Below are 55,489 nucleotides of genomic sequence, written 5' to 3'. Positions count from 1 at the left end.
GGCATCGTCCTAGGATGGCTGCCATGCCCGACGATCCGACCGTGGTCAAGCGGATCCTCCGCGCCGAGCTCAAGGAGCGCCGACGGAACATGCCGTCGCACGAGCGCGAGCAGGCGACGGAGGGCTTCACCGCGCGCCTGCGCGAGCTGGTCGACTCGACCGGAGCCCGGTCGCTGTCGTGCTACCTCTCGATGCCGACCGAGCCCGACACGCGGCCGTTCGTCGACTGGGCGGAGTCCAGCGGAGTCCGCGTGCTCTTCCCGATCACGCGCGAGGACGGGCTGCTGGACTGGACCGTTGGCGAGGGCGACGTCGAGGTCACCGGCCTGCACGGCATGCCGGAGGCGGTCGGCGAACTGCTCGGTCCGATGGCCATCAACGACGTCGACCTGATCCTCGTCCCGGCCGCGGCGGTGGATGCCACGGGCATGCGCCTGGGCTGGGGACGCGGCTACTTCGACAAGACGCTGGGTTCGATGGGAAAATGTCCTCCGGTGTACGCCATCGTCTTCGACGGCGAGTTCGTCGAGGAGGTGCCGCGGGAGGTGCACGACCAGCCGGTGGACGGCGTCGTGACGCCGACGCGGATCCTCTCGTTCTGAGCCGCGGCGTACGCACGGAATCCCCTCGACCATCTCCGGAGCCCCCATGCCCACCTACTCCTACCGCTGCACCGAGTGCGGCGAGGCCTTCGACATCCAGCAGGCCTTCACCGACGACTCCCTCACCGAGTGCCCCGCCTGCTCGGGCCGGCTCCGGAAGCTGTACGGCACGGTCGGCGTGACCTTCAACGGCTCCGGCTTCTACCGGACCGATTCGCGCGCGGCCGCCCACGGATCGGGCTCGTCGACGTCCGGCGCGTCCGAGTCGTCCGGCTCCGGCGGATCGGGGTCCTCGTCGAGCTCGTCGTCGTCGTCCTCGTCCTCGTCCTCGTCCTCGGGAACGTCGTCCTCCGGCGCGTCGTCCTCGGGAACGTCGTCCTCCGCCTCCACCGCCGCCTAGCATCCGCCCGCTCGCGCCCGCGCGACGTCGAACGAAGGGAGCCGCCACGTGCTCAAGGGATTCAGGGAGTTCGTCCTCCGGGGCAACGTCATCGACCTCGCCGTCGCGGTCGTGGTCGGCGCCGCATTCACCGCGGTCGTCAACTCGATCGTCGAGAACATCTTCGACCCGCTCATCGGAGCCGCGTTCGACGCCGAGAGCCTGAACACCGCCTGGACCCTGGCCATCCCCCTGCCCGCGGGTGAGGCGGTCCTGAACTTCGGCGCGGTCACCAGCGCCCTGATCACCTTCCTCGTCGTCGCCGCCGTGGTCTACTTCGTGTTCGTCATGCCGATGAACGTGCTGAAGAAGCACGCCGACGAGCGCCGGGCGGCCGGCGCGCCCAAGCCGGAGGACCCGGAGACCGAGCTCACCGTGCTCACCGAGATCCGCGACCTGCTCGCCTCGGAGCGCACGACCGAGGGCGCCGGCCGGCGCACCGACTAGCCCGGACCGCCCCCGCACCCCGCGCCGGCCGAACCCGTCGCCGGGCAGTTCGCACGTCTCACCAGTGCGGCGGCCGCTCGCGCGTGATCCGCTCGTCGTCGGGGCGCGCCGGGCGCGCCCTCTCGCGTTCGTCGTGCGAGCCGGGTACCGCGGACTCCGGCGCCGGGTCCGTTCCGGGTGCCGGCGTCAGTCGAGCCCGGCGCCCGCCGCGGGAGCGCTCGATGCGCTGGCGCGGGGCGCGGCCTGAACCGGGCACCCCGTCCTGCTCGGCCGAGTCGTTCACGCGCTCCGCGGCTCCTCCTCGTCGGCGGGCGCGGGCGTCCGCCCGAGCACCGACGCCACTCGCTCGGCCACCGACTCCGGGTCGCTGAACAGCTCGAAGCTGTGCACGCGCAGGTAGTGCCATCCCAGTCGCCGCAGCACGTCGGGCCGCAGGCGGAGCGATTCGCGCAGGCTCTGGCCGGTGAGCGCGAGGTCGGTCTCGACGACCGCCGCCCGACCGGCGTGCGCCGCCGCGAGGGACAGCGTGCCGTGGTGCCCTACGCTCACCCGGACGCCGCGGCGCTCGAGCCTCGTGGCGAGGTCGACGAGCATCGGGTCGCCCGGTCGCGACGCCTCGGCGCCGTCGCGCCGCTGCTCGGTCTGCTCGAGGAGGCTCGCGAGCGCGACCACGCCGTGGCGCTGCCGGTCCGCGTCGATGTCGTCGGGCCGGAAGGCCGAGACGATGTCCATCGAGCGGCGTGCGCGGGTCATGGCGACCGCGAGGAGCCGCTCACCGCCCGGCTCGCCGAGTGCGCCGAAGTTCGACAGCAGCCGACCGTGCGGCGTGCGTCCGTACCCGATCGAGAACACCACACGGTCGCGGCTCTGCGCGACGGCCTGCTCGAGCGTGAGCACCGTGAACGGCTCGGCGCGATCGCGCAGGATGAAGTCGGACAGGTCGCTGCGCTTGGCGAACGCCGCGAGGACCGCCTGGTGCACCCGCGCGGCGTGCCGTGCGCTCGCGGTGATCACCATGAGCGATTCGCGCGGCCGCTTCACGGCGTGCTCCATGACCAGCTCGACGACCTTGGCCACCTCGCCGTCGAGGCTCTCGACGGTGCCGGTCTCGGGGTCCGGCAGCCCGTTGCCGCGCACGTAGTGCAGGCCGAGGCTGCCGTGACCGAGGAAGCTGCCCGCCCATGGCATCGACACGATGCGGCCGCCGTAGAAGCGGCGGTTCACGAGTTCGGCGAGGTCCTCTCCGCCCGCTCGGTAGCTGCGCGTGAGCGTCGTGGTCGGCAGCAGCTCGGTGAGCCGCGCGAGCGCCGAATCGGCGTGCAGCGCGTCGACGCCGTGCTCGGGCTCGGACCGCTCGTCGCCGTCGCCGGCGCGGATCGCGGTCTCGAAGCGCGTCGGCGTCTGCGTGACGGGGTCGCCGAACACCACCACCTGGTTCGCGCGCCGGATGGCGCCGAGGTTCTCCGCGATGGTGGTCGCACCGGCGTCCACCAGCACGACCGTGTCGAACCGGATGGCGTCGTCGATCGCCGGCACCTCGTAGGGCGACGCGAGCCAGACCGGCGCGAGCAGGCGGAACAGGTGCGGCGCCTCCCGATGCAGCCGGTCGGGGCGGACCCTCTCGGCCCGCAGCATCCGACGCAGTCGCTCGGCCTCCTCCGGGTGGTCGACGAGTCCCACGCGCCACGCCTCGGCGAGACGCCAGGCGAGCAGCGGTCCCGCCGCGGACGCGTGCGCGTCGTCGACGAGCCGGAAGTCGGACTCGAGGCGGTCGAGGACGCTCGTGTTCGCGCCGAGCAGCGCCGGGTCGCCGGCGAGCATGGCCTCGATCACCGACTGCCACCACGCGAGCTCGAGCTCGGCGGCCACCTGCTGCTCGGGCACGTGCCGACGGGCGAGGTCCACCAGCAGCGGGTCGAGCCCCAGCTCGCGCAGCTGCTGGAGGAGGGCGGTGCGCTCCTGGAGGTTGTGCAGCACCTCCGACTCGGCCGCGAGGCCCATGAGCGTGGCCTCCAGGTCGCGCAGCGGCCGGGCGCCCAGGCGCTTGGCCGTGCCCTCGAGTCCGAGCGGTCCATCCAGTTCCTGCAGGTCGGCGGCGACCGTGTGGTAGGCGACGTGGACGTCGTCCAGGCCGACCGGGACGCTCGGCACGGCGCCCGCCTCCGAGTACCGGTGCCAGAGCGTGCGCTGCTGCTGGATGCCGCGGAGCGCGGTGTTGAGGTCGCCCACGTGCACGCCCGGCCGCACGTACTCGAGGGCGAGGCGCTTGAGCCGACGGCGGTTCGCACCTGACATCCCCGTCTCCCGCCTGGGAGCGGTCGCGGCGATGAGCTCGCCGAGCGGCCGGTCGTAGACGGACGGGAGGAAGCGGTCGAGCGAGTCCCTGATGTCGTGGAGGAGCCGGAGGAAGACCCCGAGCTCGGCGATCGACTCGAACTGCCGCAGCCGGGTCTGGGCGATGAGCGCGCGGGCGCGCTCGAGCAGCCGGGGCACGTCGGTCGTGCTGAGTCGCTTGGCCAGGGCGTGCGCGGCGGTCGCGGCCTCCGACGTGTCGAAGTCGGCGCCGTACCAGGGCGAGTCGCCCGGGCCGTAGCGGAACTCGCCCAGTGCGGCGGCGCGGACCAGGTCGTTCGCGACGGAACCTCGGCCCTTCGCCAGATTCAGCAGCGAGTCGCGGTCGAGGCGGGCCGTCGTGTCGGGCGGCGTCGGCAGCGAGGCGAGCCCGGCGAGCGCCGTGAGCGCGTCGAGGACCGACACGCCCAGGTCGCCGTCGGCGCGGGTGAGCGCGTGACGGTAGTCGAGGAGCACGCGACGCAGCCGCACGAGCGCGTCGTCGACGTCGGCGATCCGCGGCTGCTCGGCCTTCTCGTTCCGCGTGATCGACTGGATGAGGTCGCGGCGCAGCCGGTCGGTGCCGACGGCGAGGCCGCCGAGGCCGACCTGGCCGAGCCGATGGGCGATGCCGTCCAGGCTCGCCCGCCGCGCGCCCACGACGAGCACCCGGCGCTCGTTGGCGACCAGCGAACCGATCGCGTTCACGATGGTCTGCGTGCCGCCCGTGCCGGGGAGGGTCTTCACGACGAGCGAGTCGCCACGCTCGATCCGCGCGACGACCTGCTCCTGCTCGGCGTCGGCGTCCAGCAGCAGGCGGTCGGTGGACGGCGGGCGCTCGTCCTGCGGGACGATGATCGGGGGGTCGACCTCTCGCGCGACCGCCGCGCGTGCGTTCGGATTGCCCGCGACGGCGTCGATGACGGGGTGCTCGAGTCGGGCGGCGTCCGCCCCCATCGCCGGACCGACCTCGGCGAACGACGAGACGACGAGCCGGGGTGCGACGTGGAAGTCGGGCAGGTGGGAGGTGAGTCCGCGCAGCCGGTCGATCACGGGCTGCGGCTTGAAGGCCCCGTTGGTGATGGCGAGCGCGACGAACGCGTCGGCGTCGAGGGTGATCTGGAAGCGCTCGTGCAGTTCACGGGCGAGCGCGGGGTTCAGGAACGGCTGCCCCTTCAGCTTCAGCTCGAAGTCGCGGCCGTACCGCCGGATGGCGAGGGGACGGAGCAGCACGGGCGCGAGGAACTCCTCGCCTCCCGCGCGCCACGACGCGAGGCCGATCGCGAGGTGCACGGACTCGATCCCGCGGACCGAGCGCAGTTCGACGCCCTTCTGGGTGATCTCGCCCGCGGCCAGGCGCGCGTTGCGGAGGGCGAGCTCGTCGCGGATCAGGCTCGAGAGCAGCGTCGACTTGCCCGTGATGAACTGCGGCAGCCCGCCCGGGTGGGTGGTCGAGAGCTCGATGCGCGTCCGCGGCGCGTCCTCGAAGTGCAGCAGCGGCGACCTTCCGCCGAGCTCCCGGAGCTCGGCGTGCCACCGACGCCAGCTGGGCTCGGCGATGTTGCCGGCGACGACGGTCGGGTCGCCGACGGTGACCGAGTGCGGGGTGGCAGGGTCGCGTCGCGGGTCCGAGGACTCGGCTCGCTCCGCGGCCGTCGTCTCGGGCCCGTCGTCGAAGAGGTCGCCCTCGTCGTTCCGTTCGAGCCGTTGCACACCGACACCATACGGCTCGGGTCGCCGAACGCCCGGAGCATCGCCGCGGCTGTCGGGATTTGGATACCCCTCGGGTATTGATACCATGGGGGTATGCTCGTCCCCGCGACGACGACCCTCCAGGAGCGCACATGAAGACGATCTCCCCCACCGACGCCCACGCCGTTCCCGACGCGTGGATCCTCGACGTCCGCGAGGACCGGGAACTCGCGCAGGCGCGGATCGAGGACGCCCACCACATCCCGCTCGGCGCGCTCGTCGAACGCCTCGACGAGGTGCCGCGCGATCGCACGGTCTACGTGCTCTGCCACGCCGGCGGACGCAGTGCACAGGCGACCCAGTACCTCGCCGGGCAGGGCGTCGACGCCGTGAACATCTCGGGCGGGATCCTGGAGTGGAGCCGCTCCGGACTGCCCATGACCCTCGGAGGTGCCGCATGACCAGCGCGATCGAGACCCCGTCGCACTCCGACGCGCAGCGACGGATCGCGAACCGCCTGAAGCGTGCGCGCGGCCAGTTGAACGCCGTGATCGACGCCGTGGAGTCGGGCGCGGACTGCCGTACGGTCGTCACGCAGCTCGCAGCCGTCTCGAGCGCGCTCGACCGTGCGGGCTTCGCCGTCATCTCGACCGCGATGCGCGACTGCGCCGCCGACCCGGACGGCACGGCGGAGGGGTCGGGCGAGCGCCTGGACTTCGACGAGCTCGAGAAACTCTTCCTCTCCCTCTCCTGATCGATGCGCACCGCGGCCGACCCCGGAGGGGCGCTGCGGATGCCCGGAACGCCAGACGGCCGCCGTCCGGACTCGGACGGCGGCCGTCGTGTGCTCACGGAGCGCCTGGTCGGGCACCCCGGCGTCAGACGAGGCTGGACAGCTCCAGGCCGTGGGCCTTGGCGACCCCCTCGTTGGTCAGCTTGCCCGCCGTGGCGTTGAGGCCCTTGGCGAGCGCCGGGTCCGCAGCGAGCGCCGCCTCCCAGCCCAGGTCGGCGATCCTCAGGGCGTAGGGCAGCGTCGCATTGGTCAGCGCGGGCGTCGACGTCGCGGGCACCGCACCCGGCATGTTCGCGACGCAGTAGTAGATCGCCTCGTGCACCGAGTACGTCGGCTCGGCGTGCGTGGTGGCGCGCGAGCCCTCGAAGCAGCCGCCCTGGTCGATCGCGATGTCGACGAGCACGGCGCCGCGCTTCATGGTCGACACCATCTCGTCGGTGATCACCTTCGGGGCCGCCGCGCCGGGCACGAGCACCGCGCCGATCACGAGGTCCGCCTCACGGATCTGCCGGGCGACCTCGTACGGCGACGAGGCGAGCGTCTTGATGCGGTGCTCGTAGCGGGCGTCGATCTCGCGGAGCTTCGGCAGCGAGATGTCCATGACCGTCACGTCCGCGCCGAGGCCCAGCGCCGTGGCGGCGGCCTGCTCGCCGGCGACGCCGCCGCCGATGACGAGCACCTTCGCCGGGGCCGTGCCGGGCACGCCGCCGAGCAGGACGCCGCGCCCGCCCATCGAGGCGTGCAGCGACATGGCGCCGACCTGGGGCGCGAGACGCCCGGCGACCTCGCTCATCGGGGTGAGCAGCGGCAGCGACCGGTCCGCGAGCTGCACGGTCTCGTACGCGATGGCGGTGACGCCGGAGTCCAGGATCGCGCGCGTCAGCGGAAGGTCGGCGGCGAGGTGGAGGTAGGTGAAGAGCGTGAGGTCCTCGCGGAGGAAGCCGTACTCCTCGGCGATGGGCTCCTTGACCTTCAGCACGAGCTCGGCCGACCAGGCCTCCTCCGCGGTGGCGACGATGTTCGCGCCGGCGGCGCGGTACTCGGCGTCGTGGTAGCCGGCGCCCTCGCCGGCCCCGGCCTGGATGTCGACCCGGTGGCCGCGCTGGGCGAGCGCGTGCGCTCCGGCCGGCGTCATGGCGACGCGGAATTCGTTGTTCTTGATCTCTGCAGGCACGCCGACGTGCATGGTTCTCGCTCCGAATGCTGTGTGGATGTGTATCTCCATGGTCGCCTCTTGTTCGCTGTTTGGGAAGGCATTCCGCATGATGTTCGGTAGACTCGCGGCATCCGTTCTGAAAGTTCGTCGAGGAGCACCGCAGTGACCGATCTGCCGCAGTTCAGCGAAGCCCCCCGCGTCGTCCTCGACGACATCGACCGGCAGATCATCGACCTGCTGCACGAGAACGCGCGCATCCCGAACGTCGACCTGGCGCGCGAGGTCGGCGTCTCACCGTCGACGTGCCTCGCGCGCGTGCGCTCCCTCCGCGAGCGCGGCGTCATCACGAGGTACACCGCGGAGATCAACCCGGCCGCGCTCGGCTTCACCCTCCAGGCCCTGGTCTCCGTGCGGATCCGACCGGGCGCCCGGCACCTGATGGAGCAGATCTCCGACGAGCTGCGCGGCGAGCCCGAGGTCGCCCAGCTCTTCTTCCTCGGCGGCAGCGAGGACTTCCTCATCCACGTGCGCGTGCGCGACAGCGAGCACGTGCGCCAGTTCGTGCTGAAGAACCTCTCGGCGAACCCCGCCGTCGCCCTCACCGAGACGAACCTGGTCTTCGAGCACCACACTGCCGGATCGGCGGGCCTGCGCGCCGTGCTCTGACGCGTGCCGAGCCGGCTCAGCGCGCGACCGGGAGGATCTCCGCCAGGTCGATCCCCGCGGGGGCCTCGAGCTGCTCGTACGTGCAGCTCTCGGGCTCCCGGTCGGGCCGCCACCTCCGGAATCGCGCCGTGTGCCGGAACCGGTCGCCCTCCATGTGGTCGTACGCGACCTCGACGACGAGCTCCGGCCGGAGCGGGACGAAGGAGAGGTCCTTGCCGGCGCTCCACCGGCTCACCGCGCCCGGCATCCGCCCGGAGCGGTGCGCCTCCTGGTCGGCCCACTCGCCCCACGGATGCCGCGAGAGGTCCTCCTCGACGTACGGCGCGAGCAGGTCGACGAGCTCGCGGCGCTTGGCCATCGTGAACGAGGCCGCGACCCCGACGTGGTGCAGTCGCCCGTCGTCGCCGTGGAGGCCGAGGAGCAGCGACCCGACGATGCCGCCCGTCTTGTGCCAGCGATACCCCGCGACGACGCAGTCGGCCGTGCGCTCGTGCTTGACCTTGTACATGGTCCGCTTGTCGGGCTGGTACGTGCCGTCGAGCGGCTTCGCGATGACGCCGTCCAGGCCCGCGCCCTCGAACCGCTCGAACCAGTCCCGGGCCTCGGCGAGGTCGGCCGTCGCCGGGGTGACGAAGACCGGGTCGGATGCCGCGGCGAGCGCGGCGACGAGCCGCTCGCGCCGCTCGGCGAACGGGCGTCCGGTGAGGTCGTCGTCGCCCTCGGCGAGCAGGTCGAACGCGACGAACGAGGCGGGCGTCTGCTCTGCCAGGAGCGCGACCCGGCTCGCAGCCGGATGGATGCGCTGCTGCAGGGCGTCGAAGTCGAGTCGGCCGTCGCGCACGAGCACGACCTCGCCGTCGACGACGCAGCGTTCCGGCAGGTTCGCCCGCAACGCCGTCACGAGCTCCGGGAAGTAGCGGGTCATGGGGCGCTCGTTCCGACTCCCCAGCTCGACCTCCTCGCCGTCGCGGAAGACGATCGTGCGGAAGCCGTCCCACTTCGGCTCGACGTGCCCGACATCGGGGATCCCCTTCACCGCCTTGGCGAGCATCGGCTTGACGGGCGGCGTCACCGGCAGGTCCATGCGACCATCATGCTCCGACCCGCCGACCTGCCGCGAGGTGCCCACCGTGCCCCCATCGGGCGCCCGGACTCCCCTGCGCCGGGGCCCGGCGGAGGTAGCAGCGGGGTCCGGAGGGGTCAAGGGACTCCCCCGCGCGGGCCCGATCGGCGTATCCTCACCCATGGTGAGCGCGCATGGGGGTGCGCGCGACCGTGGGGAAGCGGGGGATCGTCATGTCAGCGCGCCGATCGAGCGGACGATGCAGGAACACCGTCTCGGGGCGGTCGTCATGAGCGCCGTGATCGACCCTCCCGAACCCGTGATCCCGGTCCTGCCCTCGATCGGCGTCTGGTGGCCGATGCTCGAGACGCCGCTGCAACTGGAGATCCTCGAGCACCCGACGGCGCCGCTGCGGCCGGTCGTGGTGCGGCGCATCTTCGAGCTCTGCGAGCTGGTCCCGCGCCCGGTGCCCCGCTCGGGCGTGCGGCTGGGCCCGAACGAGCGCGCCTACCTCGCCGGCTGGGTGCACGCGGTGGACTGGTCGTGAGCGGCGAGGGTGAATGAGACCACGTCAGCGGCGCGCGCACAAGTGGTTGAGCGCAGTCGGTGTCGACGGGTAGAACGGGGAACATGGACCGGATCCACTACGCAGGGGGCGTGCTGCTGACGGGGAGTGCGATCGCGGACGCGGTCGTCGACTACGCCGCCGCGCTCGCCGTCCGCAGCGCCGCGGCGTCGATCGACATCCCGGTCCGAGCCGAGGACGGCTCGACCGCGCGCGCGCACCTGCTCATCGGGCCCGCCAGCCAGCTCGTCACCGAACCGGTCCCGTCCGAGAACGACGAGATCCTCGACGAGGAGCTCGTGGCGCGGCTCGTCTCGGCGACGACGGCGCTGTCGGCGATCCGTCCGATCGTCGAGCCCACCGTCACCCCGCCCGACGACGGCGACACCGACCTGCTCGAGTGGCCCGCGATCCGGTGACCCGGGAGCGGCGCGTCAGCCAGTGAGGTCGTCGGGCGAGTCGGCCCCACCCACCTGGCCCTCGACCGCCGCCTCGGCCTTCTCGACCTCGATGCCGCCCACGTCGTCCGCGGGGATCGGCACGATGCTGATCGGGATGCCCGGTCCCACGAGCAGCTCCGCGGGCTGCGGCCGCCCCTCGCCGAAGTTGACCGTGATCCAGTCCGCGAGACCGCGCTGGTGCGCCTGCTCGATCGCCTCCTTGATCGCGGAGACGTCCGCCTCGCCGACGGAGTAGTGGATGCCGTCGTAGAGGATGTTCACGCGCTTCATCAGTCGTGGCCACCGTTCTGGTCGACCTGATTGCGCGGTTCCGGTTCGGGCACGAGCACGAGGCCGCCCGGCGAGTTCGCCGTCGACATGAGCGCGTCCACCCAGGTCCGGTTGATCGCCGGCTGGCGCCCGCCCGCGTACTTGAACACGAGCGAGATGCGCGGATGCATCCACAGCGTGCTGCGACCGTCGCCGATCGACGGGTCGTCGCGCCAACTGAAGTAGAACGACTCGCCACGGCGCAGCTTCGCGCCGATGACCAGCTGCAGGTGCGCGAGCACGCGATCGTCGAAGTCGACGCCGAGCGTCGAATCGTACGTCAGCTTCCCCACCATCCACCTCCGGATTCGGACCGACGTGAACCAAGCGTAGCGGGCGCGCCCGCTTCGGGGACAGGGGCTTGTCAAGGGCCTGTCGACTCGGTCGACGATCCGGTAGCCATGGAGAGGAAGGAGAATTCCGAGCCGAAGGAGGACGAACATGACCCACCGCGGCACGACGATCAGCGAGGCGCTCGACGTGGAGTCCATCGGCGACACCACGTGGCGCGTCTCCGACCGCCGACCGGGCGCCGACGGCGCACGCCGGATCCTGGGCTACCTGCACGAGGTCGGCGGCGCGTACGAGATGCTGTGGATGCGCCCGAGACCCGGGGTGACCAGGCGCTACGGCGACTTCGACGAGGCGGTCACGGCGACGGCGAGGCACCTCGAGTCGCTGCGCTTCCGGCATTGACGTACGGTGCGGGCCCATGGTCCGCACCGGGACCGGCCCGAGCGGCGCCGCGGAACCATCCGCGGCGCCGCCGCCGCATCAGGCGCGCCGGTTCGCCCGGTAGTACTCGAGCAGTGCCCTGGTGGAGGCATCCTGCGCGGCGAGCGCATCGGCATCGCCCTCGAGCGCCGGGGCGATCTGGAGGGCGAGCTGCTTTCCGAGCTCGACGCCCCACTGGTCGAACGAGTTGATGCCCCAGACCACGCCCTGCGTGAACGTGATGTGCTCGTACAGCGCGATGAGCTGTCCGAGCACCCCCGGGGTCAGCGCGGCGGCGAAGATCGAGGTCGTCGGCCGGTTCCCGGGGAACGTCCGCGCGGCGACGAGGGCGCCGGTGGTGCCCTCGGCCTCGACCTCCTCCGCCGTCTTGCCGAACGCCAGCGCCTTGGTCTGCGCCAGGAAGTTCGCGAGGAAGAGCCCGTGCACGTCGCGGCCGTCGTCCGCGAGCGGGTACGCCGGGTTCGCGACGGCGATGAAGTCGGCGGGGATCAGCCGGGTGCCCTGATGGATGAGCTGGTAGAACGCGTGCTGCCCGTTGGTGCCCGGCTCCCCCCAGAACACCTCGCCGGTGTCGGTCGTGACGGGCGAGCCGTCCCACCGCACCGACTTGCCATTGGACTCCATCGTCAGCTGCTGCAGGTAGGCCGGGAAGCGGTGCAGCTGCTGCGCATACGGCAGGACGGCGTGCGACTGCGAGCCGAGGAAGTTGACGTACCAGACGTTCAGCAGCCCCATGAGGACGGGCACGTTGCGTTCGAGCGGCGTGGTGCGCACGTGCTCGTCCACGGCGTGGAAGCCCGCGAGCAGGTCGCGGAAGACGTCGGGACCCAGCTCGATCGCGAGCGACAGCCCGATCGCCGAGTCGACCGAGTACCGGCCGCCCACCCAGTCCCAGAACCCGAACGCGTTCTCGGGGTCGATGCCGAACGCGGCGACCTTGTCGAGCGCCGTCGACACGGCGACGAAGTGGTGGGCGACGGCATCGGTCCGGGCCGACTCGTCGTCGCCGATCGCTCCCGCGGCCTCGAGACCGGCCCACAGCCAGTCACGGGCGAGCCGCGCGTTGGTCAGCGTCTCGAGGGTGGTGAACGTCTTCGACGCCACCACGACGAGCGTCGTCTCGGGGTCGAGGCCGGCCGTCTTCTGGGCGAGGTCGGTCGGATCGATGTTCGAGACGAAGTGCGCGCGGATGCCGGCCGTGGCGTACGGCTCCAGCGCCTCGGAGACCATGACCGGGCCGAGGTCGGAACCGCCGATGCCGATGTTCACGACGTCGGTGACGCGCTTGCCGGTGACCCCGAGCCAGTCGCCGGAGCGCACGCGTTCGGCGAACGCCGAGACCCGGTCGAGCACGTCGTGCACATCGCGATCGACGTGCTGCCCGTCGACGACGAGCTCCGGCTCGGCCCCCGCGGGCCGGCGCAGCGCCGTATGCAGCACGGCGCGGTCCTCGGTCGTGTTGATGTGCTCGCCCGCCAGCATCGCCGCGAACCGGTCGGCGACGCCGACCTGCTCGGCGAGCCGCACGAGCGCGGCCAGCACCTCGTCGGTGACGAGGTTCTTCGAGAGGTCGACGTGCAGGTCGGCCAACGGCAGGCTCAGTCGCTCGACGCGATCGGCGTCGTCGGCGAACCATCCGCGCAGGTCGGGCTCGAAGGCGTCCCGCAGGACCTCCAGCTCGGACCAGGCGGACGTGGCGGTGGGATCGATCGGTGTGCTCACCCGCATCACGCTACCCATCCGCGCGTGGCGCGTGAACCCGCGCGACGTCCCGCGGGGCGCCGCGCGCGCCCCTCGACCCGCACCACGGCCCCTACGCCGGCTGCGGGTGGGTGCGCGCCAGCTGCAGCCACGTGTCGATCACGGTGTCGGGGTTCAGCGACATCGACTCGATGCCCTGCTCGAGCAGCCACTCGGCGAGGTCGGGGTGGTCGCTCGGGCCCTGGCCGCAGATCCCCACGTACTTGTCGTTGCGCCGGCACGCGTCGATCGCGAGCGTGAGCATCCGCCGTACGGCGGGGTCGCGCTCGTCGAACAGCGACGACACCAGTCCCGAATCGCGGTCGAGGCCGAGCGTGAGCTGCGTCATGTCGTTCGAGCCGATCGAGAAGCCGTCGAAGTACTCGAGGAAGTCGTCCGCCAGCACCGCGTTCGAGGGCAGCTCGCACATCATCATGACCTCGAGCCCGTTCTCGCCGCGCTTCAGGCCGTTCTCGGCCAGCAGCTCGATCACGGCCCTCGCCTCGTCGACGGTGCGCACGAACGGGATCATGAGCGCGACGTTGACCAGGCCCATGTCGTCGCGCACGCGCTTCATGGCCTCGCACTCCATCTCGAAGCACTCGCGGAAGTCCGGCGAGACGTACCGCGAGGCACCGCGGTAGCCGAGCATCGGGTTCTCCTCCTCCGGCTCGTACTGCGGGCCGCCGACGAGGTTGGCGTACTCGTTCGACTTGAAGTCGCTCATCCGCACGATCACCCGCTCCGGGGCGAAGGCCGCGGCGATCGTCGAGACGCCCTCGGTGACCCGGCTCACGAAGTACTCGCGCGGGCTCGGGTAGGCCGCGATGCGGGGGGCGATCTGCGCGCGCAGCGCCGGGCTCAGCGTGTCGTACTCGAGCAGCGCGCGCGGGTGGATGCCCACCTGCCGGTTGATGATGAACTCGAGGCGCGCGAGGCCGACACCGTGGTTCGGCAGCTGGGCGAACGAGAACGCCTGGGCCGGGGTCCCCACGTTCATCATGATCTTGGTCGGGATCTCGGGCATGTCGGCGAGCTTCGACCGCTCCTCGTGGAAGTCGAGGATGCCGTCGTAGATGAACCCGGCGTCGCCCTCGGCGCACGAGACGGTGACCTCGCGCCCGTCGACGAGCACGCGGGTCGCGTCGCCCGTCCCGACCACGGCCGGAACCCCGAGCTCGCGCGCGATGATCGCGGCGTGGCAGGTGCGCCCGCCGCGGTTCGTCACGATCGCCGAGGCGCGCTTCATGATCGGCTCCCAGTCCGGGTCGGTCATGTCGGCGACGAGGACCTCGCCCTCGCGGAAGTCCTCCATCGTGTCGACGGACGCGATGACGCGCACGGGGCCGGCCCCGATCCGGTTGCCGATCGCGTTGCCCTGCGTGACGATCGGGCCGCGGCCGTTCATCACCCACCGGCTGACGACGCCCGCCTCGACGCGGGAGAGGACGGTCTCCGGCCGGGCCTGCAGGATGTAGAGCCTGCCGTCGACGCCGTCCTTGCCCCATTCGATGTCCATCGGTCGCCCGTAGTGGTCCTCGATCACGAGCGCCTGGCGCGCGAGCTCGACGACCTCGTCGTCGGTGAGGCTGAGCCGGATGCGGTCGGCCGGCGGCACGTCGGTGAACACGGTGCTCGTGCCGACGCCGCGGCCGGCGGCGTAGACCATCTTGACGGTCTTGTCCCCGACGGAGCGGCGCAGGATGGACGGGCGTCCGGCCCGCAGCGCCGGCTTGTAGACGCTGAACTCGTCGGGGTTCACCGCCCCCTGGACCACGGCTTCGCCGAGCCCCCACGAGGACGTCACGAGCACGGTGTTGCCGAACCCGGACTCGGTGTCGACCGTGAACATGACGCCCGACGAGCCGACGTCGGAGCGCACCATCCGCTGCACGCCCGCCGAGAGCGCGACGTCGTGGTGCTCGAACCCGTGGTGGACCCGGTACGCGATCGCCCGGTCGTTGTACAGCGACGCGAACACCGCTCGCACGGCCGCGAGGACGTTCTCGACGCCGTGGATGTTCAGGTACGTCTCCTGCTGCCCGGCGAACGATGCGTCGGGAAGGTCCTCGGCGGTGGCGCTCGATCGCACCGCCCACGAGACCTCGTCCGGGTCGGTGCTGCCGGCGCTGAGCGTCCGGTAGGCGTCCCTGAGGTCGCGGTCGAGGTCGGGCGGGAAGGGCTGCTGCTCGATCCAGCCGCGGATCTCGGCACCGGCCCGGGCGAGCTGGGCGACGTCCTCGACGTCGATCGCCTCGGCCGCGCTCCGGATGCGGTCGTAGAGCCCGCCGGACTCGAGGAAGGACCGGTACGCGTCGGCGGTCGTGGCGAATCCACCGGGCACGTCCACCCCGAGATGCGAGAGGTTGCTGACCATCTCGCCCAGGGAGGCGTTCTTGCCGCCGACCTGGTCGATGTCCTCGAGCCCCAGGTCCTGGAACCATCTGATGTTCGTCATCTCCGTGCTCCTTCGCTGTCGACGCCGGGCGGCGTCACGTGTGTTCCATCGGATCCGATCGCCTCGCGCTCGCGCAGCCACCTGAGGATGACGACCGACATCTCCTCCACCGACTTCGTGGCGGAGTTGATGAACGGGATGTCGAACCGGTGGTAGAGCTCCTCGGCGCGCCGCAGCTCGTACGTGCACTGCTCGAGGCTGGCGTAGCGCGAGTCGGGCCGGCGCTCGTGTCGCACCTGGCTGAGGCGCCGGGGGTTGGTCGTCAGCCCGAAGCACCGTCGGGCGTGCGGCGCGACCGGCGCGGGGAGGGTCTCGCCGACGTAGTCGTCCTCGGTCAGCGGGTAGTTCGCGACCCGGAGCCCGTAGCGCAGCGCCAGGTACATGGTCGTCGGGGTCTTGCCGCAGCGCGACGGTGCGACGAGCAGCACATCGGCGGCGTCCAGCCCGCGCAGGCTCTGCCCGTCGTCGTGCTCGAGCGCGTACTCCACGGCGCGCATGCGCCGGAAGTACCGATCGGTGTCGCCCACCCCGTGGTACTGGCCGAGCTGCTCGGACGCCGTCGTGCCGAGCACTCGCTCGAGCTCGGCGAGCGGACCGCTCATGAGGTCGAGGACGGTCGCGCCGGAGCCGTCGAGCACCTCGCGGACGGCCGGCACCTTGACGGTCGTGAACATGATCGGCGGCGCACCGGATTCCGCGGCGCGCTCGACCTCGCGCGCCACGAGCTCCGCCTCCTCGACGGTGTCGATGAAGGGGAACGCGACCTTCTCGAAGGAGGTCGCGGGGAAGTTGACCAGCAGTGCGTCGCCGAGGGTCTCGGCGGTGATGCCGGTGCTGTCCGACACGAAGAAGACGACGCGGCGCGCGCCCGGGACCGTGGTCCCCGTCGGCGGTTGCTCGGCAGTCATCATCGGCTCCGTGTGGCTCCGCGCACCGCATCGGTGCGCGTGCCCACGAGCCTAGGAACGCGGCGGGAACCGCCTCAAACCGGATCTCTTCCGCCCCGGCGGAACCCTGGTGCCCCTGGAGGGACTCGAACCCCCAACCCTCTCCTTAGGACGGAGCTGCTCTTCCATTGAGCTACAGAGGCTGACCGGTCGAGTCTAGCGGTCGCGCCGCGGCGCCCGTCGACGCGGGCGGCCGGCGGCGGCAGGTCCGGCGCCCGGTCGGCCCGGGCCCCGGCACGGAGGTCAGTTGTAGCCGAGCACCACGATCGCGGACGTCGACGGGGCGAGCTCGTCGACGAACCCGTTCTCGTCGAACCGGTTGTCGTCCAAGGGCTGCGTCATCGCGGTCACCTGCTTCTCTGGGGGGCGGGAGGCCCACGCTACCGGGCCGGCCGGTGCGTGGTCATTGTCCGGAACGTCCAAGTTCGAACCCGGGTTTCGCCACGATGTCCCTCAGGCGACCGCGTTCCGCGACGGCACCGACGGCGCGGTCGTCGGCGGTCACACGGGCGGGTACAGGTAGAGCGCGTCGCCGACCGGGATCGTCCGCACATGGTACGAGTGGTCGGAGTTCCAGTTGTACTCCTCGATGGTGACCGTCCCGTCCCCGTTGACCGACTGCACGTACGCGACGTGGTTGTAGGGGAACCACGCCACGGCGCCGACGACCGGCTCGCTGCTCGACGGCCACCCCCTGGCGGCCCAGGCGTCGGCCCACATCCACGCGCTGCCCGAGGCGAGGTTCGACCAGTCCCACTTCCACGGGGCGCCGTAGACGCCGGCGTCGCGATTGAGCCGCCAGGCGACGAAGTCGACGCATTCCCGGTAGTAGTACCGCAGCGGGGAGAGTCCTCCGCCGTAGTCGTCGGGGGTCTCGTACCACCAGGGATAGTCGTCGCCCTCGGCCTGCTCGGCGACGATCGCGTACTCGCCCGAGCTCCGCGAGGCGAGCTCAGCCTCCCAGGCCGCACGTTCGGCCTCCGCCGCCGCCGCGTCGATCTCCTCCTTCGTGGTGACCGAGAAGGTGTCGGTCGAGAGGGTCGCCCCGCTGGCGAGCTCGGAGACCTCGAGCCCCTGGGCCTCGGCGACCGACAGGCTGAACTTCGTCGGGGCGCCGCCCGGCAGGTGCCCTCCTGGCAGGAACGCGTAGGCGGGCAGTGCCACCGTGCCGATGAGGGCGGGGACGAGCATGACCGTCGCCGCGACCCGCAGCGGGCCGTTCCGCCGCGCGACCGGACCGGTCCGCGGAGCCGCCTCGTTCCTCGCACCTGCCTGAGGTCGAGTGCGCCGGGAGCGGCCGACACCGGCCGCGCGGGGGCGCACGGGCGTCCGCGCCCCGCCGCCCGCCGCCACGCCCGCCTCGGCAGCGGCGATCGTGCTGGTCGACCCGGCGCCCGTCGCGACGGCCGCCGGGATCGCGACGGGGTCGCCGGCCACGATCGGGGCCGGAACCGGCGGCGCCGCCGTCGGTGCGACCGGCGGGCTCGCGAGGTCGCGGGGTCGACGATGCGGCGCTGGCTCGGACGGACGCGCCAGCGTGGCCGCCGGGCGTTCGTCGCGGAGCCCGGATGCCTGACGACCGGGCGCGGTCGGCGCACCGGTGGCCGGAGCCTCGCGGCGGGACGCGGACGGGTCGACGGGTCGTGACGCGTCGGGGCGCGGCGACGGGTCGCGGCGGTCCCGCGGGTCGAGCCGCTCCGGTCGGGCTGAGCGGGCGGCGGTGTCCCCGTACCCGGGCTCGCCGCGTCGATCGACGGGACGCCGTGTCCCCGTCGGACCGCCGCGGTCCATCGACGGGGTCGCACCACGAAGCCCGCCGGCCGACGCAGGGCGGGACGCCGGAGCCTCCGGTCGGGCGCGCGGGTCGAGCCCGTACGATCCCGCGTCGCCCGGGGACCGGAGGTCGGCGGAATCGCGCAGGGACGCCCGATCGCGCATGCCGGCGCCATCCGTCGGTCGCGCCGCGTCGGCCCGTCGGCCGCTCGCTCGGGCGCCGGGTTCGTGCCCGGTCGGGGCGGCCGGCGCGTGCGGCACCTCGGTCCGGAGGAATCGGTCGTCTGCGGGCAGCGCCGAGGGGCGCCGCGGTCCGCGACTCGGGGGCGGGCCGTACGCGTCGTCACCGTGCAAGGGTCGTGAACCTCCGGGGGGCCGCGCAGGCTCCGGGGAAGCCTGCACGCAGGGGTGGTGCGGGTCGGTTCGGAGCCGGGGGTGCTCCGGACTCGTACCACCCTAGGGCACGGCTCGTCGCGGTGCCACGATGCCCGTTTCGGGCGCGGCGCGCGCCGGGCTCGCTACGCGGCGCGCTCCAGGAAGTCGCTCCACTGGGGCAGCGGCCGGTCGAACCCGCGGACGACCCACCCGCGCCCCCGCGGCATGCGCGGGGTCACCTTGAGCGTCCAGCCCATCTCGGCCGGCGTGTGGTCGCCCTTGGAGTTGTTGCAGCGCAGGCAGCAGGCGACGAGGTTCTCCCAGGTGTCGCGACCGCCGCGCGAACGCGGGAGCACGTGATCGATCGTCGCGGCCGACTTGCCGCAGTACGCGCACCGGTGCTCGTCGCGGCGCAGCACGCCCCGTCGGCTCACGGGGACGTGGTGGACCCTGGGCGTTCGGACGTACCTGGTGAGCAGGATGACGCTCGGCCGGACCCAGTCGCCGGTCGTGCCGTGCACCGGATTGCCCTCGTCGTGCAGGACCACGGTGGCCTTCTGGTTCATCACCAGCATCAGTGCGCGCTTGAACGAGACGACCGCGAGGGGTTCATATCCGGCGTTGAGCACGAGGGTGCGCATGGGGTGCCTTTCGATCGGTGCTGGATGGCTTCCAGCCGCGTGAAGGGAAGGACGACCCGGATGCCGCGGGCACGGCGAATCCGCCACGGAGACGCGAAACGGGCACCGCCATGAAGACAGTGCCCGTCGGCGTACCGGCGCAGTCGAGACTCGGCTGACTGCTGCGGCCGTGGTCATGGCGCGCGCGCACACCCGTGGAATGGGTGCTGTTGCGCGGACCGACCATCGGACTTCCCCTACCCGGTATTCGGATCGTCAGGGTCAAGGCTACGACACGAATGGCGTGCCGGGACCTCCCGGCACGCCATTCAAGACACGCTTTCACACGCTGTTCACGCGTCAGATGCGCACGATCCAGTAGTCGCTGGTCCAGATCGGCTGCACCCGGACGACCGTGCCCTCGTAGGGCGCGTGCAGGATCATGCCGTTCCCGGCGTAGAAGCCGATGTGGCCGCTCATCACGACGAGGTCGCCCGGAACCGCCTGCGAGAGCGGGATCTGGGTGCCTGCGGCACCCTGCGCGGACGACGAGTGCGGGAGGCTGATGCCGAACTGGGCGTAGACGTACTGCACCAGGCCGGAGCAGTCGAAGCCGGCGGGCGTGGCGCCGCCGTAGACGTAGGGCACGCCGAGGTACTGCTGGGCGACCGAGTAGACGCTCGCGGGATCTGCGGAGCCGTACACGGCGGCCGGGGCGCTGTACTCGCTCGCGGCGGCGGCGTACGAGGTCATCTCCGCTGCGGCGGCCTGGCGGGCGGCCTCGGCCTCGGCGGCCGCACGGGCGGCCTCCTCGGCGGCCCGCTTGGCCTCCTCGGCGGCGCGGATCTCCTCGCCGGTGACCGCGTCGTAGCTGTCCTCGGAGACCGGAGCCGCGATGACGTCCTCGGCGACCTCGACGTCCTGGGGGGCCGCCTTGGTGAGCTGGGTGGCGGCCGTCGCACCGAACTGGATGCCGTCGCTGCCGGGCGCGAAGGCGTACGCCGGGATGGCCAGCGTGCCGACGAGGCCGGCGGCGACCGACATGACCAGGACGTTCTTCGCGCCGCCGCGGCGCAGGCGGCGACCGAGCGAGTCCTTCTGCGGGCGCGCGGGGGCCTCCGCCGGAGCCTGCACGGCGTCACGACGGACGACGGCGGTGCGGGCCTTGGGCTTGGGGGCGGTGAGTGCGCCGGAGCGGCGCCGGGGGAATCGAGCCAAAACGTGTCCTCCGCCCCACGGTGCCGAAGCGCCGCCCCACCTGTGCGCCGTTCGGCGCGTCACGGGTATCGAGGGCCGAGCGGTGAGCATGGAGGCGTCCCGACCCTGTTCCTCCGGCTGGCTTGTCGCCGGCGGACTCGAACGAGGATACGCGAGAGGTCGTCGAATGTCACATTTCGATCACGGTGCGCCGGATCCGACCTTCGTCTGGTGCCGCACCACCGGATCCGATCGGGTCGGCGCGCCCCGCCGACCGGGCGGTGGCTCACTCCCCGATGAAGAGGTGACCGGCGAGCTCGGCCGGGAGCTCGAGGGCGTCGTCGCGGCCCTCGACGGAGACGATCACGACGGTGCCGGAGCGGCGGAGGGCGACCCGCGTTCCGGGCAGCACGCCCGACTCGCGGAAGCGCGCCAGCAGCTGCGGGTCGAACTGGGCGGGCTCCGCGAAACGCCGGATGACGCCCTCGGCGACGCCGCCGCCCTCGTCGAGCGCCGTGAGCACGTTGCGGACGCCCTGCATGAACGGCGCGGCCGGCTCGACCCCGAGCTCGTCGAGTCCGGGGATCGGGTTGCCGTAGGGCGAGTGGGTCGGATGCCCGAGGATCTCGATGAGCCGGCGCTCCACGTGCTCGCTCATCACGTGCTCCCAGCGGCATGCCTCGTCGTGCACGTACTCCCAGTCGAGTCCGATGACGTCCGAGAGGAGGCGCTCGGCGAGCCGGTGCTTTCGCATCACGTGCACCGCCTTCGCACGGCCGTCGGCGGTGAGCTCGAGGTGCCGGTCGTCGGAGACGACGACCAGGCCGTCGCGCTCCATCCGTGCCACGGTCTGCGACACGGTCGGACCCGAGTGGCCGATCCGCTCCGAGATGCGCGCGCGAAGCGGCACGATGCCCTCCTCCTCGAGGTCGAGGATGGTGCGCAGGTACATCTCGGTCGTGTCGATGAGGTCGGTCAACTCACTCCTCCTCGGCCCGCAGGCGCGTCGTGCATCAGTCAAGGGTACTGTCCCGAGCCGACATGCTCGGCGCGGTATCCGGGTGGACGTCGTGCACGGCCGGGCCGGCGTCATCCGCCGCCATGGCGAAACCGGCGCGCCTAAGATCGGACCATGCCAGAGCTCGTGATCCCCTCGTCGCTGCTGCCCGCCGACGGCCGGTTCGGCTGCGGACCCTCGAAGGTCCGGCCGGAACAGGTCGCACACCTCGCGGAGGTCGGACCGCGAGTCCTCGGCACGTCGCACCGGCAGGCCCCGGTGAAGCAGCTGGTCGGCCGAGTCCGTCGCGGGATCGCCGACCTGTACGGACTGCCCGACGACTACGAGGTCGTGCTCGGCAACGGCGGCTCGACCGCGTTCTGGGATGCCGCCGCGTTCGGACTGATCGAGCGCCGGGCGCAGCTGTGCTCGTTCGGCGAGTTCGGGGCCAAGTTCGCCAAGGCCGCCGCGGCGCCGTGGCTCGAGGCGCCGGACGTCCGGAAGGCCGAGCCGGGCAGCCGCATCGACGCCGAGCCGCTCGAGGGCGTCGACGTCTACGGCTGGCCGCAGAACGAGACCTCCACCGGCGTGCAGGCCCCCGTGCGACGCGTCCACGGCGATGCCGGTGCCCTCACCGTCGTCGATGCCACGAGCGCGGCCGGCGGGGCTCCCGCCGACCCGGCCGAGTTCGACGTCCTCTACTTCGCCCCGCAGAAGAACTTCGCCTCCGACGGCGGCATCTGGTTCGCGATCATGTCGCCCGCCGCCATCGAGCGCGTCGAGCGGGTGTCGGCCTCCGGTCGCTACATCCCCGAGTTCCTCTCGCTGAAGAACGCGGTCGACAACTCCCGGCTCGACCAGACGCTGAACACCCCGGCGCTCTCGACGCTGCTGCTGCTCGAGAGCCAGCTCGACTGGATGAACGAGTCCGGGGGCCTGGCCTGGGCGGACGCCCGCACGCGCGAGTCGTCCGGAGTCCTCTACGACTGGGCGAGCGCGACGCCGGTCGCGACCCCGTTCGTCACCGACCCCTCCCACCGGTCGCAGGTCGTCGTGACGATCGACTTCGACGAGGCGACGGATGCCGCAGCACTCGCGAAGACGCTCCGGGCCAACGGGATCGTCGACACCGAGCCCTACCGCAAGCTCGGACGCAACCAGCTGCGGGTCGCCACCTTCACTGCGATCGAGCCCGACGACGTGCGCGCGCTCACCGCGTCGATCGACTGGGTGCTCGAGCAGACCGGATAGGGTGACGGCCATGCGGCTGTGGCTGTCCGAGTCCGAGCGCCGACCGGATCCCGCGCCCGCCAGGGCGGACGCGCGGAAGGCGCTGCTCGCGGGCACGGCCGCGTGGCTGCTCGCTCTCGCGGCGACCCTGGTCTTCTCCGAGACGCTCGTCGACGCCGGCTACGGCTGGTTCGTCACCGCCGCCGCGATCGGCGTCGTGCTCGGGCTGCTCGGGCTGGTGGTCGTCCAGCTGCGCCGCGGCCGCTCCGGGCGCGCGCGCCGCTAGGAGCGCGAAGCGTCCGGAGTCTCGCCCGCGGGCGACCCATCGTCGCCGTCCGGGACCTCGCCGTTCGGCGCATCCGCGCCACCGGCCGCGCCATCGCCATCCCGGGCGTCATCCTCGTCCGATGCGTCGTCGTCCGATGCGTCGTCTTCGTCTTCGTCTTCGGAGTCGTCGTCGCCGTCGAGCGCGTCGATGTCGATCCCGTCGAACGCGTCATCGCCCTCGTCGTCGTCTGCGAAGTCGTCGGCCGACTCGTCGGCGTCGACGCCGGCGTCCTCGGCCTCGGCGTCTCCGTCCGCGCCCGCAGCGGCCGCGGCCTGCGCGGCCCGGTACTCCGCCAGTCGCTCCGACCACGGCACCCACTCGGGGGCGAGCAGCGACTGCTCGCCGGGCAGGAGCTCGGTCTCGAGGACCGTCGGGTCGGCCTCCTCGACTCGGGCGAGGGTGACCGACCAGTGCCAGCCCGGGTACCCGGACAGGTCGGCCGCGAAGTGGAGGGAGAGGACCCGCTCGCCGTCCACGGAATGACCGATGACCGAGCCGACGGTCTCCGGCGCCGTCACCTCGAGGAGCGCACCGCGAGCCAGGTCGACCGCCGCGAGCAGGACCTCGTCAGCGACCGGAGCTGCAGCCTCGGGCTCCGCGTCGACGTGCGCGTGCTCCTCATCGGCGACCGGCTCCGTCCGGGCCCCGGTGGGCGCGTCACCTGGCGCTGCGGCGCCGTCGGCGGGAAGGTCGTGGTCAGGCATCCAGCTCGTCCGCCACCTTGCGCAGCAGTGCCGCGACCTTCCGGCCCTGCCCCTTCTCGGGGTACCGGCCGCGCTTGAGGTTCGCGCCCACGCCGTCGAGCACCTTGACCAGGTCCTCCACGATCACCGCCATGTCGTCGGCGGGCTTGCGGTGCATGCGGGCCAGGCTCGGCGGCGCGTCGAGCACGCGGACCGAGAGCGCCTGCGCTCCGCGCTTGCCCTGCGCCACGCCGAACTCGAGGCGCGTGCCAGACCGAACGGTCACCCCGTCGGGGAGCGCGGACGCGTGGAGGAAGACCTCCTGGCCGTCATCGCCGCTGATGAAGCCGAAGCCCTTCTCCTCGTCGTAGAACTTGACCTTGCCGGTGGGCATCGATGGATCTCCAGAACGTCGTGACGGGCGCGCCGGACGGGGGCGCGTCGCGTCCAAGTCTACGGTCAGGGTGGCCATCGGGAGGTCCGCTGGGCCTATTCTGGGAGCGTGAGCAACCAGGGCCCGGTCACCGACCATCGCGTCGAGCGCATCCTCGCCTACATGGTCGCCGCCACGGTCGGCCTCTCGATCATCGCGTTCTTCGCGGTCATGATCGGCACGCTCTCCGGCGTCGGCGACGACGACGGGTTCAGCGAGGGCATCTGGCCGTTCGTCATCGTCCTGCCGCTCATCGGCCTGCCGATCGGGTTCGTCCTCCTGGTGGCGCTCCTGATCGTCAACGGCGTCCGCCGCTCCCGCGAGTCCAAGAAGGGTACGGACTGACCGACATGCTGGTGCTCGCCGCGAGGCTCCGCGCGATCCCGCGTGACCGGCTCGCTGCGGCGCTGGCCTCGCGGCGTCTCGACCATTCGAGCGTCGGCGACCTGTTCGACCTGGCCGAGGCGCTCACCTCGACCGACTCGCTCGACCACGCCATCGAGCGCCTCGAGCGACCGTCGCTCGCCGTCCTGGTCGTCGCCGCCGAGATGACCGACGACACCGGCTGGACCGACCGCGAGGTGGTCTCCTCGGAGCTGCGACGGCACGGCGGCGACGAACTCGCACGGAGGCTGCCCGAGATCTCCGAGCGACTCGAGGGGCTGCTCCTGATGCTGCGCGAGGACGAGCGCATCCACGTGCCTCCGGAGGTCGGGGCGCGGCTGCACGCCCGCCTCGGCGACGACCTGCCCGAGCTCGAGGCGCTCGTCGCGCCCGCGCCGCCCGTGGCACTCCCGCGCGACCGAGCCGACCACGGCCTGCTCGAGCGCCGCGCCGCCGAGACCGCCTACGCCACCGTGGCGGCGACGGCTGAGCTCCTCGCAGGTCTCGCCGTGCAGCCCGCGCGGGAGCTCGCCAAGGGCGGGTTCGCGCTGCCCGATGCGAAGCGACTCGCCGAGGCCACCGGCGTCGAGCTCGAGGCCTTCCCCCTGCTCGTGCGCCGAGCCACCGAGAGCGGCCTCATCGTGCGCGACGGGCCCGTCTGGCTCGAATCCGACGACGGGGCGGCGTGGGTCCTGCTCGGCACCTCCGCCCGATGGGTCCGACTCGCCGAGACCTGGCGGTCCCGGATCCCCGCGCCGCTGCGCGACGTGGTCGTGCGTCGGAGCGAGGCGCTCACCGCGGCCTCCATCAAGGACGACGTCGAGTGGTACTACCCCGGCGGCGGCACCTGGCTGCAGGACGGCCTCGCCCGCCTGCTGGAGGATGCCGAGGCCCTGGGCCTCGCGGTCGGCGGCGACCCGCTCGAGACGGCGGCGCTCGTGCTCGGCGGCGACGTCGACGGCGCGGCGACGCGACTCTCGCGCCACTTCCCGCCGCAGGTCGACAAGGTGTACGTCCAGCACGACCTGACCATCGTCTCGCCGGGTCCGCTCGAGCCCTCGCTCGACGCACGCCTGCGGACCTTCGCCGACGTCGAGGGTCGCGACCTGGCCTCGAGCTATCGCGTCACCGAGGCATCCGTGAACCGGGCCCTCGCCTCGGGCGACGACGAGGGCGAGATCCGCACCTTCCTCGAGCGGATCTCGCTCACCGGGATCCCGCAGCCGCTCGCCTACCTGCTCGGCCAGTCCGCCGCCCGATTCGGCACGGTGCGCGTGGGCGCCGCCGACCCCTCGGAGGCCCCGGCCAGATCGTACGTGCGGTCGGCGGATGCGCAGCTCATCTCGACGCTCCTCGTCGACCAGACCCTCTCGGCGCTCGGCCTGCGCCAGGACGGCGGAGAGCGACTCCTCTCGCGCTTCCCGACCGAGGTCGTGTTCTGGGGCCTCAGCGATGCGCGATACCCCGTCGCCGCCGAGGACGGCGAGGGCCGGATCGTCCGCCTCCGCCGCCACCACGTCGGCCACGTGCCGCAGCCGGGGCGCCGCACCGACCCGCTCGAGGCGATGCTCGACCGCCTCGCCGAGGCGGATGCCGAGGGCGGAACCGAGCTCGCATGGCTGTCGCGCCAGCTCGAGGCGGCGGCGCGCGCGAAGGAGACCCTCAACGTCACGGTGCGCATGCCCGGCGGCGAGACGGCCGACTACCTGCTCGCCCCCGCGAGCGTCGCGAACGGGCGCCTCAGGGCGCGCGACCGCAAGTCCGACATCGAGCGCACCCTCCCGATCTCGGCCATCGCGGCCGTCGCGCCCGCACCGGCCGGCGCCGTCGGCGACTGAGTCGCAGGCGGCCCGCCCCCGGGTCGCACGCGGCGCGCCCGGGGCAGCACGCTCGGAGTGCACTCGGAGGAACCGGGGATAGACTGGTCCGCTATGTCAGACGGCCCCCTGATCGTCCAGAGCGATCGCACCGTGCTCCTCGAGGTGGCGAACCCGCTCGCAGAGGACGCGCGCCACGATCTCGCGATCTTCGCGGAGCTCGAGCGCGCCCCCGAGCACATCCACACGTACCGCATCACGCGGCTCGGCCTGTGGAACGCGCGCGCGGCCGGACACACCGCCGATGACATGCTCGGCACGCTCGAGCGCTACGCGAAGTTCCCCGTGCCGCAGACCGTCGCGGTCGACATGCGCGAGACGGTCGAGCGGTACGGCCGGCTCATCGTCGACCGCACCGACGACGGCGCGCTCCGCCTCCACAGCGACGACCTCGCGGTGCTCACCGAGGTGGCCTCGTCGAAGCGCGTCGCGGTGCTGCTCACCGAGCGCATCGACGACACGAGCTTCCTCGTCGAGCCGTGGGCGCGCGGGCAGCTCAAGCAGGAGCTCGTCCGGCTCGGCTGGCCTGCGGAGGACCTCGCGGGCTACACGCCGGGGACGCCGCACGAGATCGCGCTCGAGCAGGACGGCTGGCACCTTCGCGACTACCAGCAGAAGGCGGTCGACAACTTCTTCGACGGCGGCTCCGGCGTCGTCGTGCTGCCCTGCGGCGCCGGCAAGACGCTGGTGGGCGCCGGGGCGATGGCCACCGCGAAGACGACGACGCTCATCCTGGTGACGAACACCGTGTCCGCCCGCCAGTGGCGCGACGAACTGCTGCGTCGCACCAGCCTCACTCCGGAGGAGATCGGCGAGTACTCCGGCCAGACCAAGGAGGTCAGGCCGGTCACGATCGCGACCTACCAGATCCTCACCGCGAAGCGGAAGGGCGAGTACGCGCACCTGGCGCTCCTCGACGCGCTCGACTGGGGCCTGGTCGTCTACGACGAGGTGCACCTGCTGCCCGCGCCCGTGTTCAAGCTGACGGCGGAGCTGCAGGCGCGGCGCCGCCTCGGCCTGACCGCCACGCTCGTGCGCGAGGACGGACGCGAGGGCGACGTCTTCTCGCTGATCGGTCCCAAGCGGTTCGACGCGCCGTGGAAGGAGATCGAGGCGCAGGGCTTCATCTCCCCCGCCGCCTGCTACGAGGTGCGCATCGACCTGCCCCAGTCCGAGCGGCTCGCGTACGCGGCGTCCGCCGACGACGAGCGCTACCGGCTCGCGGCGACCGCACCCGCGAAGCTCGGCGTCGTCAAGGAACTCGTCGCCCGTCACGCCGGGGAGCGGATCCTGATCATCGGCCAGTACCTCGACCAGATCGACGAGCTCAGCGAGGCGATCGGCGCCCCGCAGCTGACGGGTGCGACGCCCGTCGACGAGCGGGAGCGGCTGTTCCAGGAGTTCCGCGACGGGACGACCCCCGTGCTCGTGGTGTCGAAGGTCGCGAACTTCTCGGTCGACCTCCCCGAGGCGACCGTCGCGATCCAGGTCTCCGGGTCCTTCGGCTCGCGGCAGGAGGAGGCGCAGCGGCTCGGCCGACTGCTCCGGCCGAAGGAGTCGGGCCTCTCGGCGAACTTCTACACGCTCGTGGCGCGCGACACCGTCGACCAGGACTTCGCGCTCAACCGCCAGCGGTTCCTCGCCGAGCAGGGCTACAGCTACACGATCCTCGACGCGCACGCCATCGCGGCCTGAGCGCCGGGGCCCGACCGCTCACGACGGAGGGGCTCATCGGACTTCGCGAGCAGTTCGCGGACTGCGCGCCGTCTACGAGCGGTCGTCCTCCCCGCGGCCGACCGCCGCACGCACGCGTCGGCCGACCAGCCACGCCAGCCGATCGAGCGCCATGACGAGCACGCCGAGTACCGCGATGTAGGCGACCACCCGCAGCATCTCGACGAACGAACCGAGCGCCCCGAGCGCGTCGGTGTCGAGGAAGGGGTACGGGAACCGGTCCGGCACCTCGGGCAGCGCGAGGGCGCGCCAGAGGAAGAGGAGCCCGTAGATCGTCGGGTAGACCAGCCACCACGCGGCGTCCCGCCACCGCACCACGCGGTGCGGCCCGAATGCGACCCAGTCCACGAGGACCATGACGGGCACGACGTAGTGCATCGCGAAGATCGCGCGGTTCGCCAGCAGGTCGGTGGGGTCGGTCGCGAACAGCCCGGGGATCGGGTTCTCGAAGTGGTTCAGCAGCACGTGCGAGACCACCATCGTCGTGAGGATCCACGTCGTCACGCCGCCGCGCAGCACCGGCGCCGGTGCTGTCGGCGTGCCCCGTCGGACCATCCAGTAGAGCGCCCCGGCGAAGTACCCGAGCACGATGATGTTGCTCTGCGTCGTGAAGTACGCGAAGCGCCGCTCGCCGGCGATGAGGCCCCAGAGCACGACGATCACGATGGCCACCCGCCACCACAGTGCGGGCGACGCCCACACGTTCGCGGGTCGCACGTCGGACCCCTCCAGGCCTGCTCGTTCGGCTGCGTCGACGGCCACCCGATCACCTCTCCTCATCATCGAACGAAGGTCGCGCTGCGCGGGATGGTCGTGCGCCGCAGGCTGAGATTAGGTGGCGGGTCGCGCGGTGTCAATGCGCCCGGGCAGGAAGGCGAGCGTCGCCCGATCGCGCCTCAGGCGCGCGCGTAGCGCAGGAACAGCATGCGCTCGCCCGGGATCGCGTGGACGAGGCGCATGGGCGCGGCGACCTCCGAGTCCGACGTCGCGATCCGCGGTGCGGAGCCGCCGACGAGCATGGGACTGAGGGACACGCAGAGCTCGTCCACCAGGTGCGCGGCGGCGAGGGCGCCGAGCAGCCCGGGACCGCCCTCGGAGAGGATCGACCGCATCCCGCGATCGGCGAGCGCGGCGAGCGCGACCGGGAGGTCGACCCGGTCCTCGCCGGCGACGACGACGTCGGCGACCTCGGCGAGCGCCTCCCTGGCGTCGCGCGGCGCCGCCTCGCTCGTGACCGCGATCGGGCGCATCCGCGCCTCCGCGAAGAAGGGGTGGTCCGCCCCGATCCCGAGGCGCGACGAGACGATCGCGAAGCGCGGCTGCGGATCGCGCCCGCGGGCGGTGCGCCACGCGGCATCCGCGTCCACGACGCCCGCCGCGCCGTACCCCTCGGCGCGCACGGTGCCCGAGCCGACGAGGACGACGTCGGCGTGCGAGCGCAGCACCGACATCAGCCGCTGGTCCTCGGCGTCGCCGAGCCCGCCGCTGCGGCCGCCGAGGCTCGCCGCGCCGTCGAGGCTCTCGACCATGTTCGCCCGGCAGAACGCGGCATCCTCTCCGGAGGCGGCGTCGACGACGTCGACCGCGTACGCCGCGTGCATCCGATCGGCGTCGAACGCCGCGCCCGCCTCCACCGCGCTCACGAGGTCGCCCCCGATCCCATGTTGTGCTCGAGGAACGCGGGCTCGCGCCATCCCTCGATCGCCTCGACCATCCGCACCGCGTCGACGCTCTCGCGCACGTTGTGCACGCGCAGGATGCGTGCGCCCTTGCCGATGCAGTAGACGGCGGCGGCGACCGATCCGGCGACGCGGTCGCGCCGATCGCGCCGCCCGAGGCTCTCCCCCACGAAGTCCTTGTTCGAGAGCGCCACGAGCAGCGGCGGTCCGACCCCGGCGACCTCGTCGAGGCGCCGCGTGAGCTCGAGCGAGTGCAGCGTGTTCTTGTTCAGGTCGTGGCCGGGATCGATGACGATGCGCTCCTCGGGGACGCCGCGGGCGCGCGCGAGGTCGACGCGCTCGCGGAGGAAGGCGGCGACCTCCGCGACGACGTCTCCGTATCGCGGTGACGGATGCGGGGTGCGCGGCGCGGCGAGACTGTGCGTCACGACGATCGTCGCCTCGCTGGCGGCGACGACGTCGGCCATCGCCGGATCGTGGATGCCGGTCGTGTCGTTGATGACATGGGCTCCGGCATCGATCGCCCGGCGCGCGACCTCGGGGTGGAACGTGTCGACCGAGATCACCGCGCCCGAGTCGGCCAGCGCGGCCACGACGGGGACGACCCGGTCCGCCTCCTCGTCGACCGGGACCGGGGGCCCCGGTGCGAACTTCGCGCCGCCGATGTCGATCCAGTCGGCCCCGGCGTCGATCGCCGCACGGGCCGCCTCGACGGCGCGGTCGAGCGCGAAGGTCTCGCCCCGATCGTAGAACGAGTCGGGGGTGCGGTTCACGATCGCCATGACCGCGACCTGCGTCGCGAAGTCGAACTCGCGCGGCCCGATGCGGCGCAGCCGGCCGATCACGCGGTGCCGCCGATCGAGGCCAGCGGCACCTCGGGGTCGGCGAGCGCCTCGGCACGCACCGGGGCCGACCCGCGGATGAGTCGCTGGACCTGGTCGTTGACGTCCCAGACGTTCACGTTCATGCCCGCCACGACCCGGCCGTCGCGGAGCCAGAACGCGATGAACTCCCTGGCCGCCAGGTCGCCGCGGACGACGAGTTCCGCGTCGTCGGCGAGCTCCCCGTATCCGGAGTACTCCATGCCGAGGTCGTACTGGTCGGTGTAGAAGTACGGGATCTCGTCGTACTCGAGCTCCTCTCCCGCGAGCACTCGGCCCACGGCACGACCGCTCGCATCGGCGTTCGCCCAGTGCTCGACGCGGAGGCGGTGCTCCAGCGTGGGGTTGAAGACGCTCGCGACGTCGCCGGCGGCGAAGATCCCATCGGCGCTCGTGCGGAACGCCGCATCGGTCGCGATGCCGTCCTCCACCGTGAGGCCGGCGGATTCCGCGAGCCCGACGTTCGGCTGCGCGCCGATGCCGACGATCACGAGGTCGGCGGGCACCTCCTCGCCCGTGCCGAGCACGACGCCGCGCACCCGCCCCCCGGCGCCCCGGATCGCGGAGACCGCGACCTCGGTGCGCACCTCGACGCCGTGCCCGCGATGCAGCTGCGCGAACATACCGCCGAGTTCGCGGCCGACCGCGCCGACCAACGGCGCCTCGCTGCGCCCGAGGACGGTGACGGCGTTCCCGAACCCGCGGGCGACCGCCGCGGATTCCATGCCGATCCAGCTCGAGCCGAGCACGACGACCTGCCGATCGCCCCCGCGCAGTGCCGTGCGCAGCCTGGTCGCGTCCGGCAGCGAGCGCAGCACGTGGACGCCGCGCAGGCCCGCGCCCGGACCCTCGAAGGGCCGCGGCGAGGCGCCCGTCGCCAGGAGCAGCCGGTCGTAGGAGACGTCATCGGCATCGGTGGCGATCCGCCGGGCCGCCGGGTCGAGGCGCGTCGCGCGAAGCCCCCTGCGGACGTCGACGTCGTGCTCGCGGTACCAGCGCGCCGGGAGCGGGTAGATCGCGCTCGACGGCTCGGTGCCCGCGAGGTAGCCCTTCGAGAGCGGCGGCCGCTCGTACGGCAGCCGGCGCTCCTCGGTCAGCACGACGATCTCGTCATCGGCTCCGGCCTCGCGCATGGACTCGACCGCGCGTGCGGCGGTGAGCCCGCCGCCGACGACCACCACTCGTTCGCGTCCCATGCGGCGAGTCTTCCACGGGGCGCGACCAGCGGCGACGGCTCAGGGCGTCCGCCCGCAGGGCGTTCGAGCAATTCCCAGCCAAGATTCAGCCCACGCGCAGCAGAATCGTTGCATGAGTGACGGACCCCGCATCCTCATCGTCGACGACGAGCCCAACATCCGCGACCTGCTGACCACGAGCCTGCGCTTCGCCGGCTTCGCGGTGCGGGCGGTCGCGAACAGCGCGCAGACCATCTCGGCCGTGCTCGAGGAGGAGCCCGACCTCATCATCCTCGACGTGATGCTGCCCGACATGAACGGGTTCGGCGTCACGAAGCGACTGCGCTCGGCCGGCTACACGGCGCCGATCCTCTTCCTCACGGCGAAGGACGACACCGAGGACAAGATCACGGGCCTCACGGTCGGGGGCGACGACTACGTCACGAAGCCCTTCTCCCTCGACGAGATCGTCGCCCGGATCCGCGCGATCCTGCGACGCACGATGCACGCGGAGGAGGATGCCGTCATCCGCGCCGGCGAGCTGACGATGGACCAGGACACGCACGAGGTGCTCGTCGGCGACGTGCCGGTCGAGCTGTCGCCGACCGAGTTCAAGCTCCTGCGGTACCTCATGCTGAACCCGAACCGGGTGCTCTCGAAGGCGCAGATCCTCGACCACGTGTGGGAGTACGACTTCAACGGCGACGCCGGCATCGTCGAGAGCTACATCTCCTATCTGCGGCGCAAGCTCGACCAGCACTCCTCAGAGCCGCTCATCCAGACCAAGCGCGGGTTCGGCTACATGCTGAAGGCGAAGTCGTAGCCCAGCCCCGGTACAGGGAGGCTGCGTAGACTCGGCCCGCCATGCACCAGACCCTCTCCGACCGCTGGAACCGGATCTCGCTCCGGACCAAGATCACGGGCGTGACCGTGCTCATGCTGACGGTCGGCCTGCTCGTCTCGGGCATCGGCACGGCGGCGATGCTGAGGTCGTACGTCGAGTCGCAACTGGAGACCAAGCTCGAGACGATCGCCTCGAGCAAGATCTACGAGTACCTCTCGCGAGACGCCGACGGGGCGTCCGGCGGCGGCGACCCGGGCTCGTTCGACTTCGCGACCTCCGACGACGTCTTCGTCGCCATCTACGACCCCAGCACCGGCGGGTTCCTCGATCACAACTGGGGCACGCGCGATCCGTCGAGCTACCCCCTGATCCCCGGACGGCTGACGCAGGCCGACGTCTTCGAGCAGAACGCCAGCGGCGGCTACCGCGTGTTCTCGCTTCCGGATGCGAACGGCGACCTCACCTTCCGCGGCGTGTACGCGATCATGAGCGCCGACGACCGCGGCGGCTACGCGCCGATCCTCATCGCGATCTCGTCGCAGGACACCGAGCGGCTGCTGGCCGCGTACCTCACGATCTTCCTCGGCTTCGGCATCGGCGTCGTCCTGGTCGGCGCGCTGCTGACGCGCATGCTCGTGACGTCGACGTTCACGCCCCTCCGTCAGGTCGAGGACACGGCCGCCGCGATCGCCGACGGCGACTTCGGCCAGCGGCTCGGCGGCGCGACGCCGAACACCGAGGTGGGCCGCCTCAACCGCTCACTGAACACGATGCTGAACCGCATCGACCGGGCGTTCCCCGACCGTGCGCGCACCATCGAGCAGATGCGGCGCTTCGTGGGCGACGCGTCGCACGAGCTGCGCACCCCGCTGGTGTCGGTGCGCGGATACGCCGAGCTCTACCGGATGGGCGCGCTCCAGAACCCGGAGGACGTCGGGCAGGCGATGGACCGCATCGAGAAGGAGGCGATCCGCATGGGCGGGCTCGTCGAGGACCTCCTCGCACTCGCCCGCCTCGACGAGGCCAAGCCGCTCGACCTCGCCGAGGTCGACCTGGTGCCGCTGGCACGCGATGCCGCGCTCGACGCCATGGCGGCCAACCCCGGCCGCACGGTCACCGTGATCGCCCCTGAGGCGATCGCGACGGGCGCGACCGCAGTCCTGCCCGCCGATGTCGAGGTCGACCTCGACTCCGCTCCCGCGCGGGCGTCCGGGCCCATCGCCTTCGCCGGAGCCACCCTGGCCCGCCTCAGGGGTCGTCGGCCGGCCGACGACGTCGCCGGCAACGGCGACGGCGGGTCGGCGCCGCGAGCGCCCCGCCGCGCCGGACGTGGTGCGCGCGCCAGCACGGCCGCGAACGGGCCGGCGACGGCCGCCGCCGAGACCGCGGTCCCGGTCGTCGCGACCTCCGCGGCGGGCCCGGCGGACGCCGACGACTCCGTGACCGTGCCCGTTCGACGCGCGGTGGTGCTCGCCGAGGAGAACAAGATCCGCCAGGTCATCACCAACCTGATGGGCAACGCGATGCGCTTCACGCCGGAGGACAGCCCGATCGAGATCCGCGTCTCGGTGGAGGACGACACCGAGCGCGCGATGCTCGAGATCGTCGACCACGGCGAGGGCATCCCGCCGCAGATCCGCGACAAGATCTTCCAGCGCTTCTGGCGCGCCGACACGTCCCGCGCGCGCGAGACCGGGGGCTCGGGGCTCGGGCTCGCGATCGTCTCGTCGATCGTCGCGGCGCACAACGGCCACGTCGACGTCGTCGAGACGCCGGAGGGCGGCGCGACGTTCCGCGTCTCGCTGCCGCTCGCCGGTTCCTCCGCGGCGCCGCAGCCCGTCCGGCACGACTGACTGGCCGTCGCCCCTCCTCCACAGCTGGCTCGCGGCGCGGTGCGACGGTCCCGCCCCGGCGCGCCGCCGCGGGGTTCGGCCGTTGCGCCTAGCCTCGCGTCGACGCGGCAGCGCACCGCGAGGAAGGACGGATGGCGGATGACGAGGTACCAGGTCGACAGCGAGCAGGTGCTCGCCGCGACACAGGGCGTGCGCGGCACGATCGGCAGGATCCAGTCGGAGGTGGGCGCGCTGCTCGCCCAGCTCACCGGACTGCAGGCGGTGTGGACCGGCCAGGCGTCGGCGTCGTTCCAGGCCGCCGTGGCCGACTGGCGGCAGACGCAGCAGCACGTCGAGCAGAGCCTGGCCGGGCTGAACCAGTCCCTCGGCGCGGCAGCGGCGCACTACGCCGATGCCGAGCAGGCGAGCGCCCGGTTGTTCCTGCGCTGAGCGGCACGATCGCCGGGCGGCCGGAGCCCTGTCGCGGACCTCCGCCGCCGGGCGGCCGGAGCCGGGCCGCGGACGTCCGCGCACGACGAAGGGCGCCTCCCGGAGGGGGCGCCCTTCGCGCGTTGGTGCGACCGCGGCCGCGGAGCGGGCCGGAGCCCGCGGCGGACTCAGAAGTCCATGCCGCCCGTGGGGTCGGCCGGAGCCGCGGCAGCGGCCTTCTCCGGCTTGTCGGCGACGACGGCCTCGGTGGTGAGGAAGAGGCCGGCGATCGACGCGGCGTTCTGCAGCGCCGAGCGGGTGACCTTCGCCGGGTCGATGATGCCCTGGGCGATGAGGTCGCCGTACTCGCCGGTCGCGGCGTTCAGGCCGTGGCCGGCCGGGAGCTCCGAGACCTTGTTCGCGACGACGCCCGGCTCGAGGCCGGCGTTGAGTGCGATCTGCTTGAGCGGCGCCTCGATGGCCACGCGGACGATGTTCGCGCCGGTCGCCTCGTCGCCCACGAGCGAGAGGGTCTCGAACGCCTTCGCGCCGGCCTGGATGAGGGCCACGCCACCACCGGCGACGATGCCCTCCTCGACGGCGGCCTTCGCGTTGCGGACGGCGTCCTCGATGCGGTGCTTGCGCTCCTTGAGCTCGACCTCGGTGGCCGCGCCCGCCTTGATGACGGCGACGCCGCCGGCGAGCTTGGCGAGGCGCTCCTGGAGCTTCTCGCGGTCGTAGTCCGAGTCGGTGTTGTCGATCTCCGAACGGATCTGGGCAACGCGGCCCGCGATCTGGTCGGGGTCGCCGGCGCCCTCGACGATGGTCGTCTCGTCCTTGGTGATGACGACCTTGCGGGCCTGGCCGAGCAGGTCGAGGGTGGCGTTCTCGAGCTTGAGTCCGACCTCCTCCGAGATGACCTGGCCGCCGGTGAGGATCGCGATGTCCTGGAGCTGGGCCTTGCGGCGGTCGCCGAAGCCCGGAGCCTTGACGGCGACCGACTTGAAGATGCCGCGGATCTTGTTCACGACGAGCGTGGCCAGGGCCTCGCCGTCGACGTCCTCGGCGATGATCAGGAGCTGCTTGCCCGACTGGATCACCTTGTCGACGATCGGCAGCAGGTCCTTGATGTTCGAGATCTTCTGGTTGGCGATGAGGATGTACGGGTCCTCGAAGACCGCCTCCTGGCGCTCCGGGTCCGTGACGAAGTACGCCGACAGGTAGCCCTTGTCGAAGCGCATGCCCTCGGTCAGCTCGAGCTCGGTGCCGAACGTGTTCGACTCCTCGACCGTGACGACGCCCTCCTTGCCGACCTTGTCGATCGCCTCGGCGATGATCTCGCCGATCTGCTGGTCGGCGGCCGAGATCGAGGCGGTCGCCGCGATCTCGTCCTTCGTCTCGATCTCCTTCGCCGCGCCGAGGAGTTCCTCGGAGACGGCGGAGACGGCCTTCTCGATGCCGCGCTTGAGGGAGATGGGGTCGGCACCGGCGGCCACATTGCGCAGGCCCTCGCGGACGAGCGCCTGGGCGAGCACGACCGAGGTGGTGGTGCCGTCACCGGCGACGTCGTCGGTCTTCTTCGCGACCTCCTTGACGAGCTCCGCGCCGATCTTCTCGTACGGGTCGTCGAGCTCGATCTCCTTGGCGATCGACACGCCGTCGTTCGTGATCGTGGGGGCGCCCCACTTCTTCTCGAGCACGACGTTGCGGCCGCGCGGGCCGAGGGTCACCTTGACCGCGTCGGCGAGCGTGTTCAGGCCACGCTCGAGGCCGCGGCGGGCCTCCTCATCGAAAGCAATGATCTTTGCCATGTGTGTCTCTCGTCCCTTCCGGACGTCATGAAAGATTCCAAGGGGTTAGCACTCAGAACGAGTGAGTGCTAGATCGATTCTGGCACTCACCCGCGGAGAGTGCAAGCGAGCGCACCCCCACGAGACCACGCACGGACATGCGGAAGCGCCGCCGGGGTGACCGGCGGCGCTTCCGACCGTTCGGATCAGGCGGGGCGGACGGCCTCGGCCTGGGGACCCTTGGCGCCCGTGCCGACCTCGAAGGTCACCTGCTGGCCCTCCTCGAGGACCTTGTACCCCGACATGTCGATCGCGGAGTAGTGGACGAAGACGTCCTGCCCTCCGCCGTCGACGGTGATGAATCCGTATCCCTTTTCAGCGTTGAACCACTTGACGGTTCCGTTCGCCATGCGTTGCTCCCATGTTGCCGTGTATCGAGTCAGCACGTGCCTTCGGCGGTACCGGGCGGTCGTCGTGCCGACGTCGACGTCGGGGACCGGCGTCGGGTGCTCACACGGGGTAGTCGAGCCGCCGATTCCAGATAGCCATGCGATCGCACCGCTGCACAAGAGTCCGGCCGCCGCGAATGGTCGCAGAATGGCAACGATTCGAGCGGAGCCGACTCGCCCGGGCTCAGCCGGCGCCGGGCGCCGGGTAGTCGGACCCGAGTACGACGACGATCTGCATGCCCTCCTGGCCGAACTCCTCCGAGAGCCGGACGTCGCCGACAGGGAGCTGCTGCAGGACGCCGCGCGCCGCGCCCTCCAGGTCGGCCGAGCCGTAGTAGACGACCGTCTGCTCGATGTCGGAGGCGTCGGCGTTCGACGTGACGCCGACCGAGACGCCGGCGCCGGACAGCAGCTCTCCGACGCTCGCCGCGAGCCCGCTCGTCGTGGTGCCGTTGAGGACGGCGACCGTCACGTCGGGCGCCACGGTCGGCTCGGCCGTCGGACCCGGCTCGGGCGCGGCCGCCGAGGGCAGCGCGTCGTCGAAGTCGAGCCGCTGGTTGTAGGCCGCCACGGCCGCGATCCCGGCGCCGGCCAGCACGACCGTCGCGAGCGCCGCCCAGGCGACGGCGACCCACCGGCGCCCTCGCCGCTCGGGCGCGCGATGCGCGCCGACCCGGTCCATGCCGTGCGGGATGGAGTCGAATCGGTCGCGGGGGAACTTCTGCACCTGGGTTCCAGTCGGTCGGGGGCGCTCAGGCGAGCGGCCGGGCGGTCGGGAACGTGCGGCGCGAACGCGTCTGCGCGCGTGCCGCCCGTTGGCGCTGCAGGCGCCCGACGAGCATCGGATCGTACCGGAGCGCGGCGGGCGAGTCGACGAGGGCGCCGAGGAGCCGATAGTACCGGGCCGCCGAGATCCCCAGCTCCTCGCGGATCGCGTCGGCCTTGCGGGCCGGATCCCGCCAGGCCCGGGACTCGAAGGCGAGGATGGCGCGTTGCGCGTCGTCGAGGCCGTCGCCGTCCACGCTTGCTCCTCCCGACGTCGAGATCGTGGTCACATCCTAGGGATGCGGGCCCGCGAGCCCGACGCACAGCGCGGCGCGGCCGCCATCCGGACCCGCGCGTCGCTCGGACGGTCGACGCGTGCACGCCGCGGGAACACCGCGTCCGGGCGCCGCGTTGCATCGGAGGCGGCATCCGCCTGCGACGATGGATGCTGCCCGAACGCACGAGGAGAACCATGTCCTACCAGGTGAACAAGTCCGACGACCAGTGGCGCGACGAACTCGGCGACGAGCGATACTCCGTCCTGCGCGAGGCCGCGACCGAGCGCCCGTGGACGGGCGAGCTGCTCGACGAGGAGCGGGCCGGCATCTACGCCTGCGCCGGCTGCGGCAACGAGTTGTTCAAGTCGGGCACGAAGTTCGACTCCGGCTGCGGCTGGCCGAGCTTCTACGAGTCGGTGCGCGCCGAGGCGGTCGAACTGCTCGAGGACGTCTCGCTCGGGATGGTGCGGACCGAGGTCCGCTGCGCGCAGTGCGGCTCGCACCTCGGTCACGTCTTCCCCGACGGATTCGGGACTCCCACGGGCGACCGCTACTGCATGAACTCGATCGCGCTCGACTTCACGCCCGAGCCGTGACGGAACGGAGCGTCCGCGGGGCGATCCGAGCACGTCGGTCGTGGCCGCGGGTGACCGACGCGGCGCCCAGCGACGCCGAGCTGGCCGAACTGCTCTCGGCGGCCGCCGGCGTCGCCGATCACGCCGCCCTGTCGCCGTGGCGCGTGATCGCGTTGCGCGGCGACGCCCGCCGCCGGCTCGGGGCCGCGCTCGTGGAGGCCTCCGGCGCTGAGGGGACCGCGGCCGAGCGGATGGCGGCGAAGCCGCTGCGCGCGCCGCTGCTGCTCGCGCTCGTCGCCGCACCCCGCCCCCACCCGAAGGTCCCGGAGTGGGAGCAGGACGCCTGCGCCGCCGGCGTCGGCCACATGCTCCAGCTGCTGCTCGACGATGCGGGATGGGGCGTCATGTGGCGCACCGGGCCGCACACGCGGCACCCGGCGATCGCCCGGATGCACGGCCTGGCCGAGCACGAGCGACTCCTCGGCTGGCTCTACGTCGGGGGCCGCCTCGAGGCCGACCGCCCGGACCGCCGTTCCGCGGACCGCGCGGCGAACCGGCTCAGCGTCCTCGACTGACCTCGGCGGCGACGGCGCGCGTCGGCGCCGTCGAGGTCTCGGCGGCCTGCCCCACGAGGTGGCGCGCGGGTCGCCAGTGGATGCCGGCGAGCACGACCGCCACGAGCGCGAGCACCGTGCCGCCCACCGTCTCCAGTCCGACCGGCCGCCCCGACGTCGGCAGGAGCAGGTCGAGCGCGAGCGCCGCAGCGAGCTGACCGGCGACCAGTCCGAGCGCCAGGACGAGGACCCCGACCCGGCGGACGAGCACCGCCTGCGCGGCGATGAACACGCATCCGATGGCGCCGCCCGAGTACAGCCACGGATCGACCGGGAACCGCGTCGGCCACCCGACGACCGCCGCGCGGACGAGCATGACGAGCACGAGCACCGCCGTGCCGACGAGGAAGTTCAGCAGCGTCGCCGCGAGCGCGCTCGACGACGCGGTGCGGACCCGGCCGTTCATGGCCTGCTGCCATGCCGCCCCGATGCCGCCGGCGAACGGCAGCACCATCAGCCAGAACGGCACCGCGCCGGCCAGCTGCGCCGAGACGGCCCATCCGATCGCCGCCATGGCCAGCACCACCCCGGCGATGCGCGTCGGGCTGAGCGGCCGCCGGCCGCCGGGACCGAGGCCGATCGCGTCGAACACGACGCCGCCGAGGGTCTGCCCTGCGACGATCGCGACGGTGAACAGGGCCACGCCGAGCACGCCCGCCGCGAGACCCTGCGTGGTCACGAACCACGCGCCGGCGAGACCGCCGAGGAGCATCCACCACCGCAACGCCCGGGTGCGCACCGCCTCGCGCAGCCGGCCGAGCCCGCGCCGTCCGCCCGGCCAGGTCGCCGCGATGACCGCCAGGATCGCCAGGCCCGATCCGAACGAGATCGCGGCGGCGACCGAGACGTCGTCGAGCCGTCGTGCGAGCTCGCCGTTCACGCGCGACTGGAGCGCCACCAGTCCTCCGGAGACCACGACCAGGAGGATCGCCACCCACATCGGGACCACGGCGGGCTCGGCATGGGCGTGACGGTGCGCGGACCCTCCGGCCGCGGGCGCGACGAACTGGGGATCCTGGGTCGCTGCCGACGGACCCGGTGCTCTCGACATCGAGCCGGCTACGGGACTCGAACCCGTAACCACCGCTTTACAAGAGCGGTGCGCTACCAATTGCGCCAAGCCGGCATGTGGACTGCAGTCATCCTACCGAGGCCCGATGGGGCACGCACGACGGCGGCCCGACCCCACGGGGCCGGGCCGCCGGTCGACGCGAACCGAGGCTAGCCGGCCTCGGGCGTCGGGCTCGGGGTCGGGGTCGGGGTCGCCTCCGACTCCGAGTAGCTCTCACCGGTCGCCTGGAGCACGAACGCCTGGAACTCGGCCGGGTCCTCGAGCGAGCCGACGTACTGGCGGCCGTTCACGAGCACGGTCGGGGTGCCGGTGACCGAGGCCAGGTCGGAGTTGGGGATGGGCTGCGTGAGCGCACGCTCCGTCGCATCCTGCACCCAGCTCTTGAACGTGACGTCGTCGATGCACTGCTCGACCGACGAGGCCGCACCGGCCTGCAGCGCGAGCTCGGCGATCTCGTCGTTGGTGAGGCCGGGGGTGAGCTCCTCGGGCTGGTTCTCGAACATGAGCGAGTTGAAGTCGAAGAACGCCTCGGGCGAGAGGTCGGCCACGCACGCCGCGGCGTTCGCGGCACGCAGCGAGTACTGCGTGCCCGCGCTCTTGTTGGTGAGGATGGCGATCGGGTGCACCTGGAGGGTGGCCGCACCCTGCTCGACCATCGTGCGCATGGTGTTCGAGTTCGTCGTCTCGAACTGGCCGCAGAACGGGCACAGGTAGTCGACGTAGACGACGATGTTCGCGATCGTGCCGCTCTCGTCGGGCTCGGCGGGCGTGGGCTGGCCCCCGGCCTCGATCGCCGGCGTCTCCACGGGCTCGATGCCATCCTCGCCGCCGACGAGCAGGATGCCGTCGCTGGCCATGTTGCGGGGCCCGGGACCCTCGGGCTGCACGCTGTTGAAGATGAGTCCGCCGATCAGGGCCGCGACCGCGAGGATCGCGACGACCACGCCGCCCTGGAGCAGGAGTCGGTTGCGGCGGTCCCGCTTCTTCTGCTCCTCCCGGAGAGCCCGTGCCTTCTCGCGCGCGGCCTCCCGTCGCTGGTTACGGGTGGGACGGGGTTCTGATCCGCCAGTGCTCATCGATGGTCAACTCCGGGTCGCTGTGAGGGCGCGCGTGGGTGCAGGCGCACGCAGGGTCGAGTGTAGGAGCGATCACTGGGAATCGTCCAAACGACGCCCGGGAGCGCGCCGGTCGCCGGCTCCGAGGCGCCGCTGCCCCGCCGGGGCCCTCGCGGGCGCATGGCATACTGGTGGGGCGTCGACACGGAAGTCGGCGTTTCCATTCACTACGGATCGTCCGGCACGTACCTGCCGGTGAAGGAGAAGCAGAACCATGGCGTCAGTCACGTTCGACAAGGCCACCCGCCTCTACCCGGGTGGCACCCGCCCCGCGGTCGACCAGCTCGACCTCGAGATCGCCGACGGGGAGTTCCTCGTCCTGGTCGGTCCCTCCGGCTGCGGAAAGTCCACGTCCCTCCGCATGCTCGCGGGCCTCGAAGAGGTCAACGACGGCAACATCTTCATCGGCGACCGCAACGTCACCGACGTGCCGCCGAAGGACCGCGACATCGCGATGGTGTTCCAGAACTACGCGCTGTACCCCCACATGACCGTCGCCGAGAACATGGGCTTCGCGCTCAAGATCGCCGGCGTCGGCAAGGAGGAGCGCGCCGCCCGGGTGCTCGAGGCGGCCAAGCTGCTCGACCTCGAGCCCTACCTCAACCGCAAGCCGAAGGCCCTCTCGGGCGGCCAGCGCCAGCGCGTCGCCATGGGCCGCGCGATCGTGCGCCAGCCCCAGGTCTTCCTCATGGACGAGCCGCTGTCGAACCTCGACGCGAAGCTGCGCGTGCAGACCCGCACCCAGATCGCCTCGCTGCAGCGCCGCCTCGGCGTCACGACGGTCTACGTCACGCACGACCAGACCGAGGCGCTCACCATGGGCGACCGCATCGCGGTGCTGAAGGACGGCGTCCTGCAGCAGGTCGGCACGCCTCGCGAGCTCTACGAGCGGCCGGCCAACGTCTTCGTCGCGGGCTTCATCGGCTCGCCGGCGATGAACCTCTTCCACGCGCCGATCGCCGACGGCGGCGTCGCGTTCGGCCAGACGGTCGTGCCGATCGAGCGCGACGCGCTCGACGCGGCGTCGGGCCAGGTCGTCACGGTCGGCGTCCGTCCGGAGGACATCCAGGTGTCGACCACCGCCGGCGATGGCCTCGAGGTGAAGGTCGACCTCGTCGAGGAGCTCGGCGCCGACGGCTACCTCTACGGCCACGCCGAGATCGAGGGCAAGCGCACCGACATCGTCGCGCGCGTCGACGGCCGCACGCACCCGTTCGCGGGCGACACCGTCTACCTGCTCCCGACGCCGAAGCACGTGCACGTGTTCGACGCCGAGTCGGGCGAGCGCCTGCTCAAGGAGGCCGTCGTCAGCTGACCGGAACCGGTCGTCACGAAGCCGGTCGGGCCGCGGGCCCGGCCGGCTTCGTCGTCCACGGGTACGCTGTCCCGTGATGAGCGGCACACTCTCGATCACGTCGGCCATGACCGATCCGGCACTGCTGGACCTCCCCTGGGACCTCCCCCTCGAGGCCTGGCCCAGCGAGGCGATCGCCGCGCTGCCCAAGGGCATCTCCCGGCACCTGGTGCGATTCGCCCACCTCGGCGGGCACGTCGTGGCCATCAAGGAGACCACGGCGGAGATGGCCCGGGGCGAGTACGAGATGCTTCGCACGCTGCAGCGCCTCGAGGTCCCGTGCGTCGAGCCCGTCGCGGTGATCACCAACCGGACGGACTCCGACGGCGCCGCGCTGGCTCCCGTGCTCGTCACGAGGCACCTGCGGTTCTCGCTGCCCTACCGGGCGCTGTTCTCCCAGACGCTCCGGCCCGATACCGCGACCCGCCTCGTCGACGCGCTCGCGCTGCTGCTCGTGCGGCTGCACATCATCGGCTTCTTCTGGGGCGACGTGTCGCTCTCGAACACGCTCTTCCGGCGCGACGCCGGCGCGTTCGCCGCGTACCTCGTCGATGCCGAGACCGGCAAGCTCTACGAGGGCGGCCTCTCCAACGGGCAGCGCGAGAACGACCTCGAGATCGCCCGCGTGAACATCGCCGGCGAACTGCTCGACCTCGAGGCGGGCGGCCGCGTGGCCGACGAGCTCGACCCCGTGCGCATCTCCGACGGCATCGTCGACGCCTACCGCAACCTCTGGAGCGAGCTCACCGGCAGCGAGTCGTTCGGCGTCACCGAGCGGTGGCGCATCAACGAGCGGGTGAACCGCCTGAACGACCTCGGCTTCGACATCGAGGAGCTCGCGATCCGCACCGACTCGTCGGGCACCACGCTCCGGATCCAGCCGAAGGTGGTCGACGCCGGTCACCACCAGCGCCGGCTCCTGCGGCTGACCGGACTCGACGCCGGCGAGAACCAGGCGCGCCGCCTCCTCAACGACCTCGACTCGTACCGTGCCGCCTACCGGCCGCAGGAGGACGAGGAGATGGTCGCCCACGAGTGGCTCATGCGCGTGTTCGAGCCCGTCATCCGGGCCGTCCCGCAGGAGCTCCGAGGCAAGCTCGAGCCCGCCGAGATCTTCCACCAGATGCTGGAGCACCGCTGGTACATGGCGCAGCGCGAGGGTCGCGACATCCCGCTCGCCGAGGCGCTCACCGCGTACATCAACGACGTGCTCCGTCACCGCCGCGACGAGGCGACCGTGATCGGGCCGCCGACCGAGGCGCTCACCGCGGCGCTCCCGTCGGTCGCCCCCGACACGGCCGCGGTCCCGGTGCACGACCCCGACGACGAGGGCGACTGGCGGCTCAAGGTCTGAGACCGGGGAGCTCGCGGTCGATGGCACGGCGCGTGCGTCCGCGCGGCGAAGATCTCCGACGGGCGTTCGACCGCTACGCGGAGTCCGTCGATCGCCTGGCCGGGTCGGTGAGCGCCGGGTCGTGATCGGTTCGAGGTCGGCGCGCTCCTGCTGCGCGATCCGGTCGGCGATCCGTCATTGACGCCCCGATTCGCGAAATCTACTATGACCGTAGTAGCCATCGGGCTTGGAGGGGGTCGTCATGGCCATACCCGAGCGACACCTCACTCCGATCGACGCCGCGGCATGGTCGCCGCCGCTGCCGCAGGCCCCCGGCTTCGACCACTTCGTCGTCACGACGCCCGGCCTTCGTACGCACGTCGCCGCGATCGGCGCAGGCGAACCCGTGATGCTGTTGCACGGGTTCCCCCAGCACTGGTGGCAATGGCACGCCATCGCGCCGGTCATCGCCGCACGGGGCTACCGCGCGTACTGCCCTGACCTGCGGGGAGCCGGCTGGACGACGGCCGACGATCCTCGCATCGAACGCGAGAGCCGGCTGCGCGACCTGCTCGCCCTCCTCGATGCGCTCGACATCGAGCGCATGCACCTCGTGTCCCACGACATGGGCGTGATCACTGCCGTGCAGATGACCTACGACCACCCGGAACGGGTTCGAACGGCGGTGCAGCTCTCCGTACCCCCGGCCTTCATCACATTCAGCCCCAAGGTCGCCCCGGCCTTCCGGCACCTGCCCCCGCACTTCTGGCACCGCCCCGGCGCCTCACTCCGCGCGACGTTCTCCGAGGAGTTCGTCGCCCATCCGATGCCGCCGCACGTCGTCGACGCCCATCTCGCCCCGATGCGCCGCCGCGACATCGACGACGCGGTGCGTCCGCTCTTCCGCGGCATGGCGCTCCCCGAGGCGATGCGCATGGCCCGCGGCGTCTACCGCCGGCGGAGGCTCACGGTACCGACCCTCGTCGTGCTCGGCCGACCCGGTCATCCCTGGACCGAGGAGATCATCGGGCGCGTCTGCCGGCATCCGGAGCGGTACGCCGATCGCGTCGAGTTCGCCTACGTCGATGACGCGGCGCACTTCATCACCGACGACGCCCCCGCCGCGGTCGCCGACCTCGCGATCGACTGGTTCGAACGAGCCGCCTGATCCGGACCGGTCGAGCCACGCGTGCCGGTGGTACGCGATCGCCTACGTTCACCCGACGCCCCGGACGCCGTGCGGAGACTGACGCGGGGAAGGCACCCCGCGTTCCGCCTGAAGCGCTGACCCGCGCCCGGGCCCGGACGCGGCCGGAGCCGGCGAGCCCCGGCTACTCGGCCGCGGCGCGCAGGCGCGCGATCTCGTAGAGCGTCACGGATGCGGCGATGCCCGCGTTCAGCGACTCGGTCGCCGAGGAGATCGGGATCGAGACCACTGCGTCGCACGTCTCGGTCACGAGGCGCGAGAGCCCCTTGCCCTCGGACCCGACCACGATCACCACGGGCCGGTCGGCGAAGTCGAGGCCCGGCAGGCTCACGTCGCCGTCGCCGTCGAGGCCGAGCACGAACACCCCGCGCTCCTTGAGCGCCTTGAGCGTCTGCGTGAGGTTCGACGCCATCGCCACGGGGACCCGGGCGGCCGCGCCGGCGGACGTCTTCCACGCGGCGGCGGTGACCCCGACCGAGCGGCGCTGCGGCACGATGACGCCCTGGCCGCCGAAGGCGGCGGTCGAGCGGATGATGGCGCCGAGGTTGCGCGGATCGGTGACGCCGTCGAGCGCGACGAGCAGCGGGGTCTCCCCCGACTCGAGGACCTCGTCGAGCAGGTCGACCGGGTGCGCGTAGTCGTACGGCGGCACCTTGATGGCGACGCCCTGGTGCACCGCACCCTCGCCGGCGAGGCGGTCGAGCTCCGGCCGCATGACCTCGAGGACCGGGATGCCACGGCTCGTGGCGATCTTCAACGACTCCTTGACGCGGTCGTCCATCTCGATGCGCGCGGCCACGTAGAGCGTCGTCGCGGGGATGCGGGTGCGCAGCGCCTCGACGACGGAGTTGCGGCCCGAGAGGATCTCGGACTCGTCGCCCGACTTCGCGCGCCGCGCCGCGCCCGAGGCGCCGCGCGGAGCGCCCGGGCGCTGCACGTTGCGTCCGCCCGAGCGTGCGGCGGCGCGCTCGGCGGCCGCCTTCTTCTTGTAGGCCTGGTGGTACGGGCGGTCCTCGGCCTTCGGCGTGGGGCCCTTGCCCTCGAGCGCCTTCCGGCTGTGGCCGCCGGTGCCGACCTGCTTGCCCTTGCCCTTCTTGCGCACGGCCCCCGACCGCGACTTGCCGCTGCTGCCCTTCATGAGGTGAGGCTCCAATGCGTTCCGGTCTGACTGTCTTCGATGGTGATGCCGGCATCCGCGAGCTCGGCGCGGATGCGATCGGCGGAGGCCCAGTCCTTCGCGGCGCGCGCCGCGCGCCGGTCCTCGATGAGTCGGGCGACGAGCGCGTCGAGGGCGGATGCCGCGGGGCCCGCGTCCGTCGCCCACAACGCGTCGGTGGGATCGATGCCGAGCACGCGCACCATGGCGAGCACCTGCCCGCGCAGGGCCGCGGCAGCGCCGAGGTCCTCGCCGTCGAGCGCCTGGTTGCCGGCGCGCACGGTCTCGTGGAGCACGCCGAGCGCCTGCGGTACGCCGAGGTCGTCGTCCATGGCCTCCGCGAAGGCGTCGGGCCACGTGGCATCCGCCCCCTCGTCGGCGTACCGGGTCCCCGCGAGACGACGGTCGACGCGGGTGAGGAAGGTCCGGATGCGATCGACCGCGGCCTCGGCCTCGGCGAGGGAGTCCGGCGTGTAGTCGAGGATCGAGCGGTAGTGCGCCTGCCCGAGGAAGTAGCGCACGGCGAGCGGCGAGGCGAGGCTCGTGAGCTCGTGCGCGTACACCGAGTTGTGCAGCGACTTCGACATCTTCTGCCCGCCGACGTTCACGAGCCCGTTGTGCACCCAGTAGCGCGCGAAGGCATCGCCCGCGGCCGTGGTCTGGGCCAGCTCGTTCTCGTGGTGCGGGAAGCGCAGGTCGAGCCCGCCGCCGTGGATGTCGAACTCGGCGCCGAGGTAGCGCGCCGCCATGGCGGAGCACTCGATGTGCCATCCGGGCCGACCGGCGCCCCATGGCGAGTCCCACCCGGCGGAGACCGGCTCGGTGGCCTTGCGGCCCTTCCAGAGCGCGAAGTCCCGGGGGTCGCGCTTGCCGCGCGGGTCGCTGTCGGCGGCCGCCTCCATGTGGTCGCGCGATTGGCGCGTGAGCTCGCCGTAGGCGGGCCAGCTGGAGGTGTCGAAGTAGACGTCGCCCGATCCGTCGGGCGCCGGGTAGGCGTGGCCGAGGTCGATCAGCCGCTGGATGAGCTGCTGCATCTGCGTGACGCTCGCCGTCGCGCGGGGCTCGTACGTGGGCGCCAGGATGCCGAGCGCATTGTAGGCCGCGGTGAACTCGAGCTCGACGCGGTAGGCGAGCGACCACCACTGCTCGCCGATGCCGGCCTCGGCGGCGGCGTTCAGGATCTTGTCGTCGATGTCGGTGACGTTGCGCACGAAGGTCACGCGGTACCCCCGCGCGGTGAACCAGCGCCGCATGATGTCGTAGGCCAGCGCACTGCGGAGGTGGCCGATGTGCGGGCTCGACTGCACGGTCGGACCGCAGACGTACATGCCGACGTGCCCCTCCTCGAGGGGCACGAAGTCTCGCAGCGCCTGGGCCTTCGAGTCGTGGAGTCGCACGGTCACCCGTCAAGCGTACCGGCCGCCCGGGATCCGGGACGGGCGCCCGACCCGGCGGGATGCCTCGAGCGCGACCCTTCTCCCGACGGGTCGTTCGACCGGACGGATCCGGTCCCCGTCGCCTCGGAAGGAGCACGACCATGTCCATCGACCACCGCCCGCGCGACTCCGCCTCCACGGACGCCGCCGTCCCCGTCACGGAGCGCTCGACGGCACGCCGTCGCGCCCTAGCCCGATCGGCGGCCTGGATCGCGGTCGCCCTGTACGCCGCGCAGTTCGCCGTCGGCGCCGCCGCAGCTCTGGGCGGCTTCGACATCGACGATCACGCCCAGGGCCTCGGCGCCGCGTCGGAGGGCCTCGGCGGCCTCGCGTTCGTCGCCGGCGCCGTCGCGCTCGCCGTGCTCGCCCCCCGCGGCGCGCGGCTGGCCGCGTGGCTGCCGGCGGTCATCGGGCTCGGTGCGTCGGGCGGCACCATGGCCTGGGTCGCGGCCACCGGGATCGAGCCGCCCGTCGAGCTGTTCCTCGCCGAGGTGTCGCTCACCGCGATCGGCCTGGTCGTCGTCGGCGTGCTCGGCGCCCTCCGCCGCCGGGTCTGGCCGTGGTGGGTCGGGATCGCCGTCGCCCTGCTCATCCCGGTCATGTTCCTGGTGCCCGCGAACTCGATCCCGCTCGCCCTCGCCTGGACCGCGGTCGCGCTCACGGCGCGCCCGGTTGGACGGTCCTGACCCCCATGCCGACCCGTGGATACACTGCGGCCATGGCGCCCGGCCGAGAGCGACCCGCGCGACGCGCGGCGAGTCGCGTCGCGATCTCCCTCGTCGCGGTCGCGGTCGCGGCATCCGGCACCGTCACCCTCTACTCGATCCCCGCCGTCTGGCGCGCGCGCACTGCCGTCTGCGAGCCGGAACGGTGCCCGCTCGGCTCGCTCGGGGAGGATGCGGCGGCGCGGCTTCCGGGGCTCGGGATCGGGATCCACGGGTACGTCGCCGTCGGACTCGTGTCGTCGCTCCTCGTCGCCGCCGCCTGCCTCGCCGCGGCCGCCTTCCTGCTGCGAGGCGCCGCGGCGAGCCCGGAGCCGCGCGGGGCGATCACGGCCGCCGCAGCACTCACCGCGATCTCCGTCGGGTTCCCGCAGCTCGTGCCGGCACTGGTCGCCGAGCATCCGGCCCTCTGGTGGGCGGGTGCCCTCGTCGACGCATCCATCGTGCTGCTGGTCTGGTGGGTGGCGTCGTTCCCCGACGGGGTGGTCCGCGGGTGGTGGGGACGGGCGCTCGTCGTCGCCGGGTGCGCCTGGACGATCCTCTCAATCGGGGTATCCGCGACCGGTGAGGTGGGGCCGGTGGTCCCGGTCGCCACCGGGGTCGTCGTCGTGCTGGTCATCACGACCCTCGTCGCGAACATGGTCACGGGCGATCGCGAGCGACGACGCCTCACGGCGGGCACCGCCGCGGCCCTCGGGTCCGCCTTCGCGGCCCTCGGCATCGCCGCCGCGCTGCAGGGATCGGGCCTGGCTCCGACCGGCGGCGCGGTCGACCTGGCACTGCAACCGGTCCTGGTCACGGCGTTCCTCGCCATCCCGGTCGCCATCGCGTCCGCCGTGCTGCGCAATGGCCTGTGGGCCGAAGCGGCGCCCGTCACGCGGGTCGTCGCCGCGGCCGCCACCGCTCTGGCGGCGGTCGCGATCTACGTCATCGGGGCGCTCGGCCTCGCGGCCGCAGGCGCGGAACCCGCGGTGGCGTTCGCGCTCCCCGCCGCACTGCTCGGCATCGTCCTGCCGTGGGTCGACCGCGTCTCCCTGCGGGTGGCCCGGCGAGCACTCACCGGCAGCGACCTCGACCGGCGACGCCTGCTCGCGGAACTCGGATCGGGGCTCGCGCTGGCCGCCACGCCATCCCTCGCGCCCGACGTCGTGGCGGGCTCGATCGCCGAGGCGCTCGGGCTTCGCGGAGCCGCGATCGAGGTCGGAGACGAGTCCGGCGAGCACGCGGACGGGCTCGCCGTGCCACTCGTGCACGCCGGTCGACTCGAGGGCCGGCTGGTGCTCGAGCCGCGCCGTCCCGGCGAGCGCCTCGACTCGGCGCAGTCCGAGGCACTCGAACCCGTGTGCGCGCAACTCGCCGCCGTGCTCCACGGGCGCCGGCTGGCGCGCGAGCTCGACCGGTCGCGCCGTGCGCTGCTGGCCGCACGCGAGGACGAGCGGCGGCGCATCCGGGACGACCTGCACGACGAGCTCGGTCCGACGCTCGCCGCGGCGACGCTGACCCTCGGGGCGGCCGAGCGCGAGGCCGCACACGATCCCGGCGCCGCGGTCCACCTCGTCGGGGAGGCGCGGCAGCAGGTGACCCACGCCGTCGACGACGTCCGACGCATCGTCCGGGGGCTGCGCCCGCCGGCGCTCGACGACATCGGCCTGGTGGGCGCCGTCCGCGCCTACGCCGACGCAATGACCGGACCCGTGCGCGTGGAGGTGAAGGGGACCACGCCCGCGCTCTCCGCGGCGACGGAGGCGGCCGCGTACGCGATCGCGCTCGAGGCCATCTCCAACGCCGTCCGCCATTCCGGCGGATCGCGGTGCACCGTCTCGCTGGAGTTCGACGCCGGCCAGCTCGTCCTCCGCGTCGCCGACGACGGGCATGGTCCCGGCACCGGCGGGGTCGGCGTGGGCAGCGAGTCGATGGCGCGTCGTGCGCGCGAACTCGGCGGACGCCTGGAGGTCTCGGGCGGCACGACCGGGACGACCGTGGTGGCCCGCATCCCGGGCGCGGCGGTCGGCGTGGAGGCGCCGTGACCGAGGTGATCCGGGTCGCGATCGCCGACGACCACGCGCTCTTCCGGCAGGGCGTCCGGGCGATGCTCGCCGCCGTCGCTGACCTCGACCTGGTCGCCGAGGCCGAGGACGGCGAGGACGCCGTCCGCCTCGCCGTGACCGAGGCCCCGGACGTCCTCCTGCTCGACATCCGGATGCCGCGCCGCAGCGGCATCGACGCCCTCGGTGCGATCCGCGCACGTGCGCCCGGCGTCCGCATCGTCATGCTCACGATGGTCGACGACGACGAGGCGGTCGCGGCCGCCCTCCGCGAGGGTGCCGTCGGCTTCGTGCTCAAGGGCGCCGATCCTGACGAACTGGTCCGCGTCGTCCGCGCGGCCGCGCGCGGGGAGATGCTGCTCGGCGCCGGCATCGCGCCGCGGGCGGTGGCGCTCCTGCAGCCCGCAGGCGGTCCGTGGCGGCCGCCCCTTCCCGAGCTGCGCGAACGGGAGCGCGAGGTGCTCGACCTGCTCGCCGCGGGCCACGATCCGGCCGGGATCGCCCGTCGGCTGCACCTGAGCGTGAAGACCGTGCGGAACGTGCTCGCCGGAATCCCCGCCCGGCTGGGCGTGTCGACCAGGGACGAGGCGATCCGGCGGGCGCGGGCCGCGGGGCTCGGCCGTGGATGACAGGCCGTGCTCGGCCGTGCCTCGGCTCAGGCCGGGAGGATGCTCGCCGTCGCGAGTGCGGTGACGCCCTCGCCTCGGCCGGTGAAGCCGAGGCCGTCGGTCGTGGTGGCGGCGACGCTCACCGGCGCCCCGACGATCCGCGTCAGCGCGGCCTCGGCCTCGGCCCGCCGCGGGGCGAGCTTCGGGCGGTTGCCGATCACCTGCACCGACACGTTGCCGACGCGCCACCCCGCCTCGGCGAGACGCCGCACGGTCTCGACGAGGAACACCTCGCCGTGGGCGCCCGAGAACCTCGGGTCGTCGGTGCCGAACATCCCGCCGATGTCCCCGAGTCCGGCGGCCGCGAGCAGCGCGTCGCAGATGGCGTGCGCGACCGCGTCGCCGTCGCTGTGGCCCGAGAGTCCGCGCTCACCGGGCCACTGCAGGCCGGCGAGCCGGAGGGGGGTGTCGGCGTCCTCGGCGAACGCGTGCACGTCGACGCCGGTGCCCACCCGTGGAGCCGGTGCGTGCGGGGGCAGGGCCCGATGCGCCGCCCGCTCGGCGGCCGCGGCACCGGTGCCGCCGCGGGCGGCCACGAGCTGCTCGGCCCGATCGAGGTCGGAGGGCACCGTGATCTTGAACGCCCGCGCATCGCCGGGGACGACATCGACCGGCACGCCCGCCTCAGCGACGAGGGCGGCGTCGTCGGTGAAGTCCGCCGCGGCGCCGGCGTACGCCGACTCGAGCACCTCGCGGGGGAAGCCCTGCGGCGTCTGCATCGCGGCGAGCTCGGACCGGTCGACGGTCTCGAGGATCCGACCCTCCCCGTCGACGCGCTTGACGGTGTCGACCACGGGCAGGCCGGGAACGATGCCGTGCCCGCGCGCCTCGACCGCGGCGGCGACCTCGTCGAACACCGCGGCGGGCGCGAGCGGGCGCGCCGCATCGTGCACGAGCACGATCTCGGTCTCGCGGGGCAGCTCGGCGAGGCCCCGCGCCACCGACTCCTGCCGGGTCAGCCCGCCGGCGACGACCGCGAAGCCGGCGGAGACGGCGAGCGCTCGGGACTCGTAGCGTCGTCGCACCTCGTCGACCCGCTCGGCCGGGGCGACGACCACGACGTGCGGTGCGTCGCGCATGCCGAACACGGCATCCAGCGCCACCCCGAGGATGGTGTCGCCGCCGAGCGGCACGAGCGCCTTGGGCTCGGCGTGCCGGAGCCTGGTGCCGCTGCCGGCGGCGACGACGATGACGGCCACGGTGGAGTCGTTCACGTCTCCACCGTAGTCCCGCCGTGCGAACCCGACCGGCCCGTCTCGTCGACGTCCGATCACCCGCGAACGGACGCCCGGGGCGGTCGTGGACGATGCCCGGACACGACGATCGCCGCCGGGCCGGGGGCCGCGGCGGCGATGGTCTGCTGCGTCGAGCGCTAGGAGGCGAGCACCTCGTCGAGCACCGTCGAGGCCTGCTCCTCATCGGTCTTCTCGGCGAGCGCGAGCTCCGAGATCAGGATCTGGCGTGCCTTGGCGAGCATGCGCTTCTCGCCGGCCGACAGGCCGCGGTCCTGGTCGCGGCGCCACAGGTCGCGCACGACCTCCGACACCTTGATGACATCACCCGAGGCGAGCTTCTCGAGGTTCGCCTTGTAGCGACGCGACCAGTTGGTCGGCTCCTCGGTGAAGGGGGCGCGCAGCACCTCGAAGACCTTGTCCAGGCCCTCCTTGCCGATCACGTCGCGCACGCCGACGAGGTCGACGTTCTCGGCGGGGACCTCGATGACGAGGTCACCCTGCGTGACGTTCAGCTTGAGGTAGAGCTTCTCTTCGCCCTTGATGATTCGTTTCTTGACTTCGACGATCGTTGCGGCACCGTGGTGGGGGTAAACGACGGTCTCGCCAACCTCAAAAAGCATGAATAGACGTCCTTTCGGCAACTTTCAGGATATCACACCGAGGTAGTGCTAAGGTTCCGCCTCCGCTCCCCGAGGCCGCCGTCGCCGTAGGCTACACTCGACTCGATCCCACGCGCGCCGGGGCTCATTCCGCTGCGCGCACGCTCGTCCCTTGGAGGTCCTGTGAAGGCGCGTCTCGCGGCATCCGTCGCCCTGGCTCTCGGCATCGCCATCGGCGGCAGCGGGTGCGCCATGCTGACCTACCAGGCGACGACCGAGAAGTACGACGCGAGCGACGGCGTCTCCGCCGACCTCGGCGCGCTCGACGTGCGCAACGTGCTCATCGTGAGCGACGACGGCGTCGAGGGCAACCTCGTGATGTCGGTGACCAACACCGGCGACGACGACGAGACGCTCGAGGTGGAGCTCGTCGATGGCGGCGACACGTTCGAGGTCGACGTCGACGCGGGCGAGACCGTCTCGCTCGGCACCGAGGAGGAGGAGCCGCTGCTCATCGAGGACCTCGACGCCGAGGTCGGCGGCCTCGTCGAGGTGTACCTCCAGGCCGGCAGCGCCGAGGGCGTCCAGATCAACGTCCCCGTCCTCGACGGTCGCCTCCCCGAGTACGAGGACCTCGTCCCGTAAGGGCGATCCCCACGCTTCCGAGAGCGGATGCCGCGGCGCGAGCCGGGGCATCCGCTCTTCTCGTTCGCGGCGCAGCGCCGGGTGGGCCGCCGCCGGGCGCCCGCTACGCCTCGAAGCGGTAGCCGAGCCCTCGCACGGTCACCAGCTGGATCGGCTCGGACGGCGTGACCTCGATCTTCGAGCGGATGCGCTTGATGTGCACGTCGAGCGTCTTGGTGTCGCCGAAGTAGTCGCTCCCCCAGACGCGGTCGATGAGCTGCCCGCGCGTCAGCACGCGGCCGGCGTTGCGCATGAGCAGCTCGAGCAGCTCGAACTCCTTCAGCGGCATCGCGACGGCCTCGCCCTCGACCTCGACCGTGTGCCGGTCGACGTCCATGCGCACGCGGCCGGCCTCGATGATCGCCTCGTCGAGGTCGTCGGGCTCGGTCCGGCGGCGCAGCACCGCCCGGATGCGGGCGAGGAGCTCCCGCGTCGAGTAGGGCTTCGTGACGTAGTCGTCGGCGCCGAGTTCGAGCCCCACCACGATGTCGACCTCGGAGTCCTTGGCGGTCAGCATGATGACCGGCACGCTCGAGCGCTGGCGGAGCTCGCGGCACACCTCGGTACCGGGCATGCCCGGGAGCATGAGGTCGAGCAGGACGAGGTCGGCGCCGTCGCGGTCGAACGCGGCGACCGCGGCCAGGCCGTCGGCCGCCACCTCCACCTCGTAGCCCTCGCGCTCGAGCAGGAAGCTCAGCGGGTCGCTCAGCGCGATCTCGTCCTCGACGAGCAGGATGCGGGTCACTCTCGGTCTCCTCCGGATGATGCGGCGGGAAGTGCCGCCGCGATGCGGGTCTTGGCGTCCTCGCCGACGGGCTCGGACGCGTGGGGCTCGGCGTCGACGTCGGCCGGGGCGGGCTCGCGCGGGATGGGCTGCTCGGCGAGCGGAAGCCGGATGGTGAAGGTCGACCCGCGCCCCGGGCGGGACCAGACCCGCACGTCGCCGCCGTGGTTCTGCACGGTGTGCTTGACGATCGAGAGTCCGAGCCCGGACCCGCCGGTGTTGCGCGAGCGCGCCTGGTCGACGCGGTAGAAGCGCTCGAACACCCGTTCCGCGTCGTCGAGCGCGATGCCGATGCCCTGGTCGGCGACCGAGATCTCGACGGCGTCGTCGTCGACGATCACGCCCACGCCGACCCGGCCGCCCTCGTTGGAGTACGAGATGGCGTTGGAGATCAGGTTGTGCAGGGCCACCACGAGCAGCGCCTCGTCGCCGTACACCTCGGACCGGGACTTCGCGCGCACCGCGACCTCGACGCCCTTGGCGGCGGCGACGACGCGGTTCTGGTCGACGGCGGCCGCGACCACTCGGTCGACGTTCACGAGCTCGTCGCGGCGCAGCGCATCGCGCGCCTGCAGCCGGCTCAGCTCGATGACCTCGCTCGTGATGTGGGCGAGCCTCGTCGACTCGATCCCGAGGCGATCGGCGAAGCGACGGACCTGGTCGGGTTCGTCGGCGGCGTGGTCGAGGGCTTCGGCGAGCAGGCTGACCGACGCGATGGGCGTCTTCAGCTCGT

At 72.4% G+C, this 55,489-nt stretch carries 56 protein-coding genes, 2 tRNA genes and 1 pseudogene; 26 read left to right on the top strand and 33 right to left on the bottom strand.

Translation table 11 applies throughout. The annotated features are described in order from the left end of the window. Positions 1 to 23 precede the first annotated feature (23 nt). Positions 24 to 602 (top strand): 5-formyltetrahydrofolate cyclo-ligase, encoded by a 579-nt coding sequence (locus ABME01_RS13685; protein ID WP_353828978.1) that lies wholly within the window; start codon positions 24 to 26, stop codon positions 600 to 602. Positions 603 to 648: 46 nt separating this feature from the next. Beyond that, a pseudogene (locus ABME01_RS13680) lies at positions 649 to 741 on the top strand (FmdB family zinc ribbon protein); the annotation flags it as partial. A 62-nt stretch (positions 742 to 803) separates the two neighbouring features. Here the strand turns inward: ABME01_RS13680 and ABME01_RS13675 are convergent. Beyond that, positions 804 to 992, bottom strand: coding sequence for a hypothetical protein (locus tag ABME01_RS13675; protein ID WP_353828996.1), 189 nt, complete (start codon positions 990 to 992; stop codon positions 804 to 806). Positions 993 to 1,050: 58 nt separating this feature from the next. On the opposite strand from ABME01_RS13675, the gene mscL reads away from it, so the two are divergent. Next, a complete protein-coding gene (gene mscL / locus ABME01_RS13670) occupies positions 1,051 to 1,488 on the top strand; it encodes a large conductance mechanosensitive channel protein MscL (RefSeq protein WP_353828977.1) in 438 nt (145 codons plus the stop codon). A 279-nt stretch (positions 1,489 to 1,767) separates the two neighbouring features. On the opposite strand, the gene ABME01_RS13665 is transcribed toward mscL, so the two are convergent. Next, positions 1,768 to 5,532 (bottom strand): AAA family ATPase, encoded by a 3,765-nt coding sequence (locus ABME01_RS13665; RefSeq protein ID WP_353828976.1) that lies wholly within the window; start codon positions 5,530 to 5,532, stop codon positions 1,768 to 1,770. A 131-nt stretch (positions 5,533 to 5,663) separates the two neighbouring features. Between ABME01_RS13665 and ABME01_RS13660 the strand changes: the two genes are divergently transcribed. Then, positions 5,664 to 5,972, top strand: coding sequence for a rhodanese-like domain-containing protein (locus tag ABME01_RS13660; protein WP_353828975.1), 309 nt, complete (start codon positions 5,664 to 5,666; stop codon positions 5,970 to 5,972). Beyond that, a complete protein-coding gene (locus tag ABME01_RS13655) occupies positions 5,969 to 6,265 on the top strand; it encodes a metal-sensitive transcriptional regulator (protein ID WP_353828974.1) in 297 nt (98 codons plus the stop codon). Before ABME01_RS13660 ends, ABME01_RS13655 begins: the two co-directional genes overlap by 4 nt. 124 nt (positions 6,266 to 6,389) lie before the next feature. On the opposite strand, the gene ald is transcribed toward ABME01_RS13655, so the two are convergent. Next, positions 6,390 to 7,490 (bottom strand): alanine dehydrogenase, encoded by a 1,101-nt coding sequence (gene ald, locus ABME01_RS13650; RefSeq protein ID WP_353828973.1) that lies wholly within the window; start codon positions 7,488 to 7,490, stop codon positions 6,390 to 6,392. A gap of 132 nt (positions 7,491 to 7,622) precedes the next feature. Between ald and ABME01_RS13645 the strand changes: the two genes are divergently transcribed. Continuing rightward, positions 7,623 to 8,126: an Lrp/AsnC family transcriptional regulator gene (locus tag ABME01_RS13645; protein WP_353828972.1), complete on the top strand. Its 504-nt coding sequence runs from the start codon at positions 7,623 to 7,625 to the stop codon at positions 8,124 to 8,126. Between the two features lie 16 nt (positions 8,127 to 8,142). Here the strand turns inward: ABME01_RS13645 and ABME01_RS13640 are convergent, their stop codons facing one another. Next, positions 8,143 to 9,210 carry an ATP-dependent DNA ligase gene (locus ABME01_RS13640; RefSeq protein WP_353828971.1) on the bottom strand — a complete coding sequence of 356 codons (1,068 nt, stop codon included), beginning with the start codon at positions 9,208 to 9,210 and terminating at the stop codon, positions 8,143 to 8,145. 238 nt (positions 9,211 to 9,448) lie between these two features. On the opposite strand from ABME01_RS13640, the gene ABME01_RS13635 reads away from it, so the two are divergent. Together ABME01_RS13635 and ABME01_RS13630 are read left to right on the top strand one after the other, a co-directional pair. Then, positions 9,449 to 9,736: a hypothetical protein gene (locus ABME01_RS13635; RefSeq protein WP_353828970.1), complete on the top strand. Its 288-nt coding sequence runs from the start codon at positions 9,449 to 9,451 to the stop codon at positions 9,734 to 9,736. Positions 9,737 to 9,819: 83 nt separating this feature from the next. Further along, entirely contained in the window at positions 9,820 to 10,173 is a 354-nt protein-coding gene (locus tag ABME01_RS13630) for a hypothetical protein (RefSeq protein ID WP_353828969.1), read from the top strand. Positions 10,174 to 10,188: 15 nt separating this feature from the next. On the opposite strand, the gene ABME01_RS13625 is transcribed toward ABME01_RS13630, so the two are convergent. Continuing rightward, the gene (locus tag ABME01_RS13625; protein ID WP_353828968.1) at positions 10,189 to 10,485 is read right to left on the bottom strand and encodes a hypothetical protein; all 297 of its coding nucleotides are present in this window, start codon (positions 10,483 to 10,485) and stop codon (positions 10,189 to 10,191) included. After that, entirely contained in the window at positions 10,485 to 10,817 is a 333-nt protein-coding gene (locus ABME01_RS13620) for a DUF7882 family protein (RefSeq protein ID WP_353828994.1), read from the bottom strand. The genes ABME01_RS13625 and ABME01_RS13620 overlap by 1 nt, the downstream gene beginning before the upstream one ends. Before the next feature lie 148 nt (positions 10,818 to 10,965). Here ABME01_RS13620 and ABME01_RS13615 point away from each other — a divergent pair, with 148 nt between their 5' ends. Continuing rightward, positions 10,966 to 11,220, top strand: a complete 255-nt coding sequence (locus tag ABME01_RS13615) for a hypothetical protein (protein ID WP_353828967.1) — start codon at positions 10,966 to 10,968, stop codon at positions 11,218 to 11,220. Between the two features lie 78 nt (positions 11,221 to 11,298). On the opposite strand, the gene pgi is transcribed toward ABME01_RS13615, so the two are convergent. The 8 genes from pgi to ABME01_RS13575 all read right to left on the bottom strand — a co-directional run bounded on the left by pgi (position 11,299) and on the right by ABME01_RS13575 (position 21,348). Further along, entirely contained in the window at positions 11,299 to 12,987 is a 1,689-nt protein-coding gene (gene pgi, locus ABME01_RS13610; RefSeq protein WP_353828966.1) for a glucose-6-phosphate isomerase, read from the bottom strand. A gap of 85 nt (positions 12,988 to 13,072) precedes the next feature. Then, the gene (gene ppsA / locus ABME01_RS13605) at positions 13,073 to 15,457 is read right to left on the bottom strand and encodes a phosphoenolpyruvate synthase (protein ID WP_353828965.1); all 2,385 of its coding nucleotides are present in this window, start codon (positions 15,455 to 15,457) and stop codon (positions 13,073 to 13,075) included. Continuing rightward, positions 15,454 to 16,365, bottom strand: coding sequence for a pyruvate, water dikinase regulatory protein (locus ABME01_RS13600; protein ID WP_353828964.1), 912 nt, complete (start codon positions 16,363 to 16,365; stop codon positions 15,454 to 15,456). The genes ppsA and ABME01_RS13600 overlap by 4 nt, the downstream gene beginning before the upstream one ends. Before the next feature lie 107 nt (positions 16,366 to 16,472). Beyond that, positions 16,473 to 16,547: transfer RNA gene (locus ABME01_RS13595), tRNA-Arg, on the bottom strand. A gap of 358 nt (positions 16,548 to 16,905) precedes the next feature. Continuing rightward, entirely contained in the window at positions 16,906 to 17,595 is a 690-nt protein-coding gene (locus ABME01_RS13590) for a CHAP domain-containing protein (protein WP_353828963.1), read from the bottom strand. 1,100 nt (positions 17,596 to 18,695) lie between these two features. Beyond that, positions 18,696 to 19,193, bottom strand: coding sequence for an HNH endonuclease (locus ABME01_RS13585; protein WP_353828962.1), 498 nt, complete (start codon positions 19,191 to 19,193; stop codon positions 18,696 to 18,698). A gap of 339 nt (positions 19,194 to 19,532) precedes the next feature. After that, the gene (locus ABME01_RS13580; RefSeq protein WP_353828961.1) at positions 19,533 to 20,390 is read right to left on the bottom strand and encodes a C40 family peptidase; all 858 of its coding nucleotides are present in this window, start codon (positions 20,388 to 20,390) and stop codon (positions 19,533 to 19,535) included. A gap of 265 nt (positions 20,391 to 20,655) precedes the next feature. Then, a complete protein-coding gene (locus tag ABME01_RS13575; RefSeq protein ID WP_353828960.1) occupies positions 20,656 to 21,348 on the bottom strand; it encodes an iron-dependent transcriptional repressor DtxR in 693 nt (230 codons plus the stop codon). Positions 21,349 to 21,501: 153 nt separating this feature from the next. On the opposite strand from ABME01_RS13575, the gene serC reads away from it, so the two are divergent. Continuing rightward, complete coding sequence (serC, locus tag ABME01_RS13570; RefSeq protein ID WP_353828959.1) at positions 21,502 to 22,617, top strand: phosphoserine transaminase; 1,116 nt, start codon at positions 21,502 to 21,504, stop codon at positions 22,615 to 22,617. A gap of 10 nt (positions 22,618 to 22,627) precedes the next feature. Further along, on the top strand, positions 22,628 to 22,882 hold the full coding sequence (locus ABME01_RS13565) for a DUF2530 domain-containing protein (protein ID WP_353828958.1): 255 nt from the start codon (positions 22,628 to 22,630) through the stop codon (positions 22,880 to 22,882). On the opposite strand, the gene ABME01_RS13560 is transcribed toward ABME01_RS13565, so the two are convergent. Further along, positions 22,879 to 23,628 (bottom strand): DUF3027 domain-containing protein, encoded by a 750-nt coding sequence (locus ABME01_RS13560; protein WP_353828957.1) that lies wholly within the window; start codon positions 23,626 to 23,628, stop codon positions 22,879 to 22,881. The genes ABME01_RS13565 and ABME01_RS13560 overlap by 4 nt on opposite strands. Further along, a complete protein-coding gene (locus ABME01_RS13555; RefSeq protein ID WP_353828956.1) occupies positions 23,621 to 24,001 on the bottom strand; it encodes a cold-shock protein in 381 nt (126 codons plus the stop codon). The genes ABME01_RS13560 and ABME01_RS13555 overlap by 8 nt, the downstream gene beginning before the upstream one ends. 108 nt (positions 24,002 to 24,109) lie before the next feature. Here ABME01_RS13555 and ABME01_RS13550 point away from each other — a divergent pair, with 108 nt between their 5' ends. From ABME01_RS13550 to ABME01_RS13540, 3 genes are all read left to right on the top strand, one after another. Continuing rightward, positions 24,110 to 24,385 (top strand): hypothetical protein, encoded by a 276-nt coding sequence (locus ABME01_RS13550; RefSeq protein WP_353828955.1) that lies wholly within the window; start codon positions 24,110 to 24,112, stop codon positions 24,383 to 24,385. Positions 24,386 to 24,390: 5 nt separating this feature from the next. Then, entirely contained in the window at positions 24,391 to 26,262 is a 1,872-nt protein-coding gene (locus ABME01_RS13545; protein ID WP_353828954.1) for a helicase-associated domain-containing protein, read from the top strand. 93 nt (positions 26,263 to 26,355) lie between these two features. Next, positions 26,356 to 27,996, top strand: coding sequence for a DNA repair helicase XPB (locus ABME01_RS13540; protein ID WP_353828953.1), 1,641 nt, complete (start codon positions 26,356 to 26,358; stop codon positions 27,994 to 27,996). Positions 27,997 to 28,068: 72 nt separating this feature from the next. On the opposite strand, the gene ABME01_RS13535 is transcribed toward ABME01_RS13540, so the two are convergent. The 4 genes from ABME01_RS13535 to ABME01_RS13520 form a co-directional block, all read right to left on the bottom strand. Further along, the gene (locus ABME01_RS13535; RefSeq protein ID WP_353828952.1) at positions 28,069 to 28,797 is read right to left on the bottom strand and encodes a Pr6Pr family membrane protein; all 729 of its coding nucleotides are present in this window, start codon (positions 28,795 to 28,797) and stop codon (positions 28,069 to 28,071) included. A 134-nt stretch (positions 28,798 to 28,931) separates the two neighbouring features. Then, positions 28,932 to 29,678, bottom strand: coding sequence for a pyrimidine reductase family protein (locus ABME01_RS13530; protein WP_353828951.1), 747 nt, complete (start codon positions 29,676 to 29,678; stop codon positions 28,932 to 28,934). Continuing rightward, complete coding sequence (gene folP / locus ABME01_RS13525; protein WP_353828993.1) at positions 29,675 to 30,496, bottom strand: dihydropteroate synthase; 822 nt, start codon at positions 30,494 to 30,496, stop codon at positions 29,675 to 29,677. The genes ABME01_RS13530 and folP overlap by 4 nt, the downstream gene beginning before the upstream one ends. A gap of 59 nt (positions 30,497 to 30,555) precedes the next feature. After that, positions 30,556 to 31,791 carry an NAD(P)/FAD-dependent oxidoreductase gene (locus ABME01_RS13520; RefSeq protein ID WP_353828950.1) on the bottom strand — a complete coding sequence of 412 codons (1,236 nt, stop codon included), beginning with the start codon at positions 31,789 to 31,791 and terminating at the stop codon, positions 30,556 to 30,558. Positions 31,792 to 31,903: 112 nt separating this feature from the next. Here ABME01_RS13520 and ABME01_RS13515 point away from each other — a divergent pair, with 112 nt between their 5' ends. From ABME01_RS13515 to ABME01_RS13505, 3 genes are all read left to right on the top strand, one after another. After that, positions 31,904 to 32,593 carry a response regulator transcription factor gene (locus ABME01_RS13515; RefSeq protein WP_353828949.1) on the top strand — a complete coding sequence of 230 codons (690 nt, stop codon included), beginning with the start codon at positions 31,904 to 31,906 and terminating at the stop codon, positions 32,591 to 32,593. 41 nt (positions 32,594 to 32,634) lie between these two features. Beyond that, a complete protein-coding gene (locus ABME01_RS13510) occupies positions 32,635 to 34,467 on the top strand; it encodes an ATP-binding protein (RefSeq protein ID WP_353828948.1) in 1,833 nt (610 codons plus the stop codon). A gap of 138 nt (positions 34,468 to 34,605) precedes the next feature. After that, positions 34,606 to 34,896 (top strand): WXG100 family type VII secretion target, encoded by a 291-nt coding sequence (locus tag ABME01_RS13505; RefSeq protein WP_353828947.1) that lies wholly within the window; start codon positions 34,606 to 34,608, stop codon positions 34,894 to 34,896. Positions 34,897 to 35,063: 167 nt separating this feature from the next. Here ABME01_RS13505 and groL read toward each other — a convergent pair whose 3' ends face one another. The 4 genes from groL to ABME01_RS13485 all read right to left on the bottom strand — a co-directional run bounded on the left by groL (position 35,064) and on the right by ABME01_RS13485 (position 38,136). Further along, positions 35,064 to 36,686: a chaperonin GroEL gene (gene groL, locus ABME01_RS13500; RefSeq protein WP_353828946.1), complete on the bottom strand. Its 1,623-nt coding sequence runs from the start codon at positions 36,684 to 36,686 to the stop codon at positions 35,064 to 35,066. Positions 36,687 to 36,871: 185 nt separating this feature from the next. Beyond that, positions 36,872 to 37,075: a cold-shock protein gene (locus ABME01_RS13495; protein ID WP_353828945.1), complete on the bottom strand. Its 204-nt coding sequence runs from the start codon at positions 37,073 to 37,075 to the stop codon at positions 36,872 to 36,874. Between the two features lie 223 nt (positions 37,076 to 37,298). Beyond that, on the bottom strand, positions 37,299 to 37,841 hold the full coding sequence (locus ABME01_RS13490) for a LytR C-terminal domain-containing protein (RefSeq protein ID WP_353828944.1): 543 nt from the start codon (positions 37,839 to 37,841) through the stop codon (positions 37,299 to 37,301). Between the two features lie 25 nt (positions 37,842 to 37,866). Beyond that, positions 37,867 to 38,136: a DUF3263 domain-containing protein gene (locus tag ABME01_RS13485; protein ID WP_353828943.1), complete on the bottom strand. Its 270-nt coding sequence runs from the start codon at positions 38,134 to 38,136 to the stop codon at positions 37,867 to 37,869. A gap of 215 nt (positions 38,137 to 38,351) precedes the next feature. Between ABME01_RS13485 and msrB the strand changes: the two genes are divergently transcribed. Together msrB and ABME01_RS13475 are read left to right on the top strand one after the other, a co-directional pair. Continuing rightward, entirely contained in the window at positions 38,352 to 38,753 is a 402-nt protein-coding gene (gene msrB, locus ABME01_RS13480) for a peptide-methionine (R)-S-oxide reductase MsrB (protein ID WP_353828942.1), read from the top strand. After that, a complete protein-coding gene (locus ABME01_RS13475; protein ID WP_353828941.1) occupies positions 38,750 to 39,307 on the top strand; it encodes a nitroreductase family protein in 558 nt (185 codons plus the stop codon). Before msrB ends, ABME01_RS13475 begins: the two co-directional genes overlap by 4 nt. Here the strand turns inward: ABME01_RS13475 and ABME01_RS13470 are convergent. The 3 genes from ABME01_RS13470 to ABME01_RS13460 form a co-directional block, all read right to left on the bottom strand. Continuing rightward, positions 39,291 to 40,397 (bottom strand): DMT family transporter, encoded by a 1,107-nt coding sequence (locus ABME01_RS13470; protein WP_353828940.1) that lies wholly within the window; start codon positions 40,395 to 40,397, stop codon positions 39,291 to 39,293. The genes ABME01_RS13475 and ABME01_RS13470 overlap by 17 nt on opposite strands. A 2-nt stretch (positions 40,398 to 40,399) precedes the next feature. Continuing rightward, positions 40,400 to 40,472 (bottom strand) — tRNA-Thr (locus ABME01_RS13465). Positions 40,473 to 40,567: 95 nt separating this feature from the next. Beyond that, complete coding sequence (locus ABME01_RS13460; protein ID WP_353828939.1) at positions 40,568 to 41,494, bottom strand: DsbA family protein; 927 nt, start codon at positions 41,492 to 41,494, stop codon at positions 40,568 to 40,570. 253 nt (positions 41,495 to 41,747) lie between these two features. Between ABME01_RS13460 and ABME01_RS13455 the strand changes: the two genes are divergently transcribed. The 3 genes from ABME01_RS13455 to ABME01_RS13445 all read left to right on the top strand — a co-directional run bounded on the left by ABME01_RS13455 (position 41,748) and on the right by ABME01_RS13445 (position 45,388). Next, entirely contained in the window at positions 41,748 to 42,848 is a 1,101-nt protein-coding gene (locus ABME01_RS13455) for an ABC transporter ATP-binding protein (RefSeq protein WP_353828938.1), read from the top strand. Positions 42,849 to 42,924: 76 nt separating this feature from the next. Continuing rightward, positions 42,925 to 44,241, top strand: coding sequence for a DUF4032 domain-containing protein (locus ABME01_RS13450; protein ID WP_353828937.1), 1,317 nt, complete (start codon positions 42,925 to 42,927; stop codon positions 44,239 to 44,241). A 241-nt stretch (positions 44,242 to 44,482) separates the two neighbouring features. Further along, on the top strand, positions 44,483 to 45,388 hold the full coding sequence (locus ABME01_RS13445) for an alpha/beta fold hydrolase (protein WP_353828936.1): 906 nt from the start codon (positions 44,483 to 44,485) through the stop codon (positions 45,386 to 45,388). A 163-nt stretch (positions 45,389 to 45,551) separates the two neighbouring features. Here ABME01_RS13445 and rlmB read toward each other — a convergent pair whose 3' ends face one another. Continuing rightward, positions 45,552 to 46,565: a 23S rRNA (guanosine(2251)-2'-O)-methyltransferase RlmB gene (gene rlmB, locus ABME01_RS13440; protein WP_353828935.1), complete on the bottom strand. Its 1,014-nt coding sequence runs from the start codon at positions 46,563 to 46,565 to the stop codon at positions 45,552 to 45,554. Continuing rightward, on the bottom strand, positions 46,562 to 47,986 hold the full coding sequence (gene cysS / locus ABME01_RS13435; RefSeq protein ID WP_353828934.1) for a cysteine--tRNA ligase: 1,425 nt from the start codon (positions 47,984 to 47,986) through the stop codon (positions 46,562 to 46,564). Before cysS ends, rlmB begins: the two co-directional genes overlap by 4 nt. A 134-nt stretch (positions 47,987 to 48,120) precedes the next feature. Between cysS and ABME01_RS13430 the strand changes: the two genes are divergently transcribed. Genes ABME01_RS13430 through ABME01_RS13420 form a run of 3 tightly spaced genes read left to right on the top strand, consistent with a single transcriptional unit; the run spans position 48,121 to position 51,415 of the window. After that, positions 48,121 to 48,705, top strand: coding sequence for a hypothetical protein (locus ABME01_RS13430; RefSeq protein WP_353828933.1), 585 nt, complete (start codon positions 48,121 to 48,123; stop codon positions 48,703 to 48,705). Between the two features lie 32 nt (positions 48,706 to 48,737). After that, the gene (locus ABME01_RS13425; RefSeq protein WP_353828932.1) at positions 48,738 to 50,768 is read left to right on the top strand and encodes a sensor histidine kinase; all 2,031 of its coding nucleotides are present in this window, start codon (positions 48,738 to 48,740) and stop codon (positions 50,766 to 50,768) included. After that, on the top strand, positions 50,765 to 51,415 hold the full coding sequence (locus ABME01_RS13420; RefSeq protein ID WP_353828931.1) for a response regulator: 651 nt from the start codon (positions 50,765 to 50,767) through the stop codon (positions 51,413 to 51,415). The genes ABME01_RS13425 and ABME01_RS13420 overlap by 4 nt, the downstream gene beginning before the upstream one ends. Positions 51,416 to 51,441: 26 nt before the next feature. On the opposite strand, the gene ispD is transcribed toward ABME01_RS13420, so the two are convergent. Both ispD and ABME01_RS13410 read right to left on the bottom strand, forming a co-directional pair. Beyond that, a complete protein-coding gene (gene ispD / locus ABME01_RS13415) occupies positions 51,442 to 52,668 on the bottom strand; it encodes a 2-C-methyl-D-erythritol 4-phosphate cytidylyltransferase (RefSeq protein WP_353828930.1) in 1,227 nt (408 codons plus the stop codon). A 158-nt stretch (positions 52,669 to 52,826) separates the two neighbouring features. After that, positions 52,827 to 53,309 (bottom strand): CarD family transcriptional regulator, encoded by a 483-nt coding sequence (locus tag ABME01_RS13410; RefSeq protein ID WP_067948714.1) that lies wholly within the window; start codon positions 53,307 to 53,309, stop codon positions 52,827 to 52,829. A gap of 162 nt (positions 53,310 to 53,471) precedes the next feature. Here ABME01_RS13410 and ABME01_RS13405 point away from each other — a divergent pair, with 162 nt between their 5' ends. Next, positions 53,472 to 53,933 carry a hypothetical protein gene (locus ABME01_RS13405; RefSeq protein WP_353828929.1) on the top strand — a complete coding sequence of 154 codons (462 nt, stop codon included), beginning with the start codon at positions 53,472 to 53,474 and terminating at the stop codon, positions 53,931 to 53,933. 103 nt (positions 53,934 to 54,036) lie between these two features. Here the strand turns inward: ABME01_RS13405 and ABME01_RS13400 are convergent, their stop codons facing one another. Then, the gene (locus ABME01_RS13400) at positions 54,037 to 54,717 is read right to left on the bottom strand and encodes a response regulator (protein WP_353828928.1); all 681 of its coding nucleotides are present in this window, start codon (positions 54,715 to 54,717) and stop codon (positions 54,037 to 54,039) included. Then, the coding region (locus ABME01_RS13395) for a sensor histidine kinase (RefSeq protein ID WP_353828927.1) at positions 54,714 to 55,489 on the bottom strand (776 nt) is incomplete at its 5' end. The genes ABME01_RS13400 and ABME01_RS13395, both read right to left, overlap by 4 nt.

The organism is Agromyces litoreus (assembly GCF_040496015.1).
Lineage (GTDB): Bacteria > Actinomycetota > Actinomycetes > Actinomycetales > Microbacteriaceae > Agromyces > Agromyces litoreus.
This window is presented reverse-complemented; position numbering and strand designations above follow the sequence as displayed.

Bases quoted from the DNA above. Each gene is read 5' to 3' on its own strand.
- ABME01_RS13685 (WP_353828978.1), top strand. From the start codon at position 24: ATGCCCGACGATCCGACCGTGGTCAAGCGGATCCTCCGCGCCGAGCTC.
- ABME01_RS13660 (WP_353828975.1), top strand. From the start codon at position 5,664: ATGAAGACGATCTCCCCCACCGACGCCCACGCCGTTCCCGACGCGTGG.
- ABME01_RS13655 (WP_353828974.1), top strand. From the start codon at position 5,969: ATGACCAGCGCGATCGAGACCCCGTCGCACTCCGACGCGCAGCGACGG.
- ald (WP_353828973.1), bottom strand. From the start codon at position 7,490: ATGCACGTCGGCGTGCCTGCAGAGATCAAGAACAACGAATTCCGCGTC.
- ABME01_RS13640 (WP_353828971.1), bottom strand. From the start codon at position 9,210: ATGGACCTGCCGGTGACGCCGCCCGTCAAGCCGATGCTCGCCAAGGCG.
- ABME01_RS13635 (WP_353828970.1), top strand. From the start codon at position 9,449: ATGCAGGAACACCGTCTCGGGGCGGTCGTCATGAGCGCCGTGATCGAC.
- ABME01_RS13630 (WP_353828969.1), top strand. From the start codon at position 9,820: ATGGACCGGATCCACTACGCAGGGGGCGTGCTGCTGACGGGGAGTGCG.
- ABME01_RS13625 (WP_353828968.1), bottom strand. From the start codon at position 10,485: ATGAAGCGCGTGAACATCCTCTACGACGGCATCCACTACTCCGTCGGC.
- ABME01_RS13615 (WP_353828967.1), top strand. From the start codon at position 10,966: ATGACCCACCGCGGCACGACGATCAGCGAGGCGCTCGACGTGGAGTCC.
- pgi (WP_353828966.1), bottom strand. From the start codon at position 12,987: ATGCGGGTGAGCACACCGATCGATCCCACCGCCACGTCCGCCTGGTCC.
- ppsA (WP_353828965.1), bottom strand. From the start codon at position 15,457: ATGACGAACATCAGATGGTTCCAGGACCTGGGGCTCGAGGACATCGAC.
- ABME01_RS13600 (WP_353828964.1), bottom strand. From the start codon at position 16,365: ATGACTGCCGAGCAACCGCCGACGGGGACCACGGTCCCGGGCGCGCGC.
- ABME01_RS13590 (WP_353828963.1), bottom strand. From the start codon at position 17,595: ATGCTCGTCCCCGCCCTCATCGGCACGGTGGCACTGCCCGCCTACGCG.
- ABME01_RS13585 (WP_353828962.1), bottom strand. From the start codon at position 19,193: ATGCGCACCCTCGTGCTCAACGCCGGATATGAACCCCTCGCGGTCGTC.
- serC (WP_353828959.1), top strand. From the start codon at position 21,502: ATGCCAGAGCTCGTGATCCCCTCGTCGCTGCTGCCCGCCGACGGCCGG.
- ABME01_RS13565 (WP_353828958.1), top strand. From the start codon at position 22,628: ATGCGGCTGTGGCTGTCCGAGTCCGAGCGCCGACCGGATCCCGCGCCC.
- ABME01_RS13560 (WP_353828957.1), bottom strand. From the start codon at position 23,628: ATGCCTGACCACGACCTTCCCGCCGACGGCGCCGCAGCGCCAGGTGAC.
- ABME01_RS13555 (WP_353828956.1), bottom strand. From the start codon at position 24,001: ATGCCCACCGGCAAGGTCAAGTTCTACGACGAGGAGAAGGGCTTCGGC.
- ABME01_RS13545 (WP_353828954.1), top strand. From the start codon at position 24,391: ATGCTGGTGCTCGCCGCGAGGCTCCGCGCGATCCCGCGTGACCGGCTC.
- ABME01_RS13540 (WP_353828953.1), top strand. From the start codon at position 26,356: ATGTCAGACGGCCCCCTGATCGTCCAGAGCGATCGCACCGTGCTCCTC.
- folP (WP_353828993.1), bottom strand. From the start codon at position 30,496: ATGGCGATCGTGAACCGCACCCCCGACTCGTTCTACGATCGGGGCGAG.
- ABME01_RS13520 (WP_353828950.1), bottom strand. From the start codon at position 31,791: ATGGGACGCGAACGAGTGGTGGTCGTCGGCGGCGGGCTCACCGCCGCA.
- ABME01_RS13515 (WP_353828949.1), top strand. From the start codon at position 31,904: ATGAGTGACGGACCCCGCATCCTCATCGTCGACGACGAGCCCAACATC.
- ABME01_RS13510 (WP_353828948.1), top strand. From the start codon at position 32,635: ATGCACCAGACCCTCTCCGACCGCTGGAACCGGATCTCGCTCCGGACC.
- ABME01_RS13505 (WP_353828947.1), top strand. From the start codon at position 34,606: ATGACGAGGTACCAGGTCGACAGCGAGCAGGTGCTCGCCGCGACACAG.
- groL (WP_353828946.1), bottom strand. From the start codon at position 36,686: ATGGCAAAGATCATTGCTTTCGATGAGGAGGCCCGCCGCGGCCTCGAG.
- ABME01_RS13495 (WP_353828945.1), bottom strand. From the start codon at position 37,075: ATGGCGAACGGAACCGTCAAGTGGTTCAACGCTGAAAAGGGATACGGA.
- msrB (WP_353828942.1), top strand. From the start codon at position 38,352: ATGTCCTACCAGGTGAACAAGTCCGACGACCAGTGGCGCGACGAACTC.
- ABME01_RS13470 (WP_353828940.1), bottom strand. From the start codon at position 40,397: ATGTCGAGAGCACCGGGTCCGTCGGCAGCGACCCAGGATCCCCAGTTC.
- ABME01_RS13460 (WP_353828939.1), bottom strand. From the start codon at position 41,494: ATGAGCACTGGCGGATCAGAACCCCGTCCCACCCGTAACCAGCGACGG.
- ABME01_RS13455 (WP_353828938.1), top strand. From the start codon at position 41,748: ATGGCGTCAGTCACGTTCGACAAGGCCACCCGCCTCTACCCGGGTGGC.
- ABME01_RS13450 (WP_353828937.1), top strand. From the start codon at position 42,925: ATGAGCGGCACACTCTCGATCACGTCGGCCATGACCGATCCGGCACTG.
- ABME01_RS13445 (WP_353828936.1), top strand. From the start codon at position 44,483: ATGGCCATACCCGAGCGACACCTCACTCCGATCGACGCCGCGGCATGG.
- rlmB (WP_353828935.1), bottom strand. From the start codon at position 46,565: ATGAAGGGCAGCAGCGGCAAGTCGCGGTCGGGGGCCGTGCGCAAGAAG.
- ABME01_RS13430 (WP_353828933.1), top strand. From the start codon at position 48,121: ATGTCCATCGACCACCGCCCGCGCGACTCCGCCTCCACGGACGCCGCC.
- ABME01_RS13425 (WP_353828932.1), top strand. From the start codon at position 48,738: ATGGCGCCCGGCCGAGAGCGACCCGCGCGACGCGCGGCGAGTCGCGTC.
- ABME01_RS13410 (WP_067948714.1), bottom strand. From the start codon at position 53,309: ATGCTTTTTGAGGTTGGCGAGACCGTCGTTTACCCCCACCACGGTGCC.